This window comes from Paucidesulfovibrio longus DSM 6739 (assembly GCF_000420485.1).
Classification (GTDB): domain Bacteria; phylum Desulfobacterota; class Desulfovibrionia; order Desulfovibrionales; family Desulfovibrionaceae; genus Paucidesulfovibrio; species Paucidesulfovibrio longus.
This window is the reverse complement of record NZ_ATVA01000019.1, coordinates 112,125-169,795: the sequence shown is the minus strand read 5'-3', so window position 1 is coordinate 169,795 and position 57,671 is coordinate 112,125. Positions and strand designations below refer to the sequence as shown.

Here is a 57,671-nt window from a genome sequence, read left to right as displayed (position 1 = left end):
AGAAGTGAACCCACTTCTAGGGTCCCCACGTCCTTCCACTCAAAATGAGAAAAATGATCCAAGATATGGTGTAACCACCCGGTACTTCGTCAAAAGTTCAGTAGCTCAAAAACTATTTGCCAAGTACCCAAAACACCGACAAGGATGGATATTGGTATGGAGGGATGTTGCGCGTTCAACAGATGAAAGGACTTCAATAGCGGCAATAATCCCGAAGGTGCTCGCAACGAGAAGCAACCCGGCAATTGGATTTGACTACTGTGACAAAGCCTATCTCCTGTGCTCAAACCTATCGTCATTCGTATTTGACTATGTTGCCCGCCAAAAGGTCGGTGGAATACATTTTAATTGGCAAATCATGTCTCAAACGCCTGTCTTGCCCCCAACGGGGACACAATTCAAATACGATGAATTTATCAGGCGACGTGTCCTTGAACTAGTTTACACCGCTTGGGATCTTGAACCCTTCGCAAAAGACTGCGGCTTTGACGGCCCTCCCTTCCGCTGGGATGAAGATCGCCGTTTTCTCCTGCGCTGCGAGCTGGATGCCGCCTTCTTCCACCTCTATTTGCCATCCAACCCGGACTGTTCCTGGAAGAAAGCGGACGGGGAAACCGACGCCGAGTTGGCCGCTTTGACCAAGGCCTTTCCCACCCCGCGCCACGCCGTGGACTACATCATGGACACCTTCCCCATCGTGAAGCGCAAGGACGAAGCCGCCTACGGCGAATACCGCACCAAGCGCGTGATCCTGGAAATCTACGACGAATTGCAGCAGGCCATGGCCACCGGGAAGCCCTACCAGACCCGCCTTGACCCGCCACCGGCCGACCCGAGGTGTTGTCATCCGGCGAAGTAGTAAAAATCAATGCCACTGATTTCTCAACACTACGACGCAGATGGCGGTCATTATGTTTGAAACAACGAAAACTCAAATAGTTCTCTATCATTTCAACAACTAGATAACACAAGAAAGATCACCAATTGAGGTTGGTTTATGCCCCCTTGTTATTCCGTAAACAGCCATTCTGTCGAAACCATCCTGGCCTGGGTCAAGGCTTGTGAAATCGCCATCCCCGAGATCCAGCGCCCCTTTGTCTGGGACGCCGCCAATGTCCGAGACCTGCTTGACTCCTTCTACAACGGATACCCCGTGGGTTACCTCATCGCTTGGCGCAACCCAAACGTGCGCCTCAAGGATGGCTCCATATCCGAAGGCAAGAAGGTCCTCATCGACGGACAGCAGCGCGTTACCGCCCTCATGGCGGCGGTGCTGGGGCAGAAGGTACTCACCAAGGACTACCAGTTCGTAAGGATACGGATAGCCTTCAACCCGCTGGAAAGGAAATTCGAGGTTTTGAACCCCGCCATCGGCAAGGACGTATCCTGGATTCCCGATGTCTCGTCCATTCTGTGCCGCTCCACATTCCCCGTGGACGTCTACGAGGACTACTGCGCCAAGAACTCGGGAGCCGACAAGGGGGAAGTCCTTCAGACACTGACCAACCTCCAGTCACTGCGGAACAATCAGATCGGCTTCATAGAGCTCGCCCACGAACTGGACATCGAAACGGTGACGGAGATTTTCATCCGCATCAACTCCAAGGGCGTTGTACTGAACCAGGCCGATTTCGCCATGTCCAAGATTGCCGCCAGCGACCAGTATGGCGGACCGATTCTGCGTAAGGCCATTGACTATTTCTGCCAGCTGGCTGTGGCCCCGGACTTCCATTCTCAGCTCGCGGAACGGGATACTGCCTTTGCGGCCACGGACTGGTTCCGAAAGATGTCCTGGCTCAAGAACGAGAATGAGGACCTTTACGATCCGTCCTATACGGATGTTCTTCGTGTGGCCTGCGTGTCCGCCTTTGAGCGCGGCAAACTCGCCGACTTGGTGAGCCTGCTTTCGGGAAGGAATTTTGAGACACGCCAGTACGAGGATGAAATCGCCGAGGCATCCTTCAAGACGCTGGGGGATGGGGTCATGAGCTTCATCAACGAGACCCATTTCCAGCGCTTTCTGATGATCATCCGGTCGGCCGGGTTCATTGCCCCGCACATGATTCGATCTCAGAACGCCTTGAACTTTGCGTATGCCCTCTACCTCAAGCTGAGAATGGAAAAGTATGACCCGGCGGTAATCGAGAAGCTGGTCCGGCGGTGGTTCGTTCTTTCCCTTCTTACCTCCCGGTACTCAGGTTCATTCGAGAGCCGGTTCGATTCCGACATCAAGCGCGCCCGGGGTGGTGGGTTTGTCGACTGCCTTGAGCAGACGGAGAAAGCTGAGCTATCTGATTCGTTCTGGGAATTCGGTCTTGTCCAAGAGCTTGAGAAGGCTTCCACGAACAGCCCCTACCTCAAGATATACTGGGCCGCCCAGGTCAAACTAGGAGACAGGGGGTTGCTCTCGAAAGAGATCACTGTGCGTGACCTGATAGCTCACCGGGGAGACATTCATCACATTTTTCCCAAAGACTACCTCAAGAAGAACGGCATGAAACGCGGAGAGTACAATCAGATCGCCAACTTTGCCTATACCCAGAGTGAAATCAACATCAAGGTCGGCAATAAATCTCCCAAGGAATACTTTGCGGATATATTAAAGCAATGTGCTGACCAATGTCTAAGAGTAGGAGCTATTTGTGACGAGAGCCAGTTGAGAGACAATCTTTCGACAAACTGCATTCCTGATAGCACACTGCAAATGGAACACACAGACTACAAAACGTTTTTGGCTGAACGCAGAAATTTAATGTCCATGAAAATCAAGAACTATTACTCAACCCTGTAACCCCACTCGGGCTGAAGTGTATTCCGAATGAAGACGATCAACCGGATGCTTGCCGTTTTCAAGCCTAAACAACCCTACCTGGACTGGATCAACAGCCTTCCTGGCACGGGCCGCAAGATGACCATGGATGAGCTTCAGGATGACAAGACCTGCTACCTGACGCCGATCTATGACGACAACGGGGATGCCCTGGAATTCATCCTCAAGAGCGCCAAGAAGATTCTTGAGACGGAACTCAGCGGCTGGGACACAAGCGGCGACTACTGGCCCAAGACGCTGAACCGGAAGCTGTTACGGGAATTCTTCGATATCGAGATTTGCTCCGAAGTGTTTGACACGATGAGCGGTCCTGTCGAGCGCGAAGATTATTTTTGAGAACGGCAAAATACTATGCTTTTCCTCGACAAAACTATTCAGCGCTATCAAGCGACGAAATCCGCACTCAAGGATTTTCACAGTGACCTTTTCGAGCAGGTTCACAAGAAGGAATACGTTCCATGTGCTCGCTCTATTGGCTTATACAAGAAGAAGAAAATCTTCTTTCCTCATGAAGCTTGCACTGACATGTTCACAGATTACTTGATTTATTCCTGGCCAGAAAAAGGAAAATCCATTGTAGATACTTTTTCAGCTGAGAATGCGGATCATCTTTCTCTGCTTTCAGGAATGCGAAGAAATGTATTTAGCGTATTTGGCGTTGAGAGCATAGGAAATCATCGTCTTAAATGCACCGATCTTCTCAGGGAAGGGCTTGTTGAGGAGGTCATTGACGTTGGGTTATCTCGTTCAGCCTCTTCGGGATTCGTCTTTATCTCTCGGTTGCTCAAATATGATGATTTCTGCTGTTTTTCTGGTGCAGGATTTCCGGCGTTCAGTGAAATCCTTTTGGAAGGTATCCTGTTTGATTTTGCGTCCTTCCTCGACAAGCGTAATGTGGAATCCCCCGCTGATCTTGGCCCCAAGGACGAAAGACTGTTGGAAGCCATGATCATCAAGCAATGCGTTCACCATCGAGCGTATGAAAATTTCTCCACTGAAGATGTATAAAAATGGCAAGCATGATTCCTCCCGAAAGAGCATACGAGCTGATACAGAACTCAACACATGATTAGGAATTTGGTGCTCTAGCCTATTGGCTTTGTGAACAAAAATCGCATTTCAACCCATTTCACCTATATATTATCTCCTTGAATCACAGGCTTTTTCTCAGCTGGCGCGTGTTGTCAGCGCTCAGCCAATCAGTATTAAAGGAGGGAGTATGCAGGTGCAAAGTTTCCATTCCCCAGAGATCACCAATTTGGCCAAGGCTATGCTCCAGGTCCAGCAAGCGCTTCCGCATGCGCAGAAGGACCGGGAGAATCCGTTCACCAAAAGCCGCTACGCAACCCTGAATTCCGTCATGGACACCTGCCGCGAGGCGCTGCTTGTGCAGGGCGTGTGGGTGGCGCAATACCCTGTTCCGGCGGAGACCGGGCATCTCGGTCTCGTGACCAAGCTGGTCCATGCGGAGTCTGGTGAATGGCAGTCGTCCATGATGGTCATGCCGCTGCCCAAGGCCGATCCGCAAGGCTACGGCTCCGCCCTGACCTATGCGAGGCGCTATGCGCTTTCGACCCTAGTGGGGCTGGTGACGGAACAGGACGACGACGCGCAGGGGGCCATGCCCCAAAAGGCGCAGTCCAAGCCAGCCGCGCCGTTGCAGGCCCTGCCGCGACTCGACGGTGTCCAGTACCAGAGCGTTGCGGCCCAGGACGGGCGGGAGTGCATCACGGCCACGGGAGACACCCGCAACAAGCGCGAAATGCTCAAACAGGCGGGCTTCCGCTGGGATCCGGAACGCAAGGTCTGGTGGCGGTATGCGACTAATGCGGCCTGACCGTTTCCGGACATTCATTCGACCATCATCGCCAGCGGAAGGCTCCTGGAGAAATCCAGGGGCCTTCCGCGTTTTGGAGGACACGATGCAAAACGAACACAAGGCCCAGGCGCTTCTCGCACAGATGGCGCGGGGGCTTCTGGCACATGCCCAACGCAACACCAAGGCGCAATTGGGAGAACGCGCAAGCTATGTGGGCATGTCCGACCTGGGCAGGGCCATGCAGTGCATGCGGGCTGCGGTGGCGGACAAGTCCACTTCCGGCTCGGGAGTCTCCCCGGAGGAGGTGGCGGAGTGGTTTGGGGACGGTGACGACCAGCGGGTTCAAAGCGTCCTGGGACGCCAATTGATCCTGCAACGAGGGCACTGGCTGGAAACCGGCATTAGCAAGGCGCTCAGCGCCAACGGTTCGCAGTTTATTGCGCAACTGGAGATTGAAACCACCCTTCAGCAGGGTGAAAGCTCGGTTCCGCTCCGTGCGCATCTCGATTTCACCCTGGTTCGCGGAGGCGCGCAACCTGCGGTGCGCATTCTGGAGCTCAAGAGCACCGGGCATTTGCCCAAAACCCTGAACCCGGCCTACGAGATGCAGATTTATGGACAGCTTGGTCTGCTCGCGTCCTGCTGGAACCAGCCTTGTTTCAACCTGCGGGCGGAAGATGGCCATGTGCTCTTCTCCGGCCTGACGTTCCCTGAGCTTGCGGCACGTCTTTTCCGCGCCCGGCTCCCGGAATCCCCGGAACAGGTTGATATCGAGGGCTGGGTGCTCTGCCTTTCCCTGTCCGAAGCAAGGCCTTTTGGTCCGTATCTTCCGGATGAGGCCATGCATTCCCTGGCCCTGCGGCTGGCTGGCGATTTGTGGGATAATCATCGGAAGTATGCGAACGGCCTGATCCGGCTGGGTGATCTGGAATACGCCAAGGGGTTTCACCCGCTCTGCGACTGGTGCGACCATGCGGCGACCTGCCCGAAGTTCAGCTCCCGGCAGGTGGATAGCCCGGAGGGGGACGCCGCGCTCCGTCAGCTTGAGGAACTGAAGGCGAACCGCAAGAGCCTGGAGCAGGAGATCCGGGCCATGGAGGAAAGGATTTGCCGACAGTACGCGAGGCGGGATGCCGCTGGCGGCTGGCTGAGCACGGGCGACTACCGGTTCAAGGTGTCGAACATGCCGGGCCGGACCACGCTGAACCGTGGCAGATTACAGGCGGAACTGACCAGTGTGGTGGGGGGAGAGATCTGCGAGCGGATTCTGACCCGCAGCACGGACATGGGCAACCCCTATGAGCGTCTGTTCGTGGGGCGTCATCCGCAAACCGCAACCAAAACACAACAGGAGAACAATCATGTCGCATCTGGAGCTTGAGAATCTTCAGGTCATGGAAATGGACGCGGGCACGGTGTTCAGCGGGCAGCCTTCGGGGCGCATGATCCAGGGCTTTGCCGCTCCGTGCGCGTACACGCCGGATCCTGATCCGGACTACCAGTTCCACGAGACCATGCGGGAGATCATCGTCTGGTTCATGCAACAGGCCGATCCGCTCTATGTCTTCGGCCCCACGGGCAGCGGCAAGACCAGCCTGATCCGGCAGTTGGCGGCCAAACTGAACTACCCGGTCCTGGACGTGACCGGCCATGCGCGGCTGGAGTTCACCGACCTGGTCGGGCATCTGAGCCTGGAAGAGGGCCGGATGACCTTCCAGTATGGTCCATTGGCCCTGGCCTTGAAGTTCGGCGGGCTGTTTCTGCTCAACGAATTGGACCTGCTGGACCCGGCCACGCTTTCCGGCCTGAACGGCATTCTGGACGGCGATCCGCTCTGCATTCCGGAAAACAGCGGGGAGGTCATCAAGCCGCATCCCCTGTTCCGTTTCGTGGCCACGGCCAACACCAACGGCGGCTCGGATGAGACCGGGCTCTATCAAGGCACGCTACGGCAAAACCTGGCGTTCATGGACCGGTTTTGGCTCTGCGAGGTGGATTACCCGGCAAAGGAGGCGGAGCTGCGCCTGCTTGCCAGAACCGCTTCCCTGCTTCCCGAGGCGGTCCGGGAAACCATGGTGGAATTTGCGGGCGAGGTGCGCAGGCTTTTTCGCGGCTTCGGAGACACGCAGACCCCGCTCGGCGAGAGCATCGAGGTCACGTTTTCTACACGGACGCTTCTGCGCTGGGCAGACCTGACCCTGCGCTTTCAGCCCCTGGCGCATCAAGGGGTGCAGCCCGTGAGCTACGCCCTGGACCGGGCGCTGGGCTTTCGGGCCACACGGGAAACGCGCTCCATGCTGCATGAGCTGGCCCAGCGCATGTTCCCATCGGCGGACGCCCCCACAGGGGCGCAAAACCAAGACGTGTCCTGAGGGGGAGCCGGTTCGGGCTCCCCCTCTTCTTTTCTGCGCCCATGCCGGGCGGTTTCAACATGAAAGCAATACAAAGGAGGACGCCATGTCCACGGATATCAAGGTGCTCAAGGAATTGGTGGCGGTTCGTCTGGACGTGAACATCTGGTCGGCCCGCAAGAAGCTCACGCCCTCGGATTTCGGCACGGCGGACCTGCCGCCGGAAAAGCTGGCTTCGCTTGGCAGCAAGCGCATTTGCGATCCTGCGGAGCTGCGCATTTTCGGCTCGCTCAAGGCCAAGGCCGTGACCATGCTGGACCGGATCGGCGTGCGTTTCCTGGGAGGCTGGGCCATCCCGGAAGCGTCGGTGCAAAAGGTCCAGGCCGGACTCCAGGCCATTGCGGACGATTACCAGTCTGCCAAAGAGGCCTTCCTGCACCGCTATGACGATGCGGTGCGCGGCTGGATTCTGGACAATCCTGGCTGGGAGTCAATCATCGCGAGTTCACTGGTCAGTGCGGACCATGTGCGCAGTCGCCTGGGCTTCAGCTGGCAGCTCTTCCGGGTCGCGCCACCGCGCAAGGATCGGAATGCCGAGGCGCAGGTAGGACTGCATGAGGAAGTGAGCGGTCTGGGCGCGCGGCTCTTCGGCGAGGTGGCCAAGGCCGCGAGGGATGCCTGGCACAAGAGCTATGCGGGCAGAACCGAGATCACCCGCAAGGCGCTTTCGCCGCTGCGCACCCTCCAGCGCAAGCTCTGCGGTCTGAGTTTTGTGGAGCCTCGGGTGGCTCCCGTGGCGGAGCTGATCGAGACGGCCCTGGCCAGGGTTCCGGAATCCGGCAGGATCGATGGCGCGGAATTGGTCATGCTTCAGGGACTGGTTTGTTTGCTCGGCAATCCCGACCTGCTTGTGGAGCATGGCCAGAAGGTCATGGACGGCAGGAGTCCGGACGCGATTCTCCAGGGGCTGCTCAAGGCTCCGCTTCTGCCTGCCCTGGATGCCGCCGTTCCGGTCTCTGATATGGATTCGGGTCTGGATTCGAGCCAGGAGAATGACGAGGAAAGCGCTCCCGAGCTTCCCCTGGGGCGAGCGCCGTTCAGCACCGCGCATGCTCCCGTGGCGTCTCCTGTGGTCCATCTCGACAGCCTGGGCCTTTGGTAGGGGGGCGTCATGGCGAGGACAAATCCCCTCCTGCACAGTTTACCCCTGCTGGCCAGTGCTCTCGGGCGTTCCTACGGCATTCAGGTGCATATCGGCGGCAACAGGGCCTGGACGGACGGTGGGGTGATCCATCTGCCGAGCCTGCCAGCGGAAGCGGACCGCACCTTCCTGGGGCTGGTGCGCGGCTATGTCGATCACGAGGCCGCGCATCTGCGACACACGGACTTTGACTGTCTGCGTGATCTCACCGCCCTGGAGAAGCACATCTGGAACATCTTCGAGGATTGGCGCGTGGAAAACCGATTGGCGGCCCAGTATCCGGGCTGCCGTCGGAATTTCACCTGGCTGATCCGGCATCTGTTCTTGGAGCGGAGCCCGGAGCCGGACGAGCAAAATCCGGCCCTTCTGCTGCTGAACTGGCTGCTCTTGAGCGTGCGCAGCTGGGATGTGCCGGAACTGTCGGTGCGTGTCCGGAAAAACAGGGATATCCTGGACCGCTTCTGGCCGGACCTGCTGGTTCGGGTCGGAATGATCCTGGAGCAGGTCAGGCGTTCCTGTCCGGATTCCCAGGCCTGCCTGGACGCCGCCAGGGCGGTTGTCCGGGAGCTTGGCCACAATGCGAAGGCGCTTCCGGCTGCCGAGCCGCAGGCCGCGAGCGTGGAGCGGTTGCTCAGGGCCACGGAAAAGGAGCTGCCGGACGAACTCGGTGCGATCCTGGGCAAGTCCCTGGAGCTGGGCGTTCAAGGGAAGGACGAACATGCCGGGGCGCGTGTTCAGGTGGCCACCATTGCCGGAAAGAGCATGCGCCCGCTCATGGCAGAGCAATTGGAAGCCGCGCGGCGGATCACCCTGGCTCTGCGCACGCGGCTCCAGGGAAAGCTCCAGGCGCAGCTGGCCTGTCACAATGTCCCGTCGTCGCGCGGCAGGGTTGCAACCACTCGGCTGCACCGGCTCGCGGCGCGGGACTCGAAGATCTTCCTGCGACAGGGACAACGCACAGCCATGAACACCGCCGTGCATCTCCTGCTGGACTGTTCCGGCTCCATGCGCAGGCGGATCGCTATGGCCGGGCAGGTTTGCCATGTGCTTGCCAGGACCATGGAGCTCATGGGCATCAACGTGGCGGTCACAGCGTTCCCGGCGGGACACGGGGAGGACGACCTGCAAACGGTGGCTCCGCTGGTTCGGCATGGCCAGCCTGTGCATACGCGGTTCAGCATCGCGGCCAGCGGAAAGACGCCCATGGGCGAGGCGCTCTGGTGGGCGATCCTGGAGATGGTCCCTTTGCGGGAGCAGCGCAAGATTCTGCTGCTCGTCACGGACGGAGATCCCGACAACCACGAGACCGCGAAGCAGGCCCTGTCTGCGGCGCGGCTGGCGGAGATCGAGGTCTTCGGCCTTGGCATCGACTCCCCAGGCATCGCGGGCCTCATGCCGAGGCGCAGCATCAACATCCAGGCCATCCGGGAACTGGCTCCTGCCATGTTTCAACTTTTTGGCCAGGCGCTTTTCCATTCAACCAAATCATAGGGAGGTCTCAGATGAAGGAGAATCCGAAATGTCCGGTCTGCAATAGTCCGGACCATGTCGTGCTGGTCAATGTGGTCCAGCGGGTAGGCACTGCGGTGGGCGGCGTGGCCGGAGCCGCAACAGGCTATCTGGGGGCTGAGGGCGGGGCCGTGGTCGGTGGGGCCATCGGGTCTGTGGTCCCCGTGGTGGGAACCGGGATCGGCGTCCTGGCCGGAAGCCTTGCCGGAGCCCTGGCGGGCTTCCTTGCCGGGGCAGCCGTGGGCAACCGTGTCGGGGAAAGCATCGACCGCCACGTCATCTGCCGCTTCCGCTGCATCGCCTGCGGGAGGGAATTCGAGGGGTAATCAAAGAGCCGCTGGCGAAAGCTGGCGGCTCCTTCCTTGGCCGGTGTGCATCGTGTGACTGGTGAATCATATTTTTATATCATGCAAGAATATCAGCGCAGTATTCGTTCAGCGTTATGGCTGGAGCTTGCAGATACACCATTGGGTATCACTTTGCGGTCACCCAGAAGTCAGGAAATATGGATCTTCTGGGCGACTTTGAACGCCCTCCGACAGGCCGTCGGGAAACTTCAGCCGTTGTTTTGTTGCAGGTTATGCGTGCTCAGTTGCGCTGCTGTCCGCAATACTTTTTGCGTATATCTGGTATAATAGCGGCACAACGAAGACGGTAAAGGCTGCAGATGTTACGGAACCAAAAATAAGGGTGATGGCCAACCCTCCGAATACGGGGTCTGGAATCATGATCAAGGATCCCATGACAATGGCCAGTGTCGTAAGGATAATGGGTCTCAATCGCACGGCTCCCGCCTTACGAATGGCTTCCTCCAAATTCATTCCATGAGCTTGGTTTGCGCGGACGAAATCGATGATGAGCAACGAGTTACGGATAACGACACCCGACAGCGCAATAATGCCGACCATGGATGTTGCCGAGAAGTCCGCGCCCAAAAGCCAATGACCGGGAAAGAGGCCGATAAGTCCCAACGGAATGGCGCACATGGCGATGATCGGCACCCGAAACGATTTATAGTACGCAACAAGCAGCAGGAACACGAGCGTGAGCGCCATAGCGAGGGCGATCGTCATGTCTCGATAGATGTCCAGAGTCAGACGCATCTCGCCGTCCCATAAAAGCTGGTATCCGTCTATCGTGTCTGGAGCTTCCGGATAGGCCGTAAGGTTTCCCGTCCGCAACAGACCGCCATCTGAAGTGGGCATCCCTTTAAGACGATGATTGAGATCGAGGACGGCATTGAGAGGTACCGATCCGGAAAGCTCTCCGCCCACATAGCTCACCCGTTCGTTGTCCTTGTGGAAAATCGGGCGATCCATCTCCTCCAGTCTTACCGTCACCAATTCAGAGAGGGGAATGGGGTTGCCTTGATCGTTGTCGATGAATACCCGGTCCAGTCGCGTCGGGTCGATTTCATGACTTCGAGGTACCATGACACGAATATCCACAGGTTCTTTTTCGTCGTCAGGATGGGCGCGGCTGACCAGCGCGCCTCCGAACACCAGCTGTAGGTTCAGAGCTATGCGCTGCACGGAAACCCCAGAAAGTGCGGCCTTCTCTTTGTCGATGACGATACGATGTTCCGCTACGTCCACCGGTTCGGAGGTAGAGAGGTCGACCATGTCGTATGTCTTGGCAAACTCGCTATAGACATTGCCAGCCATGGAACGGAGCTGCTCCTGATCGGGGCCGTAGACTTCAGCCAGGACCATGGCCCGCAAGGGCGGGCCCGGAGGATCCTCCACGAGCCGTATCTTGCAGCCCGGATAGCGCTGCCGGATTGGCCGGAGTTGCTTGCGCAGCTCCTGGACTATTTGGATAGAGGAAATGCTGCGGGAATGCTTGTCAAGAAGATTGACTCTGATTTCACCAACATATCCGCCCGTTCTATCAGCGGTGCCCTGTTGCAGGGAATTGAAGTCCGGTACTCCGGCCTTGCCAAGCCAGCTTTGATAGTTGAGCACATTGGGGCAGGTTGCGAGGATATCCTCAATGTCTCTGACGAGTCTATTCGTGTCCTCGACAGGGGTGTTTTCCGGCATGTCGGCAATTATGTTGAACGTGTTCTTGTTGTCCTTGGGCAGAAAGCCAAGAGCCACTCCGAACAGCGATGTCGGCCCGCCGAAACCTGACGGGCGTATGAACTGCCACGTCCCTTGAAGCATGGACATACTGAATCCGACAATGACTATGCCTAATAGCACCAGCTTGGCCTTCCTGTTTTGCTGGAGAGGAAGGAACAATGCATTGTAGGTGCGCTCAAGGATTCCGGTCTTCTCCGAGGAGGTATGGTTGCTTTCGTGATGTAGCCAGCGATTCGCGGCCCATGGCGTGACGATGTAGGCAATGACTACCGATGCAATCATGACGATTGGGAGGTTGTAGGTGACCGGGAAAAAGTACTGCCCTCCCATTCCGGTAAGCAGGATCATGGAGCCGAAGACCAGCGCAATGGCAAGCGTTGCAAGGTTCGTTGCGTTGCCGATTTCATTCGTCGCCGAAATTATGTGCCCGCTCCGCTGGGCGGAAGGTATGCCTGAGCAGCGTCGATGGATATTCTCGATGACCACGATGGAAGCGTCCACCAGAAGGCCAAGAGACAGGATCAAGGAGTAAAGGGTAATGCGGTTGATGGTCACCCCGCCAGCGAGGTCTGCTGCAAGGGCGGTGCAAAGAGTCATCGGCACCGTTACGCAGACGATGGCAGCTTCGCGCCAGCCAAGAGAGAAGACGAGGATCAAGGCCACAGTGCCCACGGCAATGAAAAGATGCTCGACCAACACGTTGACGGCGTCGTCAGCCTTCTTGCCGTCGTTGCGAGTAATGACCACATCCACTTCACTTGGGAGCATGCTCTGTCGAATGCGTTCCACCCGGTCGAGCACGCTGTGAGCGACTTCGACGGCGTTGGTGCCTTTCTTCTTGGCCACGGCGATGGTGACGGCTGGCATTCCTCCTGCTTGGGACGACCGCGAATGGGGATCCGCAGGACCGAAACTGAATCGACTGAATGTTTCCACTTCATCGGTTGGGCCATCGGTTACCTGCGCGATGTCGCTGACATAGATTGGCCTTCCCGCATGCACTCCAACCACCTGACTGCGAACTTCATCGGCGGAAGCAAGGAATTCCTCGAGCTTTACTCCTTTTGCCTCGCCGTCCCGGATGGTTTTTTCAAGCGGGATGGAGATGTTGCTCGCGTTAAGGGCGGCGTAGAACTGATTTAGGGTGATGCCGAAGGCTTCGAGACGTTCTGGATCAAGTTTGATGTCGATTTCCCTGGTTCGTCCACCGTAGACCGATACAACGGAGACATCGTTCAGGCTGCGCAGCCGTTCCGACATTCGGTCGGCCAGACGCTTGAGTGCATAGTCGTCGAGACTTCGCGAGGCCAGGGTGATGGTCACGATGGGAACATCGTCTACATCAAGAGAACGTACGTGCGGTGTACTCGCATCAGCCGGAAGCACGGCTTGGCTTGCAAGCACCCGGTCATACAGCTTGACCAGCGATTCTTCCTTGGGCTGGCCAGGCTTGAACTGTACGGTGATCACTCCCACGGAGTTGTTTGCGACGCTAAAAGTGTGATCGACCCCCTTCATCTCGCTGAGAATGCCTTCGAGGGGGATGATGATCAGGTTTTCGACTTCCGAGGCCGATGCGCCGGGTAGCCTGACGGATACCTGCGCGCTCGGAACGACTATCTGGGGATTTTCTTCGCGGGGCGTGAGCAGCAGGGCGGTAACACCCAGCAGAGCCACCGCCAGGATGATGATGACCGTGAGCTTTGAAGTGATGAAGCTTTTCGCCAGCACTCCGGCAAGATTCAATCGTTCGCGTTTCATTGCGCGTTCTCCCGCGATGCCGCGACAATCTGGACCCCATCCCGAATCCGGCCGTCAGCCTTCAGCAGGATGGTTTCGCCTAGAGTAAGGCCCGCGCCGACTTCAATAAATGCGTCATGCACCCGTCCGAAACGAAGCCAGCGGAAATGCGCGATGTCGGCATTGTCCAGAACGAAAACACCTTCCAGACCGCCTCGGATTACGCGCGCAGAATTCGGGATTGCCAGCACTTGCTCATGATTGAGGACGATTTCGGCTCGTCCAAACATTCCCGGCAGTAGGTCGGCGTCCGTTGGAAGCGCAATGTCCACTTGATAGCGGCGGGTAGTAGTATCACCCGACGGAACTATGCGTTCAATTGTGCCAGAGATGCTTCTGCCGGGCAGTGCATCAATGCTGATCGCCGTCGTCATGCCTTGCGTCAGTTGCGCCACCTTGCTTTCTGGCGCGTAGACGCGGAAAAGGAGCTTGCTGCGCGATTCTATGGTGAGGATGACGGCTCCCGCCGTCGCCATGTCGCCGCGTTGCTTGTAGCGTCTGATGACGACGCCATCCACGGGGCTGCGAATTTCCGCATAAAGTCTTTCGGAGCGAGCCGAAGTAAGGGCTGCTGTGGCTTTGTCGTATGCCGCTTGGGCCACGTCGCGTTTTACTTTCGCCTTGGTCAGGGTATCTGGGGCAATAGCGCCGGTCTGGACCAACTTTTCATAGCGCACGACGTCGCGCTTTGCATCTTGCAGTTCCTGAGCCGTCGCAGTGAGTGAAGCGGCGTTTTGCCGGATGTTTTCCTCAATGTCCGTGGAGTCGATTTTGACGAGCAAGTCGCCTTCCTTCACCGACTGCCCTTCGCGAACCTCAAGGCTTTCAATAAACCCGACAACTCGGGAAGAAAGTTCGATGCGATCATCGGAAACGACCGTGCCAGGCAGATTGCATCCTCTCGGGACCGTAAGCGCCGAAGCAACGTGGGTTTGAACACCTCGCACGAGTGTCGGGAGGGTCTCCTCGCTTTTGTTCGAAGAACCGCAACCTGCGACTAGAAGGGTTGCCAAGAGAAGAACACTGCCTGTGAGCAGAGGCTTTTTCGCGCGTATGCTAGGCATTCTCGCTCCTTCCTACACTTTTATTCGTTGCGCGCACCTTGAACTGCAATTCCATCATGATCTGGCGTGTGATTGCTTCAGGGCTGATCCGCTCAGGCTTTCCTTCTTTGAGATAGCTCACCATCCCGGACAGCTGGCAGTGTCCCAACAACGCTCCAACAATGGAGACCGCAACAAAGACCGGATCAGAGGTCTCGAAGTAGTCGTCAATCAGTTGGACAAGAATGCTGAAGGGGGATTGGAATACGTTTTCTGCCAGATACTTAAGACGGCTGCCGTCGCCATCCAGAAGCTCTCGGAAAAGCAGTTTTGAAAAAATAACGTCTTCCATGAGAAGCCATGAGAACCAGAGAAGGAAGCGCTCCATGCGCTTGGCAGGGTCACCGGGACTCTTCATGATTTCTTCTATGGGATTGGTTTTGTCGGTGAAGACAAAGGCGAGGGATTCACGCACAAGATCTTCTTTGTCTTTAAAGTAATGGTATAAATTTGCCGGTGTGACGCCGGATTCACTCGCCACATCCCGCATGGAAACAGCGGAATACCCTGCGGTCGCGAACAGACGTGAAGCGCTTTCAAGAATAAATTCACGGGTGTTTGAAGTGCCCATCGAAAATTCCTTCATGTTGATTGAACGTTCGTTAAAATTATTGTCGCGAACGTCTCTTGTCAAGAGGGAGTTTGGAGACGAGCAGCGTTATGCGCTTATGTTGCAGTTGATCGAGGCGGATAGCCTGATGCCCTGATGTGCGAGCAAGCTGGAATCACTAAGAAGAGGCGAGTCGATTCAGGATTCGAAGAGGAGTTTCGAGCGAGCCAAAGCTTTTCGGGTTGTGGCATGTCCTATGTCAATGATGTCTTTGGCCTTGTCGAAGTCCAGAAATCGGTAATGTCCCAGAGGCGGTTGGATAAGGATGTCTGGTCGGTCTGTAGCCAGTCGTGAACGGGTGACTTGCGTTTCCATAATATTGATTGAGGCAAGCAGTACTTCAAAAATGTTTGGGAGTGGGTCCTTAGGAGATGCCCAGCGGGCTATTTGGTCAGCTCCAGGTGCCTTTCTGGCCATCAGCCAAGCTGATACGTCTTGTATTGACTGCTGGTAGCGTTTCGTTTTCCCTGAAGGTCGATCCGGAGCAGCCTTACTCGAGCGGCTCTTTGTTTCGCATGGTGTCTGAGGAGGAGGCGCGTTTTTCCCGGAAACGATGTCGTGGTTCAAGTCCACAGCGATTACTATATCCGCACCCAACATCCGAGCGGCACTCACAGGGACGGGATTGCACAGGCCGCCATCCACAAGTATGCGGCCAGCGTGACGCTGAGGTGTGAATATGCCGGGGACGGCTATGCTTGCTCGGACGGCCTTTGTGATGTCCCCCGCACTGATATCGACCTCCGCACCTGTCTGGATGTCGGTAGCCACTGCGCAAAAAGGAATGGGGAGCTTTTCGATGAGATCCCCATGAACGTGGGCTCGCACCATGGCTTCTACTTTTGTCCCATCAATCAGGCCGGATTTTGGAAATACCACATCGAAAAATGTGGCGATGCGTTTCCAGTCAAAATTCAAGTAATCCTTTTCGAGATCGTCCAGCTTGCCGGATGCATGGACAGCCCCGATCAGTGCGCCAATGCTGGTCCCTGCAATGAAATCAATCTGGATTCCGACTTCTTGAAGGGCCCTTATCACGCCGATATGTGCTAGCCCGCGGGCCGAGCCACTGCCCAAAGCTAATCCAACCCGGGATGTGACGTGAGAAAGGGACGAATGTGTCTTGGGGGACAAGGAGGCTCCTTGTAAAATGGCTGGTTGCCAAGGTCGAAGCGGTAGGATCGCCTCGACTCGGATCTTGATCGTACGCCCGTTTTGTGCCTTTCGGTAGATTGTCCGTTCGCAGCCGTCCAATCGCTCTGGCTTTCCCCTCCGTGGCGCAACTTATCACCCTTCGGATGAAGTGGAGACCTGTGGCTTTGAAATATACTCTGAGCAGCCTGTTTTTTCAATTGATTCAGTTGAAGAAACAGCCCAGAAAATTCAATTTTACATGCCGCTGGCCGAGTTTTGGACGCAACAAAACCTGTCGCTCCGCGAATGCGAAAGCAACAGAATATCCTCTCTGCCCTGGAGGCAGCGACGATATCCGCCTCAACGCAAATTATGGTCAAATGCTCGTCGAATCCCCCTTGGTTTAGTTTCTCGAAAGAGCCTCTGACGCCATCGGTGTTACACCTCCCTGTTGATGTCCATTTCTGAGCGCCGCTGCCAGCTCTGCTGCCTCCTTGTTTTCATGGGACAACGATCACCAGCCCTCCCCGCGCTCTCCGGGGAGGGCTGACTGTTGTCAGCATGAATAGCAGATGGGGATAGAGTAGACGAATCCACCAGTGACGGCTGGTGAAGCTTGGGCCGAAAAAGATCAGCCCACGCTTTTGAACGGGACGATCTTGCCCTTGGAGCCGCCCAGAACATTTCCGAGGCTGGCAAGGGCGTTTCGCTTGGCGGACTCGTTTCCGTGGACGTAGCGCATGGCGACTTCGACCGTGCGCCAGCCCATGACCTCCATGAGGTCGCGAGGGTTCAGGCTCTTGGCGAGTTCGGTCGCCACTGTGTGACGGATCGAATGGAATACCAGACGGTCCTTCTTGGTGCGGCCTTCATTCAGCCCCAGGCGCTCCACCGTGGTTCGAAATGCGGAAGGCGTCTCCGTGTAGGGGATGCCTTGGGCCGAAGCGAAAACATGGTTCGTGGGCTTCTGCTCGGTGATGCCTGAAAGAAGTTCGAGCAGTTCGCCTTCGAGCCCTATGGTTCGGGAGTCCTTGTTCTTGGTGTCACGGAATGTCAAGTGCCTGGATGCGAGGTCTACGTCCTTCCATTGCAGCTTGCCCGCTTCGCCGAGGCGGCATCCGGTGAGCCATGCGAACAGGGTCAGCTTGTGGGCGTTTGGATCATGGGCCGCAAGCTCTTCGAAGATGCTCCGCATCTCGTCGGACCGGATGACGCGGAGTCGGCGATTGTCGCGAGGGGCCGTGACGCCGATGCGTTTGCCCGAAGGTGGGGGCTGGCTGATGATCCGCCTCTCGTAGGCGTGCTTGAGGATACGCCGAAGGGTTCCGGTCGCATACTCCTTGCTGCGCTGGGACAAGTCAGCGTCGTCGAGGATTCGCACGAAATCGTCCCATTGCTGCAAGTCGATTTCTCGGAGAGGAACGGCCTCAAGCGAGGGGGCGATCCACATGCGGTACAGGCTCTCCTCCCGATTCCAGGAGCGCTCTCCCTTGCGCTGTTTGGCGAAGGGGAAATACGTCGAGGTCCAGTATTCGCCCAGGGTCACGGAGCGTTTCTTTTCCGCCTCCCGGTGGCGAAGGTCCAGGCCGCGTTTTTCGGCAAGGGTGCGCGGACCTTCTCCCTTGCGGCGGTTGTCCTTCAACTCGCAATAGATGGTGTGGCAGTCCGAAGGCTTCACTCCCTCGCTGGCCCAGCCGATGGCCTCGTCCTTGGTCTTCCCGTCGATTTTGTACGTGATGACGTAATAGCGGTCGGGCTGGCGTCCGTGCTTGCGCGTTGGGTGTTCGCGAAACCTCACGCCGGGGAATTGGGTTTTGATCCACTTGGGCATGACATGCTCCTCTCAGTGAAAACTGTCCAACCTCTGTCCAACTTTTTGCCGTGACATAGGGTGGATTCCGAGGATGTCACGTGACACCTGTGTAGCATGTTAATTAACTAAAATCAAAGAAATTTCATAACTCGAGTGAAGGTCAGTGACTTCCTGTGAAGTTTGAAATAAAAGGACTCAAAATCCGCCGGGTTCACGCCCTTGCGAGTTCGAGTCTCGCTCCCGGTACCAGAATGAACACAAGCTCCTGCGCGCCGCTTTTTGCGGTTCGCGGGAGCTTTGTTTTTTGGGCAGACGAAATGGTCCAGCCCCTGTCCTGCGTTCTGTCCTCTCATGCCGAGAGCAGGCGTTCATCATCCCCCCTTGGAATATCGCCCGCCAAGCAATCAAGGCACATTCTCAAGAGTCGCTGTCAGGACGGAGATTGTTTTGGAAGCGGCTCGCGCCGACGCTCATAGTTGAACAACCGGAAACAGCTTGCTTTTAATGGCATATGTTCATTTAACTCTGCATTGCCTTCGCGTCATTGTTCTAAAATCAAAATTTTTTGGACAAAGCTCATTATTCATGTATTATATATATCTTATGACAAATCCTGATACATGTAAGTCGGATCGATAAACAAGAGCAAGGAGGAGCCGATCATGTCAAAGCGCGACGAATATGTTGAGAAGATGAAAGCCAAGCTGGATGAGCTCAACGCCGAGATATCGCGTCTGGAAGCCAAGGCCAGGGAATCGGATTCCGACCTTCGAATCAAGTTCGAAGATGAGATGAAAAAAATGAAGCAACGCCACTCGGAAGCGAAAGCCAAGCTCGACGAGTTTCAGCGGGCAGGCAAGGACGCATGGCAGGATCTGAAGATCGGCCTCCAAGGCGCATGGGACAGCCTTGACAGCGCCATCAAATCCGCCAACGAGCGTTTCAAGTAAGCCCATTTACGATCAGGGCGGCTTGCCCGTCCCAATTGCTGCACAAATGTGGAGGAACCATGTTATCTTGGTCAGTGGTGTTTTTCATCATCGCAATATTAGCCGGAATTCTGGGCTTTGGCGGCATCTCAGCGGCTGCCGTCGGTATTGCGAAGGTATTGTTTTTTGTCTTTCTCATAGCGTTTGTGATCTCGCTGATCATGGGGAGACGCAAGCCGCGTATTTGACTCAACAAACCGGAAAAGGAGTGATTTGTGAGATATATCAATAAATTCATATGCTTTGTTGCTCTGCTGGCCTTTCTTGGCGTTGGCTACGGCTGCGAAAAGGAAGGCCCGGCCGAAAAGGCTGGCAAAAAGATCGATCAGACCCTCGAACAGGCTGGCGACAGCATTGAGGACGTCGGCGATAAGGAAGGGCCGGCCGAAAAGGCTGGCAAAAAGATCGATCAGGCTCTCGAAAAGGCTGGCGACAGCATTGAGGACGCTGGCGATAAGGTGGAAGACGCCGTGAACAAATAGCGGACCAGGGAGAGTGAAGCGGGTTCGCACGGATCACGCCCTTGCCGGTTCGAGTCTCGCTCCCGGCATCAGAATGAAAACAAGCTCCTGCACACCGTTTCTCGCGGTTCGCGGGAGTTTTCTCATTTGGGGCGTTGCAGGAGGACGTCCGTTGCCCGGGATTACAGTAATGCAAGGGGGAGTTTCCAGCGGTGGTGTGGGCGTTGCAGGCCGGGGTGGATGCGTTTCCGCGCGGGGCGGCCCGGGCGACGGACAGGAGCGAGGCCTTTTCGCTTCTGCCGTGCCAAATCCAGCAGCGGGTTCCGGGGTTTTGACGCGTCCGCGCGATAGGCGTATGTGGCCGTAGCCGAGCGCCGGTGGAGCCGCCGCCCTCCCGAACAGGGGCGGCGAGCCGAAGCCCGCAGACGTCCACATCCGCAACCCGAATCAGGAAAAATCATGCCCGAACTGACCCGCAAGAAGAACGACCTCATGCACATCGTCGAGAACGCCATCGGCGCGGTGGCGCCCGAGGCGGCCATGCGCCGCGCGGTCCGCAGGCAGGGCGACATGTTGGCTGTGGCGGGCAGGGAATACGACCTCTCGCAGTTCGAGCGCGTGTTGATCCTCGGCGCGGGCAAGGCCGCGGCCCCCATGACGCTGGCCCTGGAAGATATCCTGGGCGGACGGCTCGCGGGCGGCGTCGTCGCCACCAAGTACGGGCACGGCCTTCAGCTCGGCAAGGTCCGCATCGTGGAATCCGCGCACCCCGTGCCGGACGAGGCGGGCCAGGCCGCTGCCCAGGAATTGCTGCGGGCTGCGGGGCAGGCAGGAGAAAAGGATCTCGTGTTCCTGCTGCTCTCCGGCGGGGCCAGCGCCATCGTGCCTGCGCCGCGCGCGCCCGTCACCCTCGCCCACAAGCAGGAGGCGACCCGCCTGCTTCTGGAATGCGGTGCGGACATCAACGAAATCAACGCGGTGCGCAAGCACCTCTCTTTGCTCAAGGGCGGACATCTGGCCGGCGTCCTGGCTCCGGCCACCGTGGTGACCCTGATCATCTCCGACGTGGTGGGCGATCGGCTCGACGTGATCGGCTCCGGCCCCACGGCTCCGGACGAGTCCCGTTTTGCCGACTGTCTCGCCATTCTGGACCGCTACGGCCTGCGCGACCGCGTTCCTGCGGCCGTGGCCGAGCTGCTGGAGCAGGGCACCGAAGGCCGCGCGCCGGAAACGCGCAAGGTCGGGGACGCCTGTTTCGAGCGCGTGCAGAACGAGATCATCGCCAGCAACGTCATGGCGCTGGCTGGCGCGGCCAAAGCCGCGCAGGAGAGGGGCTATGTCCCCACGATCCTGACGGCGGCCATGCAGGGCGAAGCCCGCGAGGTGGCGCGCGAGCTGGTGCTTGCGGCGCGGAACGCCGGCGCGGCGCTGGCCGCCGGCGACGCTCCGCTCTGTCTGCTGGCGGGCGGCGAAACCACGGTGACCATTCGCGGCAAAGGCAAGGGCGGCCGCAACCAGGAGATGGCCTTGGCCGCGGGGCTGGCGTTGGAAGAGTTTCCGGATTGCCGGGGAAGGGTGCTGGTGGCCTGCGTGGGCACGGACGGCAGCGACGGCCCGACGGACGCGGCCGGGGCGCTCGTTCTCCCGGACACCCTGCGGCTCGCCGATGCCGGAGGATTCTGCGCCCGGACGCATCTGGCGGAAAACAATGCCTACGAATATTTCTGCGGCGCCGGGACCATCCTCAAAACCGGCCCCACCCGCACCAACGTGATGGACGTTGCCGCGCTGCTGGTCTATCCGGCCTGACCTGACCTGACCTGACCTGACCTGACCTGACCTGACCTGACCTGACCTGACCTGACCTGACCCGACCCGACCTGACCCGGCCCGGCCCGACTCGGCCCGCCATGTGCGTTCTCCGGGCCGCGTCTCTCGCCGCGGGGAACCGCCTGCGTCCACCTGCCTCGTCGGGGTTCTCTTCCCCGTCCCGTGCCTTGCCCCACCCTTCCGGTCCGGCCACGGACCTGCGACGGCAGACCTCTTGCCGCACGACGTTCTGCGCGCAGAAAGAAAGTTTTGAACGACTGTTCAAATAATCTTGCCTTGTATTTGAACATATGATTAGGATTGAATATGCCTATACGGAAAACAAAAGAAAATCTGACTGATGTCGTGGCCGTGGCGAGCGAAATGTTTGCGCTGCAAGGCTACCACCAGACGACCATCGCTTCCATCGCGAAAAAGGCCAGCGTCGCCAGCGGCACGGTCATCTACCATTTCAAGAGCAAGAACAATCTGTTGTTCTACATCATCTGGGATCTGAGCAACGCCATCGGCAATTTCATGCATGGGGCGGCTCCGTTTGCCGCGCGGCAGGACTCCGCTGAAAGCGTGGCTGCGGAGTTGATCGATCTCGTTCTCGAACGACGCCATCAGTGCGTCATCGCGTTCAAGTATTTCCCGGAAGCGCTTGCGAACCATGAGGACAGCGCGTTGCTCGGCTCCGCCTTCCTTTCGTTGCGCCAGAGCCGCGCCCGGCTCGGCGAGCTGCTGGACGCCTTCAAGGGAGGCAGGGCGGACGGGGCAGAAGACGCGGACACGTTCGTGGCGATTCTGTTGGGATTCGTCTGGTTGTTGCTTTTCGCGGACCTGGACCGGGCAGAGGTTCAGGCCAAGCTGACGATGCATCTTGCGCGGCTTCGGAATGGTCCGGAGACGGCGCGTTCTTGAGTTCTTCGGTGGGGCATTCAGGGGTCGGCAATAGGTGGAGGGTAGAAATGGGAATCAAGAATATGAAGTTGGGGGTCAAGCTGGGCGGAGGCTTCGGCCTCGTGCTTGTCTTGACGGTGATCGTGGCCGCCATCGGATTCTTCGGGATGCGCGGGGTGCAGGACCGGGTGGAGAAGGCGGACGACGTCAACCGCATGGTGCGATTCATCCTTCAGGCCAGGCAGCAGGAAAAGAACTACATTATCCGCGTTGACGAGGAATCGTTGAAAAAGCAGGCGGAGCTTGTGGGGCAGCTGCGGGAGCAAATCTCCGCGACCACGCAGAAGTTCAACGACGACGTGAACCGAAAACAGATGGCCGACGTGCTTGCGGCGGTCAATTCATATGCTCAGGCTTTCCAGGGATATGTCGATCTCCAGAAGGAGCGCGCCGCCACCATGACGAAGATGCGGGCTGCGGCCGAGGTGGTCCGCGAGGAAGCCAACGCCATTCAGGCCGACCAGAGGCAGCAGCTCAGGGACTTGCGCCGCTCCGGACAGATGACCGACGCCCTGTTCGACGACAAGCTGGCCAAGGCCGAGGATGCGGGCCACCTGGTGGAATGGTTCCTCGACGTCCGCAAGAACGAGAAGGAAGTGATCATTTCCGGCCAGGACATTTACAAGGAGAACGTGCGCGCCCAGTTGGACAGGATGCAGGAAATGATTTCCGATTTGCGGAATCGGCTCCGGCTCCAGAAGAATCTCGACCAGCTGGATCGTCTGGCGGGCGCACTGGGAAATTACGAAAAGCAGTATCTCCGGTACGTCGAGCTGATGGGCAGCCAGAGCGAGGCCAGCGACAAGATGGTGGTGCAGGCCCGCGCCGCCCAGCAGGTTTGCCAGGACGCCCGTGCGGACCAGAAGGCCAAGCTGGATGCCGAGATTTCCAGAGCCAACGCGATCGGCATCGGCGGCGCCCTGGCGGCCTTGATCATCGGCCTGTTCGCGGCGTTTGCGCTGACCCGCTCCATCACCGGGCCGGTGCTGCTGGGCGTGGGCTTTGCGGAAAACATGTCCCAGGGCGACTTCACCCGGAATCTGGACATCGCGCAGAAGGACGAGGTCGGCGTTCTGGCCGCCTCGCTCAACGAGATGGTCGGCAGGCTGCGCAGCGTGGTGCACGACGTGCAGTCCGCCACGGAAAACGTCGCTTCCGGCAGCGAGGAGCTTTCCGCCTCGGCCCAGACCCTTTCCCAGGGGGCCACGGAGCAGGCCGCGAGCATCGAGGAAGTTTCGTCCTCCATGGAGCAGATGACGGCGAACATCCGGCAAAACGCGGACAACGCCAGCCAGACCGAAGCCATTGCCCAGCAGGCCGCGCGCGATGCGGCGGAAGGCGGCCAGGCCGTCAACCGGGCCGTGGACGCCATGAAGAACATCGCTGAGAAGATTTCCATCATCGAGGAAATCGCCCGGCAGACGAACCTGCTCGCGCTGAACGCCGCCATCGAGGCGGCCCGCGCCGGGGAGCACGGCAAGGGCTTCGCCGTGGTCGCGGCGGAAGTGCGCAAGCTCGCCGAGCGCAGCGGCGCGGCCGCGGGCGAGATCAGCGAATTGTCTTCAAGCACCGTGCAGGTGGCCGACAACGCGGGCAGGATGCTCGCAAAGCTCGTCCCCGACATCCAGCGGACCGCCGAGCTGGTCCAGGAGATCACCGCGTCGAGCAACGAGCAGAACGCGGGCGTGGAACAGATCAACCGGGCGATCCAGCAGCTCGATCAGGTCATCCAGTCCAACGCCTCGGCAGCGGAAGAAATGGCCTCCACCTCGGAGGAGCTTTCCAGCCAGTCCCAGATGCTTCAGCAGACCATGTCCTTCTTCCGGGTGGACATTGACGCGAAGCGGCGCATCGTGTCCCGCGCCGCCGCTCCCCGCTCCCTGACTTCCGGAACGGACAGGCCCGCGAGGACCGGGACGGCCAGGAACGCGGGTGCGGAATCGAGCGGAGTGGCCCTGGAGCTGGACGGCGGCGATCAGGACTTCGAACGGTTTTAGCGGAAAACGAGCAACGGGCCGGGAGATCGATCCCGGCCCGTTTGCTTTTCGGCGCTGGGGCGGCGGCCGCGCGGCAGAGGACCGCGCGGAAAGACCTCAAGAGGAGCGGCGCACCTCCTCAAGCAGCTCGCGGTAGCTGCGCAGGGGGCGGCGGTTTCCGCTGGCGCCTCCTCCGTAGCGGTTGATCTCGTCACGCTTTTCCACCACCTCCCGGAACTTGGGGCGCAGCAGGCTTCCCAGCTCCATGCCGCTCAGGTTCGAGCCCGCCATGCGGACGGACTTGAGCACGGCCTGTTCCAGCCGTTCGCGCTCCACGTGGCCGTCGATGAACATGCGCAGCTCCAGCCGGATGTCCATGGCCCGCGCCGAGTGGTCCCTGCCGATGACGATTTCGCTGATGGCCCGGCTGAAATCGTCGGCCGGGTCGAGCAGGCCGTTGTCCAGGGCCATTTGCCGGTAGGCGGCCACTTCTGCGCGGCGTTCGAGCATGGCCCCCAGCACGGAGCGGAATTCCTGGTTGCGGGATTTGTCCTGCAACCGGGCGATGGCGTCGAGGATGAAGTAGGCCGAGGGCACCACCTCCGCGAACAATGTTTCCATTTCCGCCTGCCGCTTGACGGCCGCGAGCACGTCCTCCTCGGTGGTGCCCAGGCTGGGGAAGAGCGCGCCGACCGTAAGCGAGGCCACGGGGTCGGGCGTGCGCGGCTTGTAGCGGTCCGCGCCCACGGGAGGCGAGCTGCCCTTGAGATGCACGGGCAGGTCGGAGGTGCGCGCATACCGCGCCAGTCCCGCGCGGGCGAGAAAGTCGTCCACCTCGGCGTCCAGCGGAGAGGGCGCGGTCTGTTCCGAGACGATCAGCCGCAGGCGGACGTCGTCCACTCCTTCCAGAAAGGCCACGGCCTGTCCGCCGAAGTCGAGCCAGAGCGCGCTCCAGGGGAAATGGCCGTGCATTCTCCGGGGGAAGACAACGGCCTCGCCGTCCAGGTCTATGCTGCCGAGGTAGCGGTTGCGGAAATCGAGCAGGAGCTGTTCCACGTGCGCGGGGGTCACGGCCCAGGTGTCCACGTGCACGACCTGGTGGAAGACCTGGCCCAGGGAGCGGACGTCCTGCACGGTATGATACGAACCGTTTCCGGCGCGGGCGATGGCTTCGAGCTGGGGAAACCTGCGCGAGGCGTCGTTGCCGGTCAGGGCGATGACGTTCAGCCGGATGACCTTGTTGGCCCCTGCGGCGGCAAGGGCGCTGCCCGGCAGGGCCGGGAGAAGGGCCAGGGCCAGGGAGAGCGCCAGCGCCACGGCCCTGCCGAAGGCAAGGCCGGGGACCGGGGCGAAACGCGGGGGGATGCGCAGCATGTTCATCGGACGCCTCCTCCGGAATAGTCCGCCGAGGATTCATGAAGGCTGCGGGCTTCGGATTCGGGGTCGCCGCCGCAGGTTTCCTCGCCGTCGGAAAGCAGGATCACGTCGGCCAGGGCAAAGGCTCCGTTTTGTTGCAGGTAGCGGTTGGCCAGCAGCAGGGACTTGGCCAGCGGGGTTTTCCCGCCTGTTCGCGCCGAGGCCACGGCGGAGAGCAGGCGCTGCTTGTCCGTGGTGAAGTCCACGGCCACCTTGGGCGAACAGTCGTTGAAGACGATCAAGGCCCATTCCACTTCGGCGCTGCTTTCCTGCACGAGCTGGCGGATGGATTCCTTGGCGCCGTCGATCAGGGAGCGGTTGTCGCCTCGCGGCACCTTGTCCATGCTGGAAGAGGTGTCCAGGATGATGAGGATGGAGCGCCCCTGGGAAGCCTGGACGTTGATCAGGGAGAGCAGGTGCCCGGCGAGGGCGCTGCGCTGGGCCGCGTCCAGGCTGGGCGGAGCGCCGCCCAGGGCCGCGGCGAGCAGGGAAGGCAGTCCGGGCGTGGATTGCGCCGCGTCCGGCGGCCAGGAGTCGCCGTCCGCGGTCAGGTCGCCGCAGTCGTGCTCAGGTCCGGCAGGACTGAACGAGGCCAGGGCCAAATCCTCGCGGTAGGACGGGTGGAAGCCGATGAGCGTCACGGGCTGTCCGGCGGGAATGGCGTCCAGGCGGAAGGTGCCCGCGTCCGGGCCGGGGCCGGGCAGGGTGGCGGCGTATCCCAGGAACGCGCCGTCCGCGTCCACGGCAAAGACGTATGCCTCGGCCACGGGCAGGCCCCCGCGCGAGATCAGCCGCCCGGAGAGGGACGCCTCGCCCGCCGGGCCGTCCTCGAACCCGGGCTCGATCATGTCCGAAAGGGTGGGCAGGTTCCGCACGGCGATGGTTTCCATCTCCGAGAAGTATTCGCGGGAGTCCTTGTAGTCGTGCCCCGGCGTGATCACGTCGCGCAGGGAGGCGAGCAGCCCGGAGGATGCCAGCGTCATCTGATGGTAGTAGGTCTGTTCGCACTGCATGCGCATGGCCGTGTAGGTCGGATCGTCGGGCAGTCTGCCGGCTTCGGCTTCCTGGTCGATGATGTAGGCCAGGGTGGATGCGGTCGCTCCGGTCTGGATCTGCTCGTGCTGTTCCAGGGACCGGAGGATGACCTCGACCGTGGCGGTGATGGCGAAGGCCCAGACCCCGGCGCTTTTGGCGACGATCACGGCGGCTTTTTGCGCGCCGAGCAGCGGGGTCAGGTAGTGCGTGAGCACCTTGGGCATGGCCTTGTGCACGAGTCCCACGACCACGGAAACGCCCTTGGCCGCGACTTCGGTTTTCCTGTCGCTGATTTCCGTGGCCAGAGCGCCGAAATAGTGCTCGTTGCGCGTCAGGCTGGCGCGGGCCCTGACGAGTCCCTCAAAGATGGCCGGGTCCACGGCGACGCCGGCGGCCTCGCGCCCGCGCAGCAGGGCTTCCATGAGATCGAGCCGGGCCAGGGCGAGGTCGCCCGTCAGCGCCTCCTGCAGGGCCGCGCCCACGGCGAAGTCGTAGAGCATGGCGCCGTCGGAAACGCCTTCCAGAAAGATGGACAGCCCCTGCATGTTGGTCATGCGCAGCTTGATCCCGCCGTGCGACTTCGGATTGATCTTCCGCAGCACCTGCGCGATCTTGTTGCTGGCTTGTCCCATGGGGGCCGCGCCGGACACGTAGTTGGTCTTGGTCGCCGCGAGGACAGAGGCCATCTGCTGGAGCTTGCCGCTTTGCCATGCCGCCTGCCCGGCGATGCTCTGGACCGTTTCCATGGGATCGGGCGCGCGCAGGGCGGGCATGGCGGCCATGATGCGCAGGGCCTTTTCGTAGCAGTCGGCTCGGCGGTTGAAGTTCCAGAGGGTCGTCGGGCGATTCTGGCCGAAGATCTTCGCGTAGTTGTTGCTGGTGTCCAGGAGGCCGTCCTTGCCATCGTAAAGCCCCCGGTTGGCGTAGAAGAGCTGCGTGCCGCCGTCGTCGGTGGGGATGTCGCGCGGCAGGCAGTACCCCTTGGGTCCGAGGGTCGTGTCGGCCCGGGCCGGTCCGGCCGGAAACGCCGCCAGGACAAGGAGCAGGAGCAGCGCGGCGGTGCGGATAGGGGCCTGTTTTCGTTCAGCGGGGCTTTCGGTCGGCATGGACATCTCCCATGGCTCAGTCGCGCGCGGGACGCACCCGCGCTGTTGTGGCTCCTGCCGGAAGGTTGGAAAAAACGGTCATGTAGGGGATCTTGCCCTCGACGCCGCCCGGAAGGGGCGAGTTTTGCCGCAACCGCGCCTCGATGGCGTCCGGGTGCAGGGTCTGAAGCTGGTAGCGGGTCAGCGTCCTGTCGGGCAGGAAGCGGTGCGAGGCCAGGATGCGTCCCGAATCGTCCAGAAGCTGCGCTTCCAGTTGCGTGTCGCGGCCCTGAAGCCCGGCGGGGACGTCGCCGTAGACCACCAGCAGCGTTCCGCCCTGGCGGTTCTCTATCAGGGCGGTGCGGGAAGCGATGGCGGGCGCGGCCGAAGAATCGCGCAGGGCCGCCTGGACCGGAGCCTGCCCTGTGGCCGGCGGAGAGGCGTTGGCCATGCCGGACGGAAGCATTCGGAGCAGGTGGATGGAAGAGACGGCGAAATTGAGATTCTGTCCTTCGCTGACGTAGAAGGTGTTGATTCCCACCACGCCGCCGCTCTCGTTCAACAGCGGGCCGCCGCTGTTGCCGTGGGAGATGGCCGCCGTGGTCTGGACGTAGCGCACCCCCTTGATTTCGCGCAGGCCGCTGATCACCCCCAGGGAAATGGATTGCTCCAGCCCCATGGGGTTGCCCACGGTGAGCACCTCCTCGCCCACCTCGGGCAGCCGGGGGACCAGGAAAAGAGGGGTGCCGGGCTGCTCGACGCGCAGCAGGACCAGATCCCGCTTCAGGTCCATGTCCACGAGGTCCACGGGAACCTGGAGATCGCCGCTGTCCGATTTCAGGACGATGATCGAAGCGCCCTTGATGACGTGGCTGTTGGTGGCGATGAGGCTGCCGTCGCCCACGTAGAACCCGGTGCCCTCCGCAAGGCCCTCGCTGGTCTGGCAGGCCACGAGCACCACCGAGCCTTTGACCTGCTTGTAGAGGGCGCGCGCGTCCAGGGCGAAAGAAGAGCTGGCGCAGAGCAGGGAAACGACGGCGAGCAGGCTCGCAAGGAGCGCTGCCTGCGGACGGGGAATGGCGCGCGGCGGCATGAAACCTCCACAAGGCCGGGGGTTCGCTTGGTCAGAGAACCACGGCCAGCTCTTCGAGTTGTTCCGGCGATTTGCCCGGCAGGGACCGGATGAGCCAGAGCCTTTCCTCCGGACTCGCCCAGTCGTCCTTGTTCATGATTCCGATCATCACGTTGAGATATTCCGGCTGCCTGAGCGTGTCGCGCAGGGACGGGTCGGCCACGAGCTGCTCGTAGGTCAGGCCGTCCGGCGTCTTCGCGCTGGAGAGGTCGAGATTCTGCCGCAGCTCCCGCAGTTGATCCGCGGGCAGGTCTCCGGCCAGGGCCTCGTCCACAACGCGCAGCGCGCCCGCCCGGTCGCCGCCGGACGCCAGCTGCCGCGCCTGCCCCAGGACGCGGTCCAGCTCGGCCCTTCGCTCGGCCAGGCGGGACTGGTCCGGCACCAGCCAGTTGGCCGTGCTGATTTCGTCCGAGGTTTCCAGGAGCATGACGATGCACCCTCCTTCGGAAAAGGATTGGATGCGCCCCCAGCCCACCGGGATGAAGATGCTGCTGCTCTGGTACTCGGTGCGCAGGTAGACCATGGCCTCGTCGCCCCGCACGTGCAGGTGCCCCTCGGGGAGCTGGGCGTAGACGAGGTTTTCGCCTTCCATGCGGCCGATCTTGACGGCCTTGTCCGTGGGGAAGTCGCCCTCGGCGCGGACGCTTGCCGCGCCGAGGACTCCTCCCGCAAGGACGAGGCAGAAGACGATGAACCGTAGCGCGTTCATCCCCGGATGCCTCTTACTCATTTATCTTCGTCAGCGGGCGCGAAGCGCCGGGCGTCTTGTTGCCCGCTTCGTCCATGGCGACCACGCGGATGTAGCAGGTCGCGCCATATTCCAGTTTTTTCCAATCCTTCCAGATGGCGTCGAAGACGACCGCGGGCGCCTGCGTCTCGTAGGTGACGAAGATGCTCGCGAAGTCCTCGGTCTGCGACATCTGCAGCTCGTAGTTCACCGGTCCTTCCAGGTCCGTGGACGGGCTCCAGGTGAGCTTGTCTTCGTCCTCGATCTCCTTGCGGCCCGGTTCCCCGATTACCACGTCCACCTTGCCCGGAGCGCTCGGAGGCGAATCCGCCAGCACGAACAGGGTTTCGTCGGAGTCCCTGGTCACGAACCCGTGAGCGTTCACCGCCCGGACCTTGAACGTGTAGGTTTCCCCGGTCTTGAGCAGGTTCTTCAGACGCAGGTCCGCCAGGGGGAAGCGGTTCGTCTCGGACGTGTATTCCGTGGTGTCGATGGTCAGGATGTACTTTTTCACGTCCGGACCGGCCGTCCATTCCAGGCTCTGCTTGGCGTGGACCTCGGCCTTGGAAAATCCCGGAACCGAGATCTTGGGGACGAAGGTGTAGTTGTAGATGTACTCGAAGGGGGCGGACCACGCCGAGTAGGACGAGGCCACCTGGAAGCTGTTCAGGGCGCGCACGCGGAACTCGTATTTCCTGCCGTACTCTCCTTCGGAGAAGGGGGTCCAGGTGGTGCTTCCGCCGCTTTTGCCCTTCCAGACGGCTTGCTTGGTTTCGGCGTCGCGGACCTGAACGTCGTACCCGGTGATCTTGCCGCCCGGGTTGGCGTCCTTGCTCGCGTACCACGTCAGCTCCATGCGGCTGTTTTTCGCGTCCTGCTTCGCTGCGGGGTGGGACGGAGCCGAGGGCTTGTCCTTGGCCGCGTTCACGGAGAATTCGATGCTGGACGGGGCGCTTTCCAGACCTTCCGGGTCCAGCGCGACCACGGTCAGGGTGTAGGTCTCGTTTTCGCGCAGATCCTCGCCGGGCTCGATCTGGGTGTCCGGAGTCGTGCCGGACCAGACCTTGCCCGCGCCGGGCCGCGAAAGCTCGACCCTGTAGTTCAGGGCTTCCCCGTCGTGCGGGTCGTTGTCGGACGAGGCCTCCCATTCGAGCTGGGGCCGCAGGGAGGCGACGCTCTGCCCGCGCGCGGGAGCGGTGATGCGCGGCGGAGTGGGCTTCTCGTCCGTGAGGTTCACGTAGAAGGAGCCTTCCTGCAGCTTGACGCTGGCGGAAAGGTCCACGTCGGGCTTGGCAATGGGCGCGACCTTGTACCAGTACCGCCGGTTCTCCTCCAGGCCGAGCCCCTCGAGCGGAAGCCTGGTTTCCGTCTGCGTGAGATCCTTACGGGTGATTTCCTTGCGGTCCTCGTCCAAGATCAGCACGCGGTGGATCGAATACACCACGGTGTTCAGGTCATAGGGCTGCCAGGTCAGTTCCTTGAGGTCGGGAACGCCCTTTTCCGTGGGCGCGGCCTGCGGCTGGGGAGCCTGGCCCGCGTCCGCAGGGGCGGCCTGCGGCGCTCCCGGCTGTCCGGGCTGCGCGGACTGGTCCGCAGTCAGCGGCGCGGTGCCGTTCTGGGCCAGGGGCTGGGCGGGCATGGCCCCGCCGCCCCCGCCGCCGCCCCCGCCGCCGGAGCCGCCGCTGTTCGTCTGCATCTTCATTATCAGCAGCAGACTGAACATGGCGGCGCAGAGCAGCAGAAGTATGGCCGCGACGGCCTTTTTCTTCTTTTTTGTATTTCGGGTGGAGGACATCTTGATTCCCCTCTGGCTTGCTTGTTGTTCTCAGTTCCTGAATGGGAAGAGCAGATAGACGATGCAGCCCGCCGCCACGAGCGCGATCAGGGCCACGATCATGAGCATTGCGGTCGAGCCGAATGCGCCGCCTGCGTCGCTTGCCGAATCCTGGGGCGATGCCGCGGGATTCGGTTCGCCTTGCGGGGCGGCGGCAGCGGCGGCAGCGCTTGGAGGCGTTGCGGCGTTTTGCAGCGCTCCTGCGCCGTCTTCGGCCTGTGCCGCTGCGCCGGGCGCGTTCATGTCCTGGCTCTGGGCGGCCTGTTCCGCGTGTCCGTCCCCGGACGAGGACGGAAGCAGGGTCACGGCCAGGCCGATGAGCAGCAGGAGCAGGGCGATGACCGTGCCCGCGACCCACATGAAGCGCTTGTCCCGCGCGGATTTGCGCGGCGTTGCCACGGGCTGCGGCATGTCGGGCATGGCGCTTGCGGGCTGGGCGGAGGCGCGCGCCACCCGTTTGATCCTCGTGCCGCTGGAGGCGGACGCGGCAGGCTGCGCCTGTCGGTTCAGCCGTCCGGATTCCAGGGCCAGGGCGGTGAGGTTGTCCACCCCCGCGCCGCCGTTGTTCCTGGCGGTTTCCACGAGCTTCACGCAGCCCTGCTTGACGTCCGGCGTGGAACTGAACGCCCCGGCGATGCCGGACGGGCCGATGTTGCCGTAGACCCCGTCCGAGCAGAAGAGGTAGACGGCGTCGGCCTGGACGTCGTGCGTGAGCACGTCGCAGTCCATTTCGGGCCAGCGTCCGAGCCGGTTGGTCAGCGCTCCGTTGCCGTCGGCGTGGTCCTCGGTGAGCTGCCGGACTCCGGAGCCGTCGCAGAGATAGGCCCTGCTGTCTCCGGCGTGGCAGAGCACCACGTGCCTGTCCGTGAAGATGCCGAAGGTCAGGGTGCAGCCGGGGCTGCCGCCCTTGTCCAGCGCGAGCACGGCCGCGTTGGCCTTGCGCATGGCGGCGCGGGCGCATTCCGCAAGGAATTCGGGCGCCAGGGCCTTGCCCTTGGCCACCAGGGCGTTGGCCAGGAACGACTGGCAGGCCTGGACCGCCGCCTGGGAGGCGGCCTCCCCTGCGTCGTTTCCGCCCATGCCGTCGGCGACCCCGGCGAGATGGACCTGCTTCCCGCTGACCACGAGGGACAGGTGGAAGAAGTCGTCCTCGTTGAGCTCCCGCCCGCCGATGTGGTTATAGTAGCCCACCGCGTAGGCGGTGGTGGCTGAATCGCTCACTTGGTCCTCGGCGGGTTAGGCGTCCTGGGTCTTCTTGGGGCCGAAGCCTTCGTAGCGCAGTTTCAGCCCGGATTTTTCCTGGCTGATCTCGTCGCCGCTCTCCAGCTGCACTTCTTCGTTGAAATGCAGGGTGGTCTTGTCGCCGCTGGAGGAGGTCACGTAGAGGGTGCGGCCTTTCTTGATGTTCTGGATGACCAGGCTGCGGGTGCCGGGGTCGTCCTTGATCATGGCCGAGCGGGAGCTGAAGGTGTCGTCCTCGATGTTGATGTCGGCGTCGCCGCGACCGAGGATGCCCTGGCCGTTGCGCAGGACCACGGAGCGCTTCTGCCCGACGAGCTTGGTGTTGGTGCATTCCTCGATGACGAGGGTGCCCCTGCTGTCCAGGGTTTCCTTGGCCACGGGCTTGGCGGGTTCGGGCTGGGGAGCGGCCTGGGGCTGCGCCTGGAATTCCGGCTGCTGGTAGGGCGGCTGCTGGGCGGGCGCGTTGACGCTGACCGAGGTCTGCTTGTCCGAGCGGAGCAGGTAGTAGACCAGGAAGCCCATGAGCAGCAGGAAGACCACCGCGATGATGGTGATGGGATCCATCAGGATGTCCTGCCAGCCGCTCGAGACGGCCTTGTCGCCGAGGTGCTTGAGGTAGGGGCGCTTGGTCTGCGCGTCGGTCATGACTCGCGCGTGGAAGGTGCGGGCTTCGAGACCGGGAGCGGGAACGTGGTCGGATTCCACGAGGATGGTCTGGCCGTCGTTGGCGTCGCGGAGGATGAAGCGTCCGCGGGTCATGCCTTCGCCCAGCGTCTCGATCTGTTCGACCGTGCCCACCACCAGGACTTCCTGGTTGATCAGGGTCGGGTCGTTCTGGATGCGCGCGACGCGCACTTCTTCCGGCCCGGCAAAGGCGGGCAGTGCGAAAAGGGTGCAGAGAGTCGCCAGGGCCAGGAAGGCGACGAGCAGAGAACGAATGGAGCCTTTCATGTTGATCCCCTCCTAAAGGAATAAGAATGATGCGTGCTATGCCGATCTAAGTTCATCGAGAACCGCGGATACCGTCCTGTAGGGGCGCGCCGCGTCCTGTTTCACGAGCATGTTGCGAATGATGCGTTGCAGGGCCTGCTGGCTGGCCAGGGCCTTGAACCGGAGGTCGAACTCCTCCGGAGAGACGTTGCTCTCCATGCCTTTGCCGCTGGGGAAGGGCAGCGCCCCCTCGAAGAGCTCGTAGAAGAGCAGCCCGGCCGCGTAGATGTCCGAGCGGTTCGTGGGACAGCTGCCGCCCAGGACTTCCGGAGCGCTGTAGTCCGGGGTCAGCTTCCGGGCGCGTTGCGGGTCGTCGCGGCGCACTTCCACCTGGGCGCCGAAGTCGATGAGCTTCACGCCCGTCACGGACTTGCTGCGCGTGTTGTATTGCACGAGGATGTTTTCGGGCTTGATGTCGTTGTGCAGCTTGTTCTTGGAATGCGCCTCGGCCAGGGCCTCGAGCACCTCGCGCATGACGATGCGGCGCTGGTAGAGGTCGAAGTCGCGGCCCATGCCCATGACGTCGCGCAGGCTGAGGCCGTCGAAATATTCCATGATGCTGTAGTAGGCGCGCTGGGATTGGCCGTTTTTCCCGATCTCCAGGGCGCGCAGTTCGTAGAACTGGATCAGCCGCATGCTTCCGCTGAGGCTGCGGTTGTTGTCGAATTCGGTCTTGATGGATTCGATGTCGAAGGCGTTGTTCGACTTGCCCAGGGTCGTGGAAAGCGGGAGCTTGACCGCCAGGCGGCGGTTCTTCTCCTTGGTGCCGTAGGCCTCGTACACGGCCCCGACCCCGCCCACGTGCCGCTGTCGGGTGAGCACGATGTCGCCGAGTTCCCCGTCCCAGCCCACCGCTGCGGAAATCCTCTCGCCCGCGAGGGTGTAGGCGCACTTCCCCTTTGCAAGGGCTTTTTCCATGCGCTTGAAATCGTCCAGGCCGACCGACCCGGTCAGGGTCGCCGTGTGCCCGGCGGCTTTGGCCGGGACCGGGCCGCGCGGGGCTTGCGCGTCCGTGTCCGCCAGCCCCTCTTCGGGAGCGCGGCGGGACATCCGGGCCAGGAGGGGCGCGAGGATGCCCTTGCGGTGCAGGATGAGCGCCATGACGCACAGGCAGCAAAGCATCATGATAAGAACCAAGACCTTGGGACTCATGAACGAACGCCTCTGTTTTTCGGGAAATTTCTGAGCGGAGGGGGACCAGGGCACGTCCGGGCGCAGCACCAGCGCAAGGCCGTGTTTTTTGTCGGCGATGGAAACGGCCACGGCATGTGTCCGCGATCCGTCGGGATCCTGGAATTCGAGTCGATACTCGCCTGGAGGTGGGCTTTGCGGGGCATAAAATTGGCCCTGCATGTCCGTCTTGCCGGAAAGCGCCGAACCTGCGGGGCCTGTCAGCGTGAATTCCGTTTCCACGCCGAGCGGGAATTTGAGATAGAGCGGGGCGGCGGACGCAGACAATGCCGAAGCAACGGTGGCGGCGAGGATGACGACGCACAACAGCGGGGTGCGGCAGCAGGGCAAGACGTTCATAAGAGGTTCCGTCACTTCAGAGTATGAAATAGATTTCAAGGTTACTTCAACATTGTTGTTATTTCAATATGACTCTTGAATCATTGTCCCTATTCGGGAGAATCCACTACGAGCCATATTCTCTAGACTTGTTCTATTCGCTGCCGAATCATGCATGGAGACAGCGAAGGCCGACCATCTGTTCCCACCATTCTTGCATCATGGCCTGTGGGAAGTGCGGGGCTTCTCCGATGCGAAACTAAGGGCAATAGGGGAAACCCCCAGGAGCGAGCTGAGAATCACCCGCATCATGGGATGCTCCTGATGGGAAAATGCCGCGACCATGACGCCGCAGAAAACGTGACGGGAACAAAAAAAACGCGCCCGGAGGCGCGTTTCAAAAACGAAGGAAGGCCGGCTTGCGCTGCCGTTGCAGTGGCAAGAACGATTTGCCGCGCTGTTTCGCGGCGGCTTCGCGGGCGCGGAAGCCTTCCGGCAGCGTCGCTATTGGGCCAAGGTTCCCTTGAGCGCTGGCGGAATCTTGTCCAGCCGGTTCTTGGCATATTTCGGCATGGAAATGTTGCGCCAGAAATCGATCAGCTTGGGCTTGCCCGGATCGGAGACATGGTAGAGGCAGATGCGCAGCTCGATGTTGTCCTCGCGTTCCGCGTCGAACATGGTGAAGAGCGCGTATTCGATGTTCTCGTCGCTGAGGAGCTGGCGCAGGGCCGTGGAATATTTGCGCGGCACGCCGCCGATGGCGAAGTCCTCCTTGCTCAGGCCGTCCTTGATGAGGGAGTCCCCATTGACCGCGGCCGTGATCTGATACTCGCGGACCACGTATTTGGAGTAGTTTTCGTCCAGGTTGAACCGGTCGCTCCACTTCTTGAGCGTTGCGGCCTGCAAGGGCACCAGATCGGCTCCGGCAAGGCCCGCGCGGAGCACGGCGAGCAGGTCGTTGGTGTGCACCAGCGAGCTGACGCGGCCGCGCACGTCGAGGTAGAGCAGCGGCATCACGCCGATCCGCTTGTTCCCGAGGGTGTCCCGCAGCTTCGGCCCCTGGTTCTTCTCGGCCTGCTCCCGGGAGGGGCATCCGTTGGAATTCTGGAAGGCGGGACAGTTGTTCAGGCTGACCGTGGCGATCATCCTGGCCATGTCGTCCTTGTCGGCGCACTTGCCCAGGTCCGGACAAATGGCGGCGTAGGCTCCGCAGAAGTCGTTCCGCTGGAACAGGGCGGAAGCGGCGTCCAGCCCGCTGCACGGCGCGGACGCGGAGGCCTTGCGCGCTTCCGGCAGGAGCTGTTTGATCTTGGGGTGGCTCGCGTACTGCGAGGGCGGCTCGAAGTTCGGGTCCGCGTGCACCGCGTCCGCGAGCGTGGCCAAAAGTTCCTGGTCCGTGGCCTTGGTCGCCGTGAGCAGGTAGGCCTTCACGTAGTAGGCTTTGGAAAGTGCGGAGGCCTTTGCCTCGCCCGTGGCGACTTCGCTCTTGAGCAGGCCGATGGCCTTTTCCGCGTAGGACATGGATTTTTCCATGTCCATGAGGATGAAGTCTTCCGAAGCCGAGAGCAGGTCGGTTCCGGGGCTGGCCGCGGCAGCGGCGGCCCAGAGCAGGGCGGCGAAGAGAAACAGGCCGATTCTGTGGGCGTGTGGCATGACGATGCTCGGCTCCTTCAGTCGAGAATGCGGGCTTCGCTGCCCGAAAACTGGATTCTGGTTTCGCGTTTCGGGCGGATTTCCACTTTGGTCTTCTGGCGAGGCTGGGCTGGGTTGTCGGGATTGACGACCTCGATGGTGTGCGAGCCGCAGACAAGGGCGTATTTGCGGGTGGGCACGGTTTCCTTCGTGCGCTTGCCGTCCACCACGAGCCAGCCGCCGTGCAGCGTCAGCACGGTGAGCGTTCCCGGATTGGAGCGGATCTTGCCGAGAAGCGCCTTGGCATCCGAATGGTCGGGAGCGGCCTTGAGCGCGCGCCCCGCCTGGCGAAGCGCCTCGGAGCAGCGTCCCGCCTCCTCGGCTTTCCGGGCGCTTTCGAACAGGGCCTGGCCGAGGGCCTGCGCGTCTGTCCGCAGGGCTTCCTCCAGCCCGGCGTCCTTGATGCGCAGCACGGGATCGGCCAGCTTCCAGGCGCGGTCCGCGTCGTCCTTGCGCGCGTAGTGCGCGGCGAGCCGCAGGATGCGGGCTATGCCCGCGCGCGCCCGAATCTTGATGTCCTCGCGGTCCTCTTGCAGCAGTTTTTCATATGCGCCGAGCGCGTTGTCGTCCGCAGGGGCGACGTAGCTTCCTTCATAAAGAAGCCGGTTGGCATGGAGGAGGCTTTGGTCGGGATCGTGTGCGGCGTCGCTGGGGATGGCCGCTGTCGGCAGGAGCGCGACCAGGAGCACGCAGAGCAGCATTGAAGTCCGAGCGCATCGTCCGAAGCTGCGGATTCGGCATGAATGTTTCGCTGGCATTGACGGCATTGTCCTTGTCCTTGTCGACATGCTTCCATGGAAATTGCTTTTGCCTCATACCCCACTTCCGTCGAACATTTCAACGCCTGTTTTCCTCTGCAAGCGTTTTCCGTCCGAAAAGCCGTGCACTGCAATGCAATTGCGGCGCATTGGAGTGGCTTCTGCGGAATGCTGCAATAGGGGAAACTCCCGGGAGCGGGCGGTATGGGGAGCTGCGTCCGGATGCATCGCTGCCGCGCAGGGAGCATTTTGCGTCCGGAGAGGTCCATTCCGTACATTATAACATGAGATCGTGCTGAATTTGCTTACGAAAAGCAGCCCGGCGACCATCGGCGGCAGGATGTGGGTATGATGCCGTAATGATTTGAAATAATGAAAAATTATCTTGTTGACATTTCTTTGTTTTGAGCAGAGTACCATTGCTCGCGTTTTAAGGGATTTCCAGGTGGAAAATGTTGGTATGGTTTTCAATGCCTGTTGCTGAAAGTGATTTTGGAGGTGTCAATGAACGCCATGAATAGGGTGCAGTATCCGGACAAAGATAATCAGATCCAGATGCCGCTGCTTTTTGCTCAGGCAAAAGTGAATAGTGTCTCCTCTTCCCAGGGTGGAGAGAAGACTGCCATTACGCTTTTGTTGCTCGCTCTGATCGCAGGTTTGCTGTTTGGCATCTATAAGTTTCCGGAAGAGTTCCTTGCTTTCTATTCCAACCTTTACCATTCGCAGTGGGGCACGTTCACCAAGGCGCTCGGCACTGTTGGGCTTTGCGTGCTCGTCTGGCGCATCGTCCTTGTGTTCACCTATCGTCCCGCAGCGGCCTGCACGGACGAGGAGCTCGCCACCTGCACCGTGGTCATCCCCGCCTACAACGAAGGCTCCCAGGTCCTGGGCACGCTGCGCAGCGTCATGGCCAGCGACTACCCCGCGGAGAAGATGCAGGTCATCTGCGTGGACGACGGCAGCAAGGACGACACCTGGAGCTGGATGCTCCGCGGAGCCGAGGAATTCGGCGACCGCGTCGAGCTGGTGCGCCAGCCCGTGAACAAGGGCAAGCGCCACGCGCTCTACGAAGGTTTCATGCGCGCTTCCGGCGAGATTCTCGTGACCATCGACAGCGACTCCGAGGTGGAGCCCCAGACCCTGCGCCGCATGGTCAGCGTCTTCTGCCGCAACGAGCGCGTGGGCGCCGTCGCGGGCAACGTGCGCGTGCTCAACCGCAGCGAAGGATTCATCCCCAAAATGATGGATGTGGCCTTCGCCTACTCCTTCGACTTCATCCGCGCCTCCCAGAGCCGCGTGAACACGGTCATCTGCACTCCGGGCGCGCTCTCCGCCTATGCCCGCAAGGCCGTCATGCCCGTGCTCGACGAGTGGGTGGACCAGAAGTTCATGGGCCGTCCCGCCAACATCGGCGAGGACCGGGCCATGACCAACTTCGTGCTCCGGCAGGGCTTGCTGGTCCATTACCAGAGCGACGCCGTGGTCTACACCAACGTGCCCACCACCTACGTCTGCCTGTGCAAGATGATGCTGCGCTGGGCGCGCAGCAACGTCCGCGAGACCATCGCCCTGACGCGCTTCGCCTTCACCCCGTTCCGCAACGAGCCCATGTCCGGCGCGCGGCTGAACCTGATCATGAGCCTTCTGGGCATGACCGTGGGCGAATTCGCCAAACTGCTCGCCCTGGGCATGGTCGTGGCCTGGCCCATGCTGGCCGGAACCAAGCTGCTCATGGGCGCGGTGCTCGCCTCTCTGCTGCCTGCGGGCTTCTACCTCCTGCGCCACCGCACCAGCGACTTCCTCTGGGCTTTCCCGTATACGCTGTACTGGCTGGCAGCCCTGTCCTGGATCAGCCTCTACGCGCTGGCCACTCCGCAGCGCAACGGCTGGCTGACCCGCCAGCTCGCCCCCAAGAGCGAGCCGCGGACTGCGGACGTGCCCGGCCTCGAAACGCTGCACGCGGCGGCCTCGCTCTGGCCCGCCGCCGAGAACGTGGCCCCTGTCCAGGCCGTCATGGGCATGGACCGCTTCCAGATCATGTCCGAGCCGTTGGCGAAATAACCCGCCGCACGAGGGCTCTTCCGTTCTTCATCGGGCCGGAGCGACACGCGTCGTTCCGGCCTTTTGCTTGCCGCCGGGCAGCAAGGCGGTGACGGGCTTGCGATCTGTATCGTATCGGGTTGTATAGACCCTGCGGGGCTTCCCGCAGGCGAGAGGCTAGGGCGCGAGCAGACGTTCGAGCAGGGGGAAGTAGGGGTAGGGCTGGCCGTAGGTTTCCGAACCCATGTGGCCCTCGCCCCGGCGCAGGATCAGCGAGCCGCCCGAAGCCTGGGAGATGGCCATGCCCTGATGGTGGTCGCAGCCCCAGGGATCGTTGTCCGAATTGATGATGAAGAGGTCGCCCGCATTGGCCCGGATGCGTTCCCAGTCGTAGGCGGGCTTGAGAATGGCGGCGAGGTGCGGCAGCTTGGGCGGAGCGCTCAGAAAGCCCGCCACGAGCGCCGTCTTGCAGACGGCGGACGGCAACGCCTCCAGCAGGGCCAGCGCCAGGGGGCAGCCTGCGGAATGAGCCGCGATGACCGTGCCAGGGCCGAAAACGTTCCTTGCGCGCCCCTCTTCCAAGAGAAACGGCAATTGTCTTTCCAGCTTCGGCAGGTCCGCGTCCGGGAGCTGCGGAGCCCAGACCTCGAACCCGCATCCCTGAAGGTGGCGGCCCAGAGAGGGAAGCCAGAAGGAGTGGGGACTGCCTGATGTTCCGTGCAGGAGCAGGGCTTTAGGGGCGTGGGCGTCGGGCATCCATGACTGGTAGCCCAAGTCCGGACCAGCGTCCACCAGCGATTGCGTTACAGGCCGGACGGCGGGCGTTTGCCCGCTGCGGGGCGTTGTGCTATTCGGCGAAAACCGTTCGCGCCAAATACCAACCTCGCGAGGTTTTCCGTGCTCACAGCTCTCCCGGCGCGCATCGAGCGCGCCTTCCTGCCCATTGCCGTGGCCTGCTCCGCGGCAGCCCTGATCGAGCCCGCCCTGTTTTCCTGGATCAAGCCGCACATCGCCCTGGCCCTGGGCATCATCATGTTCGGCATGGGCCTGACCCTGGAGGTTTCCGATTTCATGGGCGTGCTGCCGCGCTGGCGGCTGGTCCTGGCCGGGGCGGCGCTGCAATACACGGTCATGCCGCTGCTCGCCCTGGGCGCGAGCGCCCTTTTCGGGCTGGACCTGGAGGCGGCCGTGGGGCTGGCCATCGTGGGCGCGTGTCCGGGCGGCACGGCTTCCAACGTGATCGCCTACCTCGCGGGCGGCAACGTGGCCCTGTCCGTGACCATGACCATGGTTTCCACAGCCCTGGCTCCGCTGCTCACCCCCGCCATCGTCTACGCCCTCTACGACACCCGCATCGAGATCGACTTCTGGGGCATGGCCCGGTCCGTGTTCTGGATCGTGGTCTTCCCGCTGGTGGATGGTCTGGTGCTGCGCCGCCTCCTGCGCGAGCGCATCTCCGGGCTGGTGCGCATCTTCCCGTCCGTGTCCATTCTGGCCATCTCGGCGGTCATCGCCTGCGTCATGGCCCTGAACCGGGAGACGATCCTGGCGCTGCCGCTGCTGGTGCTGGGGGCCGTGCTGCTGCACAACGTGGCGGGCTTCGGCGCGGGCTACGCCGCCGGGCGGCTGCTTTCCAGGGACCGGCGCGACGCCATCACGCTCTCCATCGAGGTGGGCATGCAGAACTCCGGCCTGGGCGTGGCTCTGGCCAACGCCTTCTTCACGGCGCGGGCCGCCCTGCCGGGCGCGCTCTTCAGCCTCGTGCAGAACCTCGTGGGCATCAGCCTGGCGCGGATTTGGAAGCGGGGCGGGCGGTCCGAGGCCATGTCGGCGACGACGGGACAGGACGCGGCATAGCGCTGTCGCCGGGGAGCGCGTTGTCTGCCCGGCGGATGAGCATCGCCTTCGGAAGATCAGGGCTTGAGCAGTTCCAGGAGAAGCGCTTCGGTCCGAACAACCATCCGCTCCAGGCTGAACTTTTCCAGAATGCGGCTGCGCAATGAATTCCGCAGAGCCTGTCCTTCGTTCTCCGCACGTTCGAGCATGTCCAGCATGGCCTTGGCCAATGCTTCAGGATCGCGAGGCGGGACGATCATGCCCAATTCGCCGAGGATCTCGGCGCTGTCGCCCGCGTCCGTGGCCACGCAGGGCACGCCGCAGGCCATGGCCTCGCCGAGGACGTTGGGGAAGCCCTCGCCGTAGGACGAGAGGCAGACGAGGTCGAGCGCGCCGTAGACTTCAGGCATGTCCCGTCTTGCTCCGGTCCAGACCAGGCGCGGGCCGAGTCCCAGGCGTTCAGCCATTTCCCGAAGCGATCGGGCGTATCGCCCTTCCCCGTCTCCGATGCAGGCGAAACATGCGTCGGGCTTCTGCCGCTGGAGCATGGCGACCGCATTCAGGAATACGGGGTGATCCTTCATGGGGTCGAGACGTCCGGGAAGCCCGACCAGGAGTGCGTTCCGGGGAATGCCCCATTCCGAGCGGAGCCTGTCCCGGAATTGCGGCAGCGGACGAAAACGATCCGTGTCGATGCCGTTGGGCACGACGTGCATTTTTTCCTGGGGAAAGCCGTTCGCCACGGCGTGGTTCCGGCCCGCCAGGGAGTTGAGCAGGATCAGGTCGGCCCGGCGGGACAGCAGCCGTTCCAACGCATAGTGAGCCTGTTCCAGGCGACCGTAGCGTGCCAGGTCCATGAACGCGGCGCGAACGCCCCAGACGGCCCGATAGCGGGGACCGAAGGGGCGCAGCAGCACGGTGAGCAGGTTCGGGGTGCCGAGATAGCCGTGCAGTATGTCAGGCCGCAGCCGCCGCACGAGCGCCCGCACCCGCAGCGTAAAGCCAAGGGCGTCCCAGCGGCCGGTCTTTCGCAGGTCGTGCAGTGCGACTCCGTCCAGATCCCTTTCCAGGGTTCCTCCGGCATAGAACACGGCCACATGCACCTCGTGCCCGCGTCCGGCCAGCCCGTTGGCCAGGGCCGCGAGCTGGCGTTCGGCCCCGCCGGGGTCCAGAGAGCGGGCGAGAAAGAGGATGTTCATGGGGCCTCCTCGGGGATGCGTCCGGAGGAGGAAAGAACAGCCTCCACCAAACCGCTGCGAAGAACCTCGCGGGCAAACAAACCGTGGGCGTAGCCGTTCCAATGCATGTCGCCTTCGAACTCAAAGCGGCGATGGTGCTGCTTCCAATCTTCGATGAAGACCTGTTGCATGTCCACGGTCCGGTAACCTTGCTCCTTGGCAAGCCTCATGAATTGATGACGCATTTTCCAGAAGTACGTGGAACTGTCCTGCGCGAGCATCTTGGGGTCGTACAGGTCGGGGCGAATGCCGTCCACGACGAAGAGGATGCGGTCGGGGGGAAGCTGGGCGGCTTGAGGAAGGGCTTTGAAAAAGGCGTTCACGGCTTTCTCGGAGTCGCGGAGGCGTTCCTCAGAGGCTTGCGCGATGGTTTGGCCCACGTATTCGGTTTTGGGTCTGGGCTTGAACAGTCCTTGCAGGCGTTCGATGATGTGAAGGTTGGTCACGAGGTACATTAAGAGCTTAGATCTTGTGATGACCTGTACGCCAAGCCCAGGAGTGTAATCGATGAGCTTCAGCTTCAGCTCGCCATTTTCTTCCTTGAAATAAGAAAAGCCTGGGGCTTGTTTATACTTGAATAGCGATTCGTCGAAATCGTTTCCAACAATGACGAACACCATGCATTGCGGGGAAAACTCTTCGTGAACCCATTTTGCTGTGGCCAGATATTGGGAGAGGGGGGCACCGGAGCGGCCGAAGCTGTAAACGCGCATTCTGCCCTGTAGCGTGGTTGCGAGCCGCCCAAATCCAGTTTCGCTGTACGGGACCATCACCGCTTCAACATAGGAATCGCCGATGACCGACAAGAGGGGGGGCACCGCCTCTTTGTCGTAATCCTGGTTGTTGATGAACCCATAGTTGTTGCTGTGCACTGTGTTCTGCATCGAGAAGAACGGCCCATTCGAACGCAGCAGGGTTTGGTTGGGCACAAATCGGAGCATGGGGGATGCCGCGTTGACGGGCTGCGAAAGCAGGAGTTCGTTGACGGGAAGGAAACGGAAAAAGATTTCCAGGACCGCAAGCGTCAGGATCAGCGCGGCCAGGGTGGTGGCCAGAAGAGAGAGCGTTGTCGGCTTCTTATGGTGCAATGTTGTGCTCCAGCCAGGCCTGGAACATGAGCACGTCCCAGAGATAATAGTGCCAATTGGCCTGGCCGGAGAGATATTCGTCCCACATGCGCCGGACCATTTTCGAGTCCAGATAGCCTTCCTCACGGAGTCGCCTTTCCCCGATCAACGACTCGCACCAGTCCCGCAATTCATTCTTGAGCCAGTGTTCAATGGGCACGCCAAAGCCGACTTTGGGGCGTTCCACCAGGTTTTGGGGGACATAGCGATACAGCACGTCCCTCAAAACGCATTTCCCCTGCCCGCCGCGAACATTCATGGCGGTCGGCAGCCGGGAGGCGAATTCCACCACGCGGTGGTCCAGCAGGGGGACGCGCGCTTCCAGGCTTACCGCCATGCTGGCCCGGTCCACCTTGGTCAGGATGTCGTCCGGCAGGTAGGACACAAGATCCCAGAACATCATCTGCCGGAACAGGTCCGTGTCCAGGCGGTTGTCGGGTCGCGTCAACGCGGTGGGCGGCTCCGCGCCTCCAAGGACAATGTCTTCCGGGTGTTTCTGATGGGAAATGAAAAAACGGTAGAATTCGGAGAAATCCGCCATGCCGAGCATGTCCAGCCGCCAGCGTATCTTTGGCCCGACGCTGCCCAGCAGGTCGAAGCTGCCGCGGGGAAGTCGGCGCAGCAGCGAGCGCATGCCCTTGCGTACGGCCAGGGGCACACGGGACAATGTGTTCCAGCCATTCATCCAAAAATAGCGCTGATAGCCTGCGAAAAGTTCATCGCCGCCGTCTCCGGACAGGGAAACCGTAACGTTCTGCCGCGCGAGCTTGCTGACGCAGTAGGTTGGAATTTGCGACGAGTCGGAGAAGGGTTCGTCCCAGAAATGAGGGATCAGGGGAACCACGTCGAGCATCTCGCGCGGGGTGAGGTACAGTTCCGTGTGATCCGTGCCGAGGTGCGCCGCCACGGCTTTTGCGTGTTCGGCTTCGTTGTAGCCCTTCTCATGGAATCCGATGCAGAAGGTCTTGACCGGTCGGCTTGAAAGCGACTGCATCAGCGCGACCACGGTGGAGGAGTCGATGCCTCCGGAAAGGAACGCGCCCAGGGGCACGTCCGCGACCATGCGCAGGGAGACGGCATCCTGGAGCAGGCGTTCCAGTTCGTCCGCAGCCTGCTTGGCATCCCCGGGAAAGGGGGCTGCCGCTCCGGAAATCCACACGTCCCTGGCGGACCAATACTGCTCCAGTTCCGGTTCGCTTTGCCCGGCTCGCAGCGTCAGGATCGTTCCAGGTTCCAACTTCCAGATATTGGAATAGATGCTGTAGGGAGCCGGGATGTAATTGTGGCGGAAATAGAGGCTCAGAGCTTCCCTGTTCACATGGTTGTCGAAGCCCGGCAGGGCCTTCAGCGGCTTCAGCTCCGAGGCGAAGGCGAACGCGCCGTTCACGCGGCCGTAGAAGAGCGGCTTGATGCCCAGGCGGTCGCGGACCAGGGAGAGGCTACGCTCCTGACGGTCCCAGAGGGCGATGGCGAACATGCCCACGAAGCGTGTCACCGCCTTGCGCAGGCCCCATTGCCGGACCGCTGCGAGGATGACCTCGGTGTCGGAACCGCCCTTGAAGGCGTGCCCCAATGGTTCGAGTTCGCGCTTGATCTCCGCGAAGTTGTAGACTTCGCCGTTGTAGACCGTGACGAAGCGGCCGCAGGCGGAGTGCATGGGCTGCCTGCCCAGGGGCGAGAGGTCGAGAATGGAGAGGCGGCGGTGTCCGAGGGCGATCCCCGCATCGTCGTCCGCCCATGCGTCGGCGTCGTCCGGCCCGCGGTGGGGAATGCGGTCGGTCATGGAGCGGGCCAGGCTTTCGCCGCTGGCATTTTCGTATCCTAAAATACCTGCAATTCCGCACATGCTTTATGTCCTTTGGGTAACATGAACAGTGACCTTGGGTAATTGGCCCTTCTCTGTTCTCAAGGGGATGGCTTGCCCTTTGCCTCTCGCTGGATTCAGGTGGGGCCTTCCCACTTTGAAGCTGCGGGGGGCTCACCTGCCTCGTGGCTGGCCGTCAGGCTGGACCGGGGTTGATGTCTGACTTTTCCGAGCGGGAATGCCTTGCAGAGCGTCACATGCGGCATGCTGGTGGACATGATGCAAAAGGCCTGCTCGGTACTGCAGCTGCATCAATTCCGCCCCTGTGCTTCCCTTTGCGCTATGCGTTCCTGAATAGCCGAAAGCAAGGAGGGGTAGATGTTCTCCGCGAGGCGTTCCGCGCCAAGCGGCGTAAGGTGGCAGTAGTCCACGTAGAGGTCTCCAGGCTTGTCCGGCGCGGTCAGTTGGGCGGCGTCGAAGTAGCTAAGGCCATAGGAGCGGAAGAGCTCCGGCAGCTCGTCACGTATGTGGCGCATCTCTACAGGTGGGCGATGCATGTTGCGGACTGTGATGTCAAGAATCCGTCGATCATGCTCTGTGAGCAACTCCGCTGGTTCCAGGACGATTTCCGGCTGGAGGTAAATGAGGTGCCTGAAATCATGCAGCTTTCCAAGTTGAGTGATCTGCCAGTAGGCGCGCAAAAAGGTCTTGCGAGCAGCGGATCTGTATGATTCATCCGTATACGGAGCATCTATCGGAGCGACGGGCTGTCGGGCAATATTGCGTTCAAAGATGGGGCGCGTTACTCTTTTTTCAACTTGTGCGGCCAGGGCGGAGTAAGGAGCGAGAGCGCGGGCCAGCAGGTGAACAGCCGTAAAAATGTCTCGGTGGTTGATTGCTCTTGTCAACTGGACCGAAGAGTAGGCGTAGCTGTTCCACGGTTCAAAGCTTGGGTCGGAAATGTAAAAGTCGTTGTGTCCTTCGATGTTAATTATGATGTCGGGGTGGTAGTCTAGGAGCTTTTCATTGAGGTAAACGAGCTGTTGGAAAGTCTGGTAGGCGACCACTGCGGTGTTGATAACTTCGACCCGCCACGACGATCCCTCCTCCTTGAGCTGGCGGTTCAGAGTCTGTTCCAGGTGGAACGTTGGCAGTTCCGAGTTGAAGAGATCCCGATGGTTCGAGTAGACGCCTCCCCATGTTCCGAGCCCGTAGAGGGTTGATGCGCCCATTGCGAAAATTCGGATGGTTCGATCTTGCTTACACACGGCGATGGGTTGGTCGCGTCTGAATCCGTCCGGCGAATGCAGGAGTCGTCCTTCCGTGTTGTTTTTCGTGTTGAAAAGTGGGTTGAGTTCATGGCCCCGATAGGGCGAATAGAGATGCCGTTCGGCCTGTAAAGGATCCGGCTGTGTCGAGAACAGGGGAAGCGCGATACGTAAAACGCCTTCAAGCAGTAGAAGCGTGATGAGGCTGGAAGCAAGGACGAGCATCAGATTTTTCATGTCAATTCCTGGTTGAATGTCGTGGGTAGACCCCAGCGGACTGAGAAGTGCCGATCCTGTCCGCTCAGTTTAGCATTGGCTCGTAGGGTACGGCAACATGGCGTCCTGCCAAGACAGGCGGCTTGTCGCCGTGTTCCAGGCCTTCCGCCGGTCGCCTTCTTCTCCAGGGAATTGTTGCGCCGCTTTCGCCATTCCGGCGTCCGTGCGGGCCCTTGGAAGAATCTTTTATGCTTTCATCTCTTACGTTGTGTCGCCTGGATGGCCCTTTGCAACGTCCGGTCCCAAGTCTCCGTGACGGCGTTTATGGAAAAGCGTTCCACGACGCCTTCTGCTTTGACTCCCAGTTTCAGGCGCAGATCGGGGTTGTCCATCAAGAGAGAGAGGGCCGCAGCAAGCGAGTCAATACTGTTCGGCGGAACAAGAAGCCCGTTTTGCCGATCTGTAATGATGTCCGCTACAGATCCGCAATCGGTGGCGATGACGGGCATCCCGCTGGCCATCGCCTCGCAAAGCGCATTGGGGAAACCTTCATAAAGGGAAGGCAATACGAAAAGATCTGCTCTGGCTAGATACTCCGGTACGTTTTGAATCCTTCCCGGAAAATGGATGCGTTCTTCGAGTCCCAGGCGGCGGGTCTGTTCGCGCAGGAGCTGATGCAGCGGTCCGTCGCCGACTAGCGCGAGATGCCAGTGGGGTCTTTCCCTCGCCGCCTTCGCAAACGCTTCTATCAGCAGGTCATGACCCTTTTCCCGGGAGTGACGGCCGATGCTCATGATCAGAGGGGAAGGAAGTTTCGGGAGGGGGCCCTGTACTTCAGGTTTAGGAACAGGGTTGGGAATGATGTCGATTTTGTGAAAGAGCCAACGTGGAAAGAAAGATTTTGCCCACGAGCCCTGCACGGCGATTCGGTGGGCAAAAGGATAGGTGAGCTTTCGAAGACAGCGGAACCCCGTGCCGATACTATGCAGCCAGGGGTCGCTCCGCTCAGAAACGACGAGGGGAATTCCGCTCCCCATGAGGCTTAGTATGACGCGAACGTTGACGGTATCGATGAAGCTAAGAACGATGTCGGGAGCTGCATTGCAGATGGCCGCTCTGAGGATGCGCAGGCGGCGCAGGTTGCTCGTGATGGATTCACGTAGTGTGCTGGACGGCCATAGCAGGTCCAAGGGGTGGATTTTGATGCTGTCCTGTAGTTTGTAAAATGAATAGGCGTGCTTCTCGAAGGTGAAGATTTCAACGGAATGAGTATGGTGCAGAACCCAATGGTTGGCCAGGGTAGCGACAACCCGCTCGGCTCCGCCGGATTCCATAGAGGATATGACGAATGCGATTTTCATGAGCCTGTTTCCGTTTTCCTTCCTCGTCGTTAACATCGGTGAAACGGTCCCGCGAGTCGTTCATAATCCACATCCGGGTGTTCGCCACTTGAGAAGTTTTTGCTGCTTCATCTGATCTTTCTTGAAATCGCAACCCTCGTTAGGGGATTGTCAATGGCGATATCCTTCTCCCCCAGTAACCAAAACGTTATTTGTATCCGGGGGGGGCGTTCAAAAGCTGTTCCCACGAAGCCATCGTCCTGGTGAGGGAAAAGCGTTTCGTCACCTGAAGGGCTTCCATCCCTAGACGCTCGCGGAGTTTTTGGTCGGCCATCAGCCGTGCGATGGATTTCGATAGCTGGCCGATTTTTTCAGCGGGGACCAATAGTCCATCGGTTCCGTCCCGGATGATCTCGGCAGGACCGCTGGGGCAGTCGAAGGCCACGACAGGCATCCCGCAGGCCATTGCTTCGCAGAGAACGTTTGGAAACCCCTCAAAGCGGGAAGAAAGAACGAACAGGTCGGAGCGGCGGAACTCTTTGCTCAGGTCGGATACGTTGCCTGGGAGCATGGTTTGTGCGTCAATTTGAAGTTCCTTTGCCAACCGCAGCAGGTGTGGGCGTTCCTGCCCTTCTCCAAAGATCGCCAGGGACCAGTCAGGGTGTCGGCGCAACGGATCGGCGGCAGCCCTTAGAAGGAGATCGAATCCTTTTTGCGGGCAAAGTCTCCCCGCAGCGATGATTCTTTTGCCTCCTCCGGTCCATAAGTCAATGGGCGCTAAAACCGGGTTCGGGATGACGCTGATTTTCTTCTGGAGATTAGAGGGAAAATAATCGGCACAAGTACGTGTCTGGACAACAATAGCGCGGGCGAGCGGATAGAGCAGGCGGCGCAAGTAGTTGGGTATTCTTCCCAGGTAGTAGTGAGCGGGGTCCACTCGTTCCGAAACGATGACGGGAATGTCGCTGCCGAGCAGGGCGAGCAGGACGCGGAGGTTGGTGGTGTCGATAAAACTGATCGCCGCCTGGGGGCGCAGCTCTAAGATCGCTTTTCGGATTCTGCGCAGATGCGTGAGGTTATTGAGGGTATCCGAAGATACGGTCGGAAGGATCCGCGGGACATGAATGACCTCAACCCCTGGATGCAGTGGATAGAAGGAGGGCCGCCCTGGCTGCTCAAAGCTTAGCAGCGTAACGCGGTGGTTATGGGATGCCCAGTGGTTGGCCATCGTGGTCAGCACCCTGGCGGCCCCCCCTCCTTCGAGGGATTCGATGAGTAAAGCTATCCGCATGTCGGGGGCGTTGTTTTTTGGGCCACGATGAGGAGGTTGCCGTAAGTTGTGTCCGTCGTGTCAATTTGATCAAGCGCCCAGCCTGCAAAATTGCAGAAAAGGCTCAGAGGCAAAAACAGCGGCAACCCCAGAAATCGTAATAACTGACCGAGCGTAGTGGTTCCGAGCTGGTTGTGCATCCAGCACAGGAGAAGCAGTGCCAGGGTCGAGCCGATCCCTCCCTGACGGCGTGTCGTCAGGATCGTATAGCCAGGCATAATACTGCGCAGGCCATGCTCTGAGAAACGTCGGTAGTCGTGGGGGGCGCCATGCACTGGATAGATGAAGGGGGCTGAAAGAATCAGGGTTCCGTTATGCGCCAGGACGCGGTCCGTTTCAGCAAGGAAAGAGGGTAGGTCTTCGACATGCTCAATCACCTGAGTGCAAAGGATTGCGTCAAAAGACTCCGATTCAAAGGGAAAAGGATCGCCTGGAGCCGCCGTGACATCTACGTTGGGGCTGGGGGAGATGTCCAGACCAACGTAGCTGTCGACGATGAGATATTGTCGGTAGGGCTGCGAGCCGCAGCCCACGTCTAGAACAGATCCCCGTAAGGTGGAAAGCACTTCGCGCAAGTCGCTGTCAAGGGGGGCTTGTGCGTGCCACTGGAAATGCCACGGACGCAGATGCGGAGGTATTCCACAGAGCCGATCATACCACTTCGAGTACGACTCGATCAGCCTGAAAAGGAATGTTTTGATTCGTCCCAGCATGTTGTCCTGGCCCACCCGGTGGGAAAATTTAGCAAAAACAGTTTTTTCAAATGCGTAGCGGCGGCAGATCCTCATTTGCAGATTTCTTCGTGGTTCTTCTGAGCGACACAAGCCACAAAAGGGGAAAACGTCAGACTCTGTTTTTCTCGCATCCCGGCCTCTTCGAGCCTCCAGACTGCGATGCTGCAGCGATACGCCAATTCGCGAAAGAGGCGGTACTTCCATGTCCCGGACCAAACCTCGGCGTTGATTGTGCCAAGACTCAGTGTACCGAGATAGGATGCATCCAGAACTTTCAAGCCGCAATTCTGGTGGCATGCGGCCAGGCTGGCGGGGGTGTGCGCGACATGCGCGTTGTAGAGAGGTCTGTCGATCCATTTTTGCAGAAGGCCCTGAAGTCCTCGCATGTTCGGTATGATTGAGATAATACGCCCCCCTGGGCGCAGCAGCTGGACAAGCTGCGTGATGATCGATTCGGCGGGTTCGAAATGTTCCACCAGGCCGTTGCTGAAGACGATGTCAAATCGTTTCTGAAGGTTAATCGGGAGCGTGAACAGGTCGGCATGGATGATGGTCCCCTGTACGCCTGCCTTGGCGAGGATGGCCCGGCTGAGGCTGCATCCCTGTTCGGAATAATCGATGCCCGTGATCTCCAGCCCATACTGTCGCGCAAAGGCCGGAAGCCATGCCGATCCCCCGCAGCCCGCCTCAAGAAGCGCAAGGCGCGCATTGGGTTGAGCGGGGGGGAGATTTTGATCGAAATACCTGCCAAAGCGGCGTGTCATGAAGTGGTTGATGTCTACGCTCGTGATGTCGGCCGCTGCGGGGACGGCATCCACGTCCCAGATGTTGTCCCAATGAGATTGGGGGAGAGTCTTGGTGGTCTTTTCAGACATGGCCACGTTTCTCACTCGTCCGGGGTGGTTGTCAGGAAGGCTACCATTTCTTCGCTCATGTCGGTATCTGCGTCATCCCACCACCGCATCTCCAGCAATCGTGCGATTTCTAGGTCGGAAAAGCGCTGTCCGAGGATCGAGGCCGGCGCCCCCCCCAAAATGGAGTATGGTTTATAGGCTCTTTTGGTCACGACGGCGTTGGCGCCGACGACGCAACCATCGGGAATCACAGCTCCTGGGAGGACAACGGCACCCCAACCGAGCCAGACATCGTTTCCTATGGTGACGGGGAGGGACTCCGTGTCCTCTGCTTTCGATGTCACACGACTGGATACGATCCGGCTCAGCAGACATGTCGTTCTGCTGCGCAGTCGTCTGTTCGTCGAAGTAATATATGTATTGTGCGCGATTGAGCAGAATTTGCCTATTGAAATCCTTCCATGCCCCAAGATGCTGGCCTGTCCCACGGCGCAGTAATCCCCAATGGAGACGTTGTCGTCCACGTGGGCGTCATATATCAGGCATCCGTTTCCGATGTGAGCGTTCGGAGCGATATTGCTGCCGATGGAAACAAAGGCTTGTGGATACTTTTTCGCGAGGAAGCGACGCTTCCGCCAGATCTGGAACGCCCGCGGAAGGAGTGCTTCCGTGATGAGGCGGCGTTCGTTGTCTCGATGCAGTTTGACAAATTCAAGCATGAAGGCACCTTGTTAACACTTGAGTGTCCCAAGCACATGGTACGCGCACGGCGTCTTCTCTTTGCTGTTCAAATGCAGCACCTGCTGGAATCCCGCCTTACGCATCCAGTTGTTGACGGTGTCGAGCGTGATGACCCAGTTGTATGCCGGAGAAAGCATGTCAAGCACGCCGATCTTGTGTCCGCGCCCTTCGGTCGCTCCGGACATGTTGAAGCGCAGGTTTTGGTAGTTGTCCATAAGGGGATAGCGCCAGTCCCACTTTTTTGCCCAAACCTTGTCGACGAACGCTAGACGTTTTTCAACGGAATTCAGAGAGTGAAATATTTTGCGCTGGATGCCCGTCAGTCGGGTTCCGTGGATGCCATCAGGAGCATAGACCATGAGGTACATGGAACCACCGGGGGCAACGGTGGAGGCGGCGTTCTCGAAAGCAAGCCTTGGATCGTGCGTACACATGGCCACACCCCAGAAGTTGGTGAAGTCAAACTGGCCGTGCATTTCGGGATGGTCCGGCAATGTCATGATATCCAGTTCGCGGACATTGGAGTTGAATCGCGAAGTGGCCTTGAGCGCGCTTTGCGAGATGTCTGTGGAAAGAACGCTGGCTGCTCCCAGCTTTTGCAGCACTCTCGTCCAGCGTCCATGTCCGCAGCATAAGTCGAGGCATTTTTTCCCTCGGATCAGCGCAGGATCCACGGGCACGTCCATGACTCTTGATCCCATGGAAGGATCGTGAAAGTGGTCTATTCCGTCGGGATGGACTCCGGTCCATTCGAACACTCGATCGTTGATGTATTTCTCTTCCGTGGACGATCCGGGAGTCTGGAAGAATTCTTCTTTTTCCAGCGCAAGCTTCCACTGTAGCTCGAACTGCTGCTCATACTGGGGGGGGGGATATTTCCCGGAATAGGAGTCATCCCAAACAGTTTCAGAATAGGCGACATTCGTCTTAGACATTGATTCCTCTTTCTCTTACTTAAGAATTATCTGGTTCAGGAGTTGCTGATGAATGTATACTTGGGGATGATCTCTTCGGGTGACCCATTTTGGATGATGTCTCCATCGTCAAACCAGTAAATTATATCACAGTGCTCGACGGCTGTCATTCTGTGCGCAATGATGATGATGGTCCTTGAGCCTCGGATTCCCGTGATCGTATCCCGAATGATTCGTTCCGTCTTGTCGTCAAGGGAACTCGTCGCTTCATCAAAGATCAGCACGCTGGGATCGCGGTAGAGCGCCCGCGCTATGGCGAGCCTTTGGGCTTGTCCCCCGGACAGGTTCCCGGCGTTGTTGCCGAGCGTATAATGAACTCCACCGGGGAGTCGCTCAATGAAATCGCTTGCGCCCGCCAGGTCGCAACACAGCTTTACCCGTTCCATGTCGATGCGTTCCTTCAGCATGGAAAAGCCGATGTTTTCGGCAATTGTCCCGTCAAATAGAAACGGCTTTTGCGGCACAATGCCGATCTGCTTGCGCCAGGACCTGGCATTCCGCTGTTCGAGTTTTACGTCGTCCACGAATATCCCGCCGGCGGATGGAAAAAGTAGTCCCGTGATGAGGTCGGCCATCGTGCTTTTGCCGGAGCCGGAGTGTCCGATAAATCCGACCATCTGTCCCTTATGGATCGTAACGTCGACCCCTTTGAGTGCTTCGGAATCCTTGTCCGAATAGCGGAATCGAAGACCATCAATGGCAATCGTGGACTGCAGCACCGGCATAGCCGTTTCGTGGGCTTCGGGATCCTTTTGCGTATGGCTGTCAATGAAGCGCACAAAAGCAAGAACGCGCTCCACACGGGGATAGTCGGTGCGGATGGCGACCATTGCCGATACGCTTCGGTATATAGCTGGCAGAACCCGCCAGGCTGAAACCGCGATGAGCGAAAGCATCACCATGACTTCCTCAGACGATCTGCCGTCATGCCGCAGCATGACGATCGTTCCGACTATGAGCCCCCCGAATGCGAGGCTTTCCAGCAGGAAAACCGGGATTCGCGTCAGCACACGCTGTTTCGCGATGTAGTGCACGTAGCTCGTTTGATCTCGATGAAAAAGATAAAGAGACTCATCTATGTTGTCGAAAATCTTCAAGTCGCGAAAACCCTGGACCGTCTTCATCTGAACTCTGTTTACATCGAGGAGACTTTGCGTGGCTCGCTGCCCCAGACGTAAGGAACGTTTGCGCAGCAAGAGAAAACAGGAGAGGCCCATGAGGCTGATAACAAGGAAAACGAGTAGCGTGGTTTTCGGATTGAGATAAAATAAGGAGAAGAAGATGATCAACGATACCGTCAGATCGCTGAAGATGGCCATGGCGTTGGTCAGCATGTTTCCGATGAAGACTCGCCAGGATATCGTCGAGTAGATGTCGGAAAAATTTAAGCGGACAAAGGTTTCATATGGGATCCTGTCGATACCCGCGAGCATTTTCTCGCCATAGGCCAAATTCAGGGCGCCGTCATAGCGCGCCGTGAGCCAGGTATGCAGCGCGATGAGCATGTTTTTGAACAGAATCATCGCCAGGGCTGCACCGCCTATCAAGCTGTAAAAAGTGAGGCGGTCTTGGGTGAAGTTGATGGAGAAAAAGGTGCTCAATGTCTGGACCGCCTGGGAGTCGATGACTTTTTCCGGGGCCGTGAGGCTTGAGATGAAGGCTGCCAGCAAGCCTAAAGCCATGACTTCCACCAACCCGTTGAAAATGGTCAGGAGAGTCAAGACCGCCAGTTGGCGGTCGCGGTTTTCCCCCGCATGGCGAAGGATTTCTTTTGCAAGTGCGTACATTGGCCCGACTCAATCCTTCAAGGCGGGCGCGAAATCCGACGCCCATCCTGTTCCGTGCAGCCATTGATCATGGGACGACAAAACCTCCTCCCACCAAACCGAGGGAGAGGTGACATGGTCGACAATCCGGTATTGCTTGCGGACGATGCTTTCAGCAGCTTCCTTATCGTACAGCAGCCTTGAACAAATCGAAATGAACTCGTCGAGCGTGGTCGCGGTAGCCTCGGGGAGTTCGAGGCAGGGGAGATCCGTGCCCTTTTGGGAGTCTCTGTTCCACAATGTCGTCGGAGTGTGGTCAAGCCGCATGTGTGTCGAAGGCGTACCGGCGGAGTAAGCTTCGATTCTTGTTCGCCCTCCGCCGATGGGCCATGGGTCGGGAGCAAGGCGCGCCGCTCGAAGCAATGTGAAAATCTTATCCGTAAGCTGCTCTTTGGGCAGGTAAAGAGAAAAGGCTCCAAGGTACTGGACCTGACTTGCCACGCCACTGCGCCTGAAAAAGGATGATATCGATTCAAGATGCTGGGCGTTGTCTTCACCGAGAAAAACAAAACGCAAGCTCTTGTCCCGCTGCAAGAGAGTGGTTATCGCCGTCAGATAGGGGGTTTGGGCCACCTTGTACAGCCTGTTCATGCTCAGAATTATGTTGCTGCGCTGGCTGAACGGTGGATTCTCCGCTCTTTTTATCTCATAGGACGGCCAAGTGAAGACAGTCTCGTAGCATCTCTCTGCCCTGACGTATCCGCGTGCGAAATGCGACCACAAGCGCTGGTTCTTGACGCTATAGCCTTTCCTTGGCTGCACATAGAGGGAGTAGTCGACTTTAGGATGATAGATCAGGTCGGATCCTGACAAGTAGCCTATCAGGCACGGCGTATCGACCAGACTTGCTAGATCCCTCTTCGGCTGGTTGAAGCGAACAGGGCACCAGTTAGCAAGGATAAGGATATCGAGCTGCGCCGCATTGATGCGTTCCGCAAGTTCGCGGATGAATTTCTGATAGGACTCCTGCTGTTCCACTCGAACGCAGTGGATGTCCGGTCTCGCGGGCGCGGGGCGGTGTGGGCCGTCGTCAACGACCGTGTCGAAAAGGTAGAGCTGGTGCGGTTGAGGAAACTGCGATTCGTAGCACTCCGGAAAACCCATATCCACACGCCGGGTAACGACGCCGATTCTCAGCGCGGGGGAAGCGGTGGGGGTACGTTTGGGGATCGTCCGGAAAGGGGATTTTTTCGATTCGAATCGCGCCCGAAGGCCGTCAATGTGGAAATTGTTCCAGACTATGCCACGTTTGAAGAACAGGTAGCCCAGGAGGTTGATGACCTTGAGCGCCACAAAGTCGGCAATGGAGTCGTTGAATACCCGTTTCGTGCAACGCCAGAGTGCAGCCAGTGCCCACGGAGCAGTCCGGCTGTCGCAAATCCTCGCCGCCAATGAAATGCAAAGTTGCTCAATTTTACCGGGTGCTGAAAACGATGTCATATTTTGCGTTAAGCCTGCTGCGGTGGATCTAACCCGCACTCTTGTTGATATAATTATCTGACCTGCTCGGTAGTGAAAGCGTAAGCCGAGACCTTAGTCAGCCTTTTTAAGCTCAAAGAGGTGTCGCGAAATGAAAGAATCTGTTCCCTTTATGTGAGACGGTTCACATATATAGAGATGTGAAAGAGTGTGCAGTCTTTGAACCTTAAAAAAAATCGAATAAAATATGTCAAAAAAATCTATATTAATAGATCTCGAATCGGTATGCTAAAATATGTTGCGTCGTTCTATCCATTTGTTGTAATATTCAATAGGTTTTTCAGGGTTGACATATGGTTTGTTGTTGCAGTTGAAAATCACAAAACAGTGATCAGTGACAACCCTGTGAATATGACCTAAAATCTCGAAGTGCTCACAATACTTGTTGTCGCAGTAAAGCCCTTGAGGGTTGTCAATGAAAACAAAATCGTACCTCTGAGAGTGCTGCTGCATCTGTTGAATAGAATCAACCTGCCGTACTATCGCGTTCGGGAAGTTGCGCTTGAGTCGCTCGATGTGTTGAGAATCATATTCCCAGCATTCCAGCGTCTTGACCATGGAAGCGAAGCGATAGGTAGCCCACTCTCCGGCTCGAGAAAATGTGTCCAGCGCCTTGAGAGACGTAAGGGGGCGTACGTTGTTGATATACTGAAGCAGCTTTTCCATCGAGTTAGCCCATGAGGAGTTTTTTTGTTGTTTCCAAGCCTATATTGGCGATAGTGTCCAGAATTGACATGCCCGGATAGAATTCTCCATCGGCAATTTGAGGGTACGTCGGGTGTTGCATTTGAGAATAGCAAACCTGGATGTTGTGGGCGGCAAAAAGAGCATTCTCCTGATAAGCGGAAGCTCCGTTTCCACTAAGATATGAGTTTCCTCCTATCGCTTTCCCGATATCGCAAAGCCGTTGAGTGCTCTGCGATTGAACGCTGAGGCTGGACGAAAGCACAAACTCGGGCATGTCGATACCGAGTTCTTTACAAATGATATGG

General features: G+C 59.7%; 48 protein-coding genes (1 of these 48 only partly in view). 18 read left to right on the top strand and 30 right to left on the bottom strand.

Annotation, left to right across the window (positions count from 1 at the left end):
• Positions 1-634: 634 nt before the first annotated feature.
• From G452_RS20940 to G452_RS0117305, 10 genes are all read left to right on the top strand, one after another.
• On the top strand, positions 635-859 hold the full coding sequence (locus tag G452_RS20940) for a hypothetical protein (RefSeq protein WP_162141327.1): 225 nt from the start codon (positions 635-637) through the stop codon (positions 857-859).
• Positions 860-997: 138 nt separating this feature from the next.
• Positions 998-2,791, top strand: coding sequence for a GmrSD restriction endonuclease domain-containing protein (locus tag G452_RS0117345; RefSeq protein ID WP_022663534.1), 1,794 nt, complete (start codon positions 998-1,000; stop codon positions 2,789-2,791).
• A 27-nt stretch (positions 2,792-2,818) separates the two neighbouring features.
• A complete protein-coding gene (locus G452_RS0117340; protein WP_022663533.1) occupies positions 2,819-3,166 on the top strand; it encodes a hypothetical protein in 348 nt (115 codons plus the stop codon).
• 15 nt (positions 3,167-3,181) lie between these two features.
• The gene (locus tag G452_RS21620; RefSeq protein ID WP_155887814.1) at positions 3,182-3,838 is read left to right on the top strand and encodes a hypothetical protein; all 657 of its coding nucleotides are present in this window, start codon (positions 3,182-3,184) and stop codon (positions 3,836-3,838) included.
• A 211-nt stretch (positions 3,839-4,049) separates the two neighbouring features.
• Positions 4,050-4,667: an ERF family protein gene (locus G452_RS0117330; protein ID WP_022663531.1), complete on the top strand. Its 618-nt coding sequence runs from the start codon at positions 4,050-4,052 to the stop codon at positions 4,665-4,667.
• A 73-nt stretch (positions 4,668-4,740) separates the two neighbouring features.
• Complete coding sequence (locus G452_RS20255; protein ID WP_155887812.1) at positions 4,741-6,030, top strand: hypothetical protein; 1,290 nt, start codon at positions 4,741-4,743, stop codon at positions 6,028-6,030.
• Positions 6,011-7,021 carry an AAA family ATPase gene (locus tag G452_RS0117320; RefSeq protein ID WP_022663529.1) on the top strand — a complete coding sequence of 337 codons (1,011 nt, stop codon included), beginning with the start codon at positions 6,011-6,013 and terminating at the stop codon, positions 7,019-7,021. Before G452_RS20255 ends, G452_RS0117320 begins: the two co-directional genes overlap by 20 nt.
• 85 nt (positions 7,022-7,106) lie before the next feature.
• A complete protein-coding gene (locus G452_RS0117315) occupies positions 7,107-8,162 on the top strand; it encodes a DUF3150 domain-containing protein (RefSeq protein WP_022663528.1) in 1,056 nt (351 codons plus the stop codon).
• A gap of 9 nt (positions 8,163-8,171) precedes the next feature.
• Positions 8,172-9,692, top strand: coding sequence for a cobaltochelatase CobT-related protein (locus G452_RS0117310; protein ID WP_022663527.1), 1,521 nt, complete (start codon positions 8,172-8,174; stop codon positions 9,690-9,692).
• Positions 9,693-9,703: 11 nt separating this feature from the next.
• Positions 9,704-10,036, top strand: coding sequence for a hypothetical protein (locus G452_RS0117305; RefSeq protein WP_022663526.1), 333 nt, complete (start codon positions 9,704-9,706; stop codon positions 10,034-10,036).
• 252 nt (positions 10,037-10,288) lie between these two features.
• Here G452_RS0117305 and G452_RS0117300 read toward each other — a convergent pair whose 3' ends face one another.
• The 5 genes from G452_RS0117300 to G452_RS0117275 form a co-directional block, all read right to left on the bottom strand.
• Complete coding sequence (locus tag G452_RS0117300) at positions 10,289-13,555, bottom strand: efflux RND transporter permease subunit (protein ID WP_022663525.1); 3,267 nt, start codon at positions 13,553-13,555, stop codon at positions 10,289-10,291.
• Positions 13,552-14,658 (bottom strand): efflux RND transporter periplasmic adaptor subunit, encoded by a 1,107-nt coding sequence (locus G452_RS20250; protein ID WP_022663524.1) that lies wholly within the window; start codon positions 14,656-14,658, stop codon positions 13,552-13,554. Before G452_RS20250 ends, G452_RS0117300 begins: the two co-directional genes overlap by 4 nt.
• Positions 14,651-15,268, bottom strand: a complete 618-nt coding sequence (locus tag G452_RS0117290) for a TetR/AcrR family transcriptional regulator (protein ID WP_022663523.1) — start codon at positions 15,266-15,268, stop codon at positions 14,651-14,653. Before G452_RS0117290 ends, G452_RS20250 begins: the two co-directional genes overlap by 8 nt.
• A gap of 177 nt (positions 15,269-15,445) precedes the next feature.
• A complete protein-coding gene (locus tag G452_RS21260) occupies positions 15,446-16,441 on the bottom strand; it encodes a patatin-like phospholipase family protein (protein ID WP_081650687.1) in 996 nt (331 codons plus the stop codon).
• 631 nt (positions 16,442-17,072) lie between these two features.
• Complete coding sequence (locus tag G452_RS0117275; protein WP_022663520.1) at positions 17,073-18,272, bottom strand: tyrosine-type recombinase/integrase; 1,200 nt, start codon at positions 18,270-18,272, stop codon at positions 17,073-17,075.
• Positions 18,273-18,916: 644 nt separating this feature from the next.
• On the opposite strand from G452_RS0117275, the gene G452_RS0117270 reads away from it, so the two are divergent.
• The 6 genes from G452_RS0117270 to G452_RS0117245 all read left to right on the top strand — a co-directional run bounded on the left by G452_RS0117270 (position 18,917) and on the right by G452_RS0117245 (position 24,473).
• Positions 18,917-19,204 (top strand): sll1863 family stress response protein, encoded by a 288-nt coding sequence (locus G452_RS0117270; RefSeq protein ID WP_022663519.1) that lies wholly within the window; start codon positions 18,917-18,919, stop codon positions 19,202-19,204.
• 59 nt (positions 19,205-19,263) lie between these two features.
• Entirely contained in the window at positions 19,264-19,431 is a 168-nt protein-coding gene (locus G452_RS21255) for a DUF1328 domain-containing protein (protein WP_022663518.1), read from the top strand.
• Positions 19,432-19,458: 27 nt separating this feature from the next.
• Positions 19,459-19,725 carry an Rv0909 family putative TA system antitoxin gene (locus G452_RS0117260; RefSeq protein WP_022663517.1) on the top strand — a complete coding sequence of 89 codons (267 nt, stop codon included), beginning with the start codon at positions 19,459-19,461 and terminating at the stop codon, positions 19,723-19,725.
• A 438-nt stretch (positions 19,726-20,163) separates the two neighbouring features.
• Positions 20,164-21,513, top strand: coding sequence for a glycerate kinase type-2 family protein (locus G452_RS0117255; RefSeq protein WP_022663516.1), 1,350 nt, complete (start codon positions 20,164-20,166; stop codon positions 21,511-21,513).
• A 327-nt stretch (positions 21,514-21,840) separates the two neighbouring features.
• Positions 21,841-22,437, top strand: coding sequence for a TetR/AcrR family transcriptional regulator (locus G452_RS20935; RefSeq protein ID WP_081650686.1), 597 nt, complete (start codon positions 21,841-21,843; stop codon positions 22,435-22,437).
• A gap of 47 nt (positions 22,438-22,484) precedes the next feature.
• On the top strand, positions 22,485-24,473 hold the full coding sequence (locus G452_RS0117245) for a HAMP domain-containing methyl-accepting chemotaxis protein (RefSeq protein WP_022663514.1): 1,989 nt from the start codon (positions 22,485-22,487) through the stop codon (positions 24,471-24,473).
• Between the two features lie 96 nt (positions 24,474-24,569).
• Here the strand turns inward: G452_RS0117245 and G452_RS0117240 are convergent, their stop codons facing one another.
• The 10 genes from G452_RS0117240 to G452_RS0117195 all read right to left on the bottom strand — a co-directional run bounded on the left by G452_RS0117240 (position 24,570) and on the right by G452_RS0117195 (position 37,815).
• Complete coding sequence (locus G452_RS0117240; RefSeq protein WP_022663513.1) at positions 24,570-25,832, bottom strand: hypothetical protein; 1,263 nt, start codon at positions 25,830-25,832, stop codon at positions 24,570-24,572.
• Positions 25,829-28,009: a VWA domain-containing protein gene (locus G452_RS0117235; protein ID WP_162141326.1), complete on the bottom strand. Its 2,181-nt coding sequence runs from the start codon at positions 28,007-28,009 to the stop codon at positions 25,829-25,831. Before G452_RS0117235 ends, G452_RS0117240 begins: the two co-directional genes overlap by 4 nt.
• Positions 28,010-28,025: 16 nt before the next feature.
• Positions 28,026-29,081 (bottom strand): S1C family serine protease, encoded by a 1,056-nt coding sequence (locus G452_RS0117230; protein ID WP_022663511.1) that lies wholly within the window; start codon positions 29,079-29,081, stop codon positions 28,026-28,028.
• A gap of 31 nt (positions 29,082-29,112) precedes the next feature.
• Positions 29,113-29,850, bottom strand: a complete 738-nt coding sequence (locus G452_RS0117225) for a hypothetical protein (RefSeq protein ID WP_155887810.1) — start codon at positions 29,848-29,850, stop codon at positions 29,113-29,115.
• On the bottom strand, positions 29,843-31,642 hold the full coding sequence (locus G452_RS0117220; protein ID WP_022663509.1) for a fibronectin type III domain-containing protein: 1,800 nt from the start codon (positions 31,640-31,642) through the stop codon (positions 29,843-29,845). Before G452_RS0117220 ends, G452_RS0117225 begins: the two co-directional genes overlap by 8 nt.
• Positions 31,643-31,672: 30 nt before the next feature.
• Positions 31,673-32,902: a PP2C family protein-serine/threonine phosphatase gene (locus G452_RS0117215; protein ID WP_022663508.1), complete on the bottom strand. Its 1,230-nt coding sequence runs from the start codon at positions 32,900-32,902 to the stop codon at positions 31,673-31,675.
• Between the two features lie 15 nt (positions 32,903-32,917).
• Positions 32,918-33,874, bottom strand: coding sequence for an FHA domain-containing protein (locus G452_RS0117210; RefSeq protein WP_022663507.1), 957 nt, complete (start codon positions 33,872-33,874; stop codon positions 32,918-32,920).
• Positions 33,875-33,910: 36 nt separating this feature from the next.
• Positions 33,911-35,443, bottom strand: coding sequence for a serine/threonine-protein kinase (locus G452_RS0117205; protein WP_022663506.1), 1,533 nt, complete (start codon positions 35,441-35,443; stop codon positions 33,911-33,913).
• Between the two features lie 483 nt (positions 35,444-35,926).
• Positions 35,927-37,075, bottom strand: a complete 1,149-nt coding sequence (locus G452_RS0117200; RefSeq protein ID WP_022663505.1) for a hypothetical protein — start codon at positions 37,073-37,075, stop codon at positions 35,927-35,929.
• A 17-nt stretch (positions 37,076-37,092) separates the two neighbouring features.
• On the bottom strand, positions 37,093-37,815 hold the full coding sequence (locus tag G452_RS0117195) for a hypothetical protein (RefSeq protein ID WP_022663504.1): 723 nt from the start codon (positions 37,813-37,815) through the stop codon (positions 37,093-37,095).
• A 714-nt stretch (positions 37,816-38,529) separates the two neighbouring features.
• On the opposite strand from G452_RS0117195, the gene G452_RS20240 reads away from it, so the two are divergent.
• Positions 38,530-39,933 (top strand): glycosyltransferase family 2 protein, encoded by a 1,404-nt coding sequence (locus tag G452_RS20240; protein ID WP_235619633.1) that lies wholly within the window; start codon positions 38,530-38,532, stop codon positions 39,931-39,933.
• Positions 39,934-40,089: 156 nt separating this feature from the next.
• Here G452_RS20240 and G452_RS0117185 read toward each other — a convergent pair whose 3' ends face one another.
• Entirely contained in the window at positions 40,090-40,668 is a 579-nt protein-coding gene (locus G452_RS0117185; RefSeq protein WP_027189371.1) for an alpha/beta fold hydrolase, read from the bottom strand.
• Positions 40,669-40,809: 141 nt separating this feature from the next.
• On the opposite strand from G452_RS0117185, the gene G452_RS20235 reads away from it, so the two are divergent.
• Positions 40,810-41,769, top strand: a complete 960-nt coding sequence (locus tag G452_RS20235; protein ID WP_022663501.1) for a bile acid:sodium symporter family protein — start codon at positions 40,810-40,812, stop codon at positions 41,767-41,769.
• 56 nt (positions 41,770-41,825) lie between these two features.
• Here G452_RS20235 and G452_RS0117175 read toward each other — a convergent pair whose 3' ends face one another.
• From G452_RS0117175 to G452_RS0117110, 14 genes are all read right to left on the bottom strand, one after another.
• Positions 41,826-42,947, bottom strand: coding sequence for a glycosyltransferase (locus G452_RS0117175; RefSeq protein WP_022663500.1), 1,122 nt, complete (start codon positions 42,945-42,947; stop codon positions 41,826-41,828).
• A complete protein-coding gene (locus G452_RS0117170; RefSeq protein WP_022663499.1) occupies positions 42,944-44,074 on the bottom strand; it encodes an SGNH/GDSL hydrolase family protein in 1,131 nt (376 codons plus the stop codon). Before G452_RS0117170 ends, G452_RS0117175 begins: the two co-directional genes overlap by 4 nt.
• Positions 44,064-45,959 (bottom strand): asparagine synthase (glutamine-hydrolyzing), encoded by a 1,896-nt coding sequence (gene asnB / locus G452_RS0117165; RefSeq protein ID WP_022663498.1) that lies wholly within the window; start codon positions 45,957-45,959, stop codon positions 44,064-44,066. Before asnB ends, G452_RS0117170 begins: the two co-directional genes overlap by 11 nt.
• A 269-nt stretch (positions 45,960-46,228) precedes the next feature.
• Positions 46,229-47,422 carry a hypothetical protein gene (locus tag G452_RS0117160; RefSeq protein ID WP_022663497.1) on the bottom strand — a complete coding sequence of 398 codons (1,194 nt, stop codon included), beginning with the start codon at positions 47,420-47,422 and terminating at the stop codon, positions 46,229-46,231.
• A 233-nt stretch (positions 47,423-47,655) separates the two neighbouring features.
• Positions 47,656-48,762, bottom strand: a complete 1,107-nt coding sequence (locus G452_RS0117155; protein WP_022663496.1) for a glycosyltransferase family 4 protein — start codon at positions 48,760-48,762, stop codon at positions 47,656-47,658.
• A gap of 187 nt (positions 48,763-48,949) precedes the next feature.
• The gene (locus G452_RS0117150) at positions 48,950-50,032 is read right to left on the bottom strand and encodes a glycosyltransferase family 4 protein (RefSeq protein WP_027189370.1); all 1,083 of its coding nucleotides are present in this window, start codon (positions 50,030-50,032) and stop codon (positions 48,950-48,952) included.
• A complete protein-coding gene (locus tag G452_RS20930) occupies positions 50,023-50,859 on the bottom strand; it encodes a class I SAM-dependent methyltransferase (RefSeq protein WP_022663494.1) in 837 nt (278 codons plus the stop codon). The genes G452_RS0117150 and G452_RS20930 overlap by 10 nt, the downstream gene beginning before the upstream one ends.
• On the bottom strand, positions 50,856-51,680 hold the full coding sequence (locus G452_RS0117140) for a class I SAM-dependent methyltransferase (RefSeq protein ID WP_022663493.1): 825 nt from the start codon (positions 51,678-51,680) through the stop codon (positions 50,856-50,858). Before G452_RS0117140 ends, G452_RS20930 begins: the two co-directional genes overlap by 4 nt.
• 11 nt (positions 51,681-51,691) lie before the next feature.
• Entirely contained in the window at positions 51,692-52,378 is a 687-nt protein-coding gene (locus G452_RS20925; protein ID WP_022663492.1) for a CatB-related O-acetyltransferase, read from the bottom strand.
• Between the two features lie 12 nt (positions 52,379-52,390).
• On the bottom strand, positions 52,391-53,335 hold the full coding sequence (locus tag G452_RS0117130) for a class I SAM-dependent methyltransferase (RefSeq protein ID WP_022663491.1): 945 nt from the start codon (positions 53,333-53,335) through the stop codon (positions 52,391-52,393).
• A 35-nt stretch (positions 53,336-53,370) separates the two neighbouring features.
• Positions 53,371-55,161: an ABC transporter ATP-binding protein gene (locus G452_RS0117125; protein ID WP_022663490.1), complete on the bottom strand. Its 1,791-nt coding sequence runs from the start codon at positions 55,159-55,161 to the stop codon at positions 53,371-53,373.
• Positions 55,162-55,170: 9 nt separating this feature from the next.
• Positions 55,171-56,640: a hypothetical protein gene (locus G452_RS0117120; protein ID WP_155887803.1), complete on the bottom strand. Its 1,470-nt coding sequence runs from the start codon at positions 56,638-56,640 to the stop codon at positions 55,171-55,173.
• A 267-nt stretch (positions 56,641-56,907) separates the two neighbouring features.
• Positions 56,908-57,345 (bottom strand): hypothetical protein, encoded by a 438-nt coding sequence (locus G452_RS0117115; RefSeq protein WP_022663488.1) that lies wholly within the window; start codon positions 57,343-57,345, stop codon positions 56,908-56,910.
• Between the two features lie 4 nt (positions 57,346-57,349).
• Positions 57,350-57,671, bottom strand: the end of a protein-coding gene (locus G452_RS0117110) for a WbqC family protein (RefSeq protein ID WP_081650684.1). It continues 368 nt past the right edge of the window; 322 of the gene's 690 nt are visible here — the last part of the coding sequence; the start codon falls outside the window, past its right edge — the gene reads right to left on this strand; the stop codon is at positions 57,350-57,352.

What these genes read in the sequence shown, in the direction of transcription:
- G452_RS0117270 (WP_022663519.1), top strand. Translation starts at nt 18,917, where the DNA reads ATGTCAAAGCGCGACGAATATGTTGAGAAGATGAAAGCCAAGCTGGAT.
- G452_RS0117225 (WP_155887810.1), bottom strand. Translation starts at nt 29,850, where the DNA reads ATGAGTAAGAGGCATCCGGGGATGAACGCGCTACGGTTCATCGTCTTC.
- G452_RS0117235 (WP_162141326.1), bottom strand. Translation starts at nt 28,009, where the DNA reads ATGCCGACCGAAAGCCCCGCTGAACGAAAACAGGCCCCTATCCGCACC.
- G452_RS0117230 (WP_022663511.1), bottom strand. Translation starts at nt 29,081, where the DNA reads ATGCCGCCGCGCGCCATTCCCCGTCCGCAGGCAGCGCTCCTTGCGAGC.
- G452_RS0117125 (WP_022663490.1), bottom strand. Translation starts at nt 55,161, where the DNA reads ATGTACGCACTTGCAAAAGAAATCCTTCGCCATGCGGGGGAAAACCGC.
- G452_RS0117290 (WP_022663523.1), bottom strand. Translation starts at nt 15,268, where the DNA reads ATGGGCACTTCAAACACCCGTGAATTTATTCTTGAAAGCGCTTCACGT.
- G452_RS0117140 (WP_022663493.1), bottom strand. Translation starts at nt 51,680, where the DNA reads ATGTCTGAAAAGACCACCAAGACTCTCCCCCAATCTCATTGGGACAAC.
- G452_RS0117305 (WP_022663526.1), top strand. Translation starts at nt 9,704, where the DNA reads ATGAAGGAGAATCCGAAATGTCCGGTCTGCAATAGTCCGGACCATGTC.
- G452_RS0117210 (WP_022663507.1), bottom strand. Translation starts at nt 33,874, where the DNA reads ATGAAAGGCTCCATTCGTTCTCTGCTCGTCGCCTTCCTGGCCCTGGCG.
- G452_RS20250 (WP_022663524.1), bottom strand. Translation starts at nt 14,658, where the DNA reads ATGCCTAGCATACGCGCGAAAAAGCCTCTGCTCACAGGCAGTGTTCTT.
- G452_RS0117255 (WP_022663516.1), top strand. Translation starts at nt 20,164, where the DNA reads ATGCCCGAACTGACCCGCAAGAAGAACGACCTCATGCACATCGTCGAG.
- G452_RS0117155 (WP_022663496.1), bottom strand. Translation starts at nt 48,762, where the DNA reads ATGAAAATCGCATTCGTCATATCCTCTATGGAATCCGGCGGAGCCGAG.
- G452_RS0117185 (WP_027189371.1), bottom strand. Translation starts at nt 40,668, where the DNA reads ATGCCCGACGCCCACGCCCCTAAAGCCCTGCTCCTGCACGGAACATCA.
- asnB (WP_022663498.1), bottom strand. Translation starts at nt 45,959, where the DNA reads ATGTGCGGAATTGCAGGTATTTTAGGATACGAAAATGCCAGCGGCGAA.
- G452_RS0117120 (WP_155887803.1), bottom strand. Translation starts at nt 56,640, where the DNA reads ATGACATCGTTTTCAGCACCCGGTAAAATTGAGCAACTTTGCATTTCA.
- G452_RS0117310 (WP_022663527.1), top strand. Translation starts at nt 8,172, where the DNA reads ATGGCGAGGACAAATCCCCTCCTGCACAGTTTACCCCTGCTGGCCAGT.
- G452_RS0117200 (WP_022663505.1), bottom strand. Translation starts at nt 37,075, where the DNA reads ATGCCACACGCCCACAGAATCGGCCTGTTTCTCTTCGCCGCCCTGCTC.
- G452_RS0117175 (WP_022663500.1), bottom strand. Translation starts at nt 42,947, where the DNA reads ATGAACATCCTCTTTCTCGCCCGCTCTCTGGACCCCGGCGGGGCCGAA.
- G452_RS0117220 (WP_022663509.1), bottom strand. Translation starts at nt 31,642, where the DNA reads ATGTCCTCCACCCGAAATACAAAAAAGAAGAAAAAGGCCGTCGCGGCC.
- G452_RS0117345 (WP_022663534.1), top strand. Translation starts at nt 998, where the DNA reads ATGCCCCCTTGTTATTCCGTAAACAGCCATTCTGTCGAAACCATCCTG.
- G452_RS0117320 (WP_022663529.1), top strand. Translation starts at nt 6,011, where the DNA reads ATGTCGCATCTGGAGCTTGAGAATCTTCAGGTCATGGAAATGGACGCG.
- G452_RS20935 (WP_081650686.1), top strand. Translation starts at nt 21,841, where the DNA reads ATGCCTATACGGAAAACAAAAGAAAATCTGACTGATGTCGTGGCCGTG.
- G452_RS0117205 (WP_022663506.1), bottom strand. Translation starts at nt 35,443, where the DNA reads ATGAACGTCTTGCCCTGCTGCCGCACCCCGCTGTTGTGCGTCGTCATC.
- G452_RS0117275 (WP_022663520.1), bottom strand. Translation starts at nt 18,272, where the DNA reads ATGCCCAAGTGGATCAAAACCCAATTCCCCGGCGTGAGGTTTCGCGAA.
- G452_RS0117315 (WP_022663528.1), top strand. Translation starts at nt 7,107, where the DNA reads ATGTCCACGGATATCAAGGTGCTCAAGGAATTGGTGGCGGTTCGTCTG.
- G452_RS21255 (WP_022663518.1), top strand. Translation starts at nt 19,264, where the DNA reads ATGTTATCTTGGTCAGTGGTGTTTTTCATCATCGCAATATTAGCCGGA.
- G452_RS21620 (WP_155887814.1), top strand. Translation starts at nt 3,182, where the DNA reads ATGCTTTTCCTCGACAAAACTATTCAGCGCTATCAAGCGACGAAATCC.
- G452_RS0117160 (WP_022663497.1), bottom strand. Translation starts at nt 47,422, where the DNA reads ATGAAAAATCTGATGCTCGTCCTTGCTTCCAGCCTCATCACGCTTCTA.
- G452_RS0117245 (WP_022663514.1), top strand. Translation starts at nt 22,485, where the DNA reads ATGGGAATCAAGAATATGAAGTTGGGGGTCAAGCTGGGCGGAGGCTTC.
- G452_RS0117300 (WP_022663525.1), bottom strand. Translation starts at nt 13,555, where the DNA reads ATGAAACGCGAACGATTGAATCTTGCCGGAGTGCTGGCGAAAAGCTTC.
- G452_RS0117330 (WP_022663531.1), top strand. Translation starts at nt 4,050, where the DNA reads ATGCAGGTGCAAAGTTTCCATTCCCCAGAGATCACCAATTTGGCCAAG.
- G452_RS0117130 (WP_022663491.1), bottom strand. Translation starts at nt 53,335, where the DNA reads ATGTCTAAGACGAATGTCGCCTATTCTGAAACTGTTTGGGATGACTCC.
- G452_RS0117340 (WP_022663533.1), top strand. Translation starts at nt 2,819, where the DNA reads ATGAAGACGATCAACCGGATGCTTGCCGTTTTCAAGCCTAAACAACCC.
- G452_RS0117240 (WP_022663513.1), bottom strand. Translation starts at nt 25,832, where the DNA reads ATGAACATGCTGCGCATCCCCCCGCGTTTCGCCCCGGTCCCCGGCCTT.
- G452_RS0117195 (WP_022663504.1), bottom strand. Translation starts at nt 37,815, where the DNA reads ATGCTGCTCTGCGTGCTCCTGGTCGCGCTCCTGCCGACAGCGGCCATC.
- G452_RS20925 (WP_022663492.1), bottom strand. Translation starts at nt 52,378, where the DNA reads ATGCTTGAATTTGTCAAACTGCATCGAGACAACGAACGCCGCCTCATC.
- G452_RS20930 (WP_022663494.1), bottom strand. Translation starts at nt 50,859, where the DNA reads ATGAGGATCTGCCGCCGCTACGCATTTGAAAAAACTGTTTTTGCTAAA.
- G452_RS0117115 (WP_022663488.1), bottom strand. Translation starts at nt 57,345, where the DNA reads ATGGAAAAGCTGCTTCAGTATATCAACAACGTACGCCCCCTTACGTCT.
- G452_RS0117150 (WP_027189370.1), bottom strand. Translation starts at nt 50,032, where the DNA reads ATGCGGATAGCTTTACTCATCGAATCCCTCGAAGGAGGGGGGGCCGCC.